The 57671-nt window shown below is 68.1% G+C and carries 41 protein-coding genes (2 of these 41 running past the window's edge); 9 read left to right on the forward strand and 32 right to left on the reverse strand.

Translation table 11 applies throughout. The features are described from left to right. From ASG43_RS14340 to pyc, 3 genes are all read right to left on the reverse strand, one after another. Positions 1 to 731: the 5' portion of an MFS transporter gene (locus ASG43_RS14340; RefSeq protein ID WP_244488101.1), read on the reverse strand. 490 nt of this gene lie to the left of the window's left edge; the window shows 731 of its 1221 coding nt (coding positions 1-731); its start codon is at positions 729 to 731; its stop codon lies beyond the left edge, outside the window. Beyond that, a complete protein-coding gene (locus tag ASG43_RS14345) occupies positions 728 to 1873 on the reverse strand; it encodes a DeoR/GlpR family DNA-binding transcription regulator (RefSeq protein ID WP_244488102.1) in 1146 nt (381 codons plus the stop codon). The genes ASG43_RS14340 and ASG43_RS14345 overlap by 4 nt, the downstream gene beginning before the upstream one ends. Positions 1874 to 2339: 466 nt before the next feature. Next, complete coding sequence (pyc, locus tag ASG43_RS14350; protein WP_056506246.1) at positions 2340 to 5801, reverse strand: pyruvate carboxylase; 3462 nt, start codon at positions 5799 to 5801, stop codon at positions 2340 to 2342. A gap of 165 nt (positions 5802 to 5966) precedes the next feature. On the opposite strand from pyc, the gene ASG43_RS14355 reads away from it, so the two are divergent. Continuing rightward, on the forward strand, positions 5967 to 6233 hold the full coding sequence (locus ASG43_RS14355) for a ribbon-helix-helix domain-containing protein (RefSeq protein WP_244488103.1): 267 nt from the start codon (positions 5967 to 5969) through the stop codon (positions 6231 to 6233). 64 nt (positions 6234 to 6297) lie between these two features. On the opposite strand, the gene ASG43_RS14360 is transcribed toward ASG43_RS14355, so the two are convergent. From ASG43_RS14360 to ASG43_RS14395, 8 genes are all read right to left on the reverse strand, one after another. After that, positions 6298 to 7869, reverse strand: a complete 1572-nt coding sequence (locus ASG43_RS14360; RefSeq protein ID WP_056506253.1) for a GMC family oxidoreductase — start codon at positions 7867 to 7869, stop codon at positions 6298 to 6300. Between the two features lie 102 nt (positions 7870 to 7971). Continuing rightward, positions 7972 to 8517, reverse strand: a complete 546-nt coding sequence (locus tag ASG43_RS14365; protein ID WP_056506255.1) for a gluconate 2-dehydrogenase subunit 3 family protein — start codon at positions 8515 to 8517, stop codon at positions 7972 to 7974. 114 nt (positions 8518 to 8631) lie between these two features. Beyond that, positions 8632 to 9024, reverse strand: coding sequence for a VOC family protein (locus ASG43_RS14370; protein WP_056506258.1), 393 nt, complete (start codon positions 9022 to 9024; stop codon positions 8632 to 8634). A gap of 196 nt (positions 9025 to 9220) precedes the next feature. Beyond that, positions 9221 to 10108 carry a DMT family transporter gene (locus ASG43_RS14375; RefSeq protein WP_056506261.1) on the reverse strand — a complete coding sequence of 296 codons (888 nt, stop codon included), beginning with the start codon at positions 10106 to 10108 and terminating at the stop codon, positions 9221 to 9223. A 181-nt stretch (positions 10109 to 10289) separates the two neighbouring features. Further along, positions 10290 to 12995, reverse strand: coding sequence for a malto-oligosyltrehalose synthase (gene treY, locus ASG43_RS14380; protein ID WP_056506263.1), 2706 nt, complete (start codon positions 12993 to 12995; stop codon positions 10290 to 10292). Further along, positions 12992 to 14866, reverse strand: a complete 1875-nt coding sequence (malQ, locus tag ASG43_RS14385) for a 4-alpha-glucanotransferase (protein ID WP_056506266.1) — start codon at positions 14864 to 14866, stop codon at positions 12992 to 12994. Before malQ ends, treY begins: the two co-directional genes overlap by 4 nt. Then, on the reverse strand, positions 14859 to 16751 hold the full coding sequence (treZ, locus tag ASG43_RS14390) for a malto-oligosyltrehalose trehalohydrolase (RefSeq protein ID WP_156386713.1): 1893 nt from the start codon (positions 16749 to 16751) through the stop codon (positions 14859 to 14861). Before treZ ends, malQ begins: the two co-directional genes overlap by 8 nt. A 243-nt stretch (positions 16752 to 16994) precedes the next feature. Next, positions 16995 to 18170 (reverse strand): putative zinc-binding peptidase, encoded by a 1176-nt coding sequence (locus ASG43_RS14395; RefSeq protein ID WP_056506271.1) that lies wholly within the window; start codon positions 18168 to 18170, stop codon positions 16995 to 16997. 235 nt (positions 18171 to 18405) lie between these two features. Between ASG43_RS14395 and ASG43_RS14400 the strand changes: the two genes are divergently transcribed. The 4 genes from ASG43_RS14400 (at position 18406) to ASG43_RS14415 (ending at position 26319) form a co-directional block, all read left to right on the forward strand. After that, the gene (locus tag ASG43_RS14400; RefSeq protein ID WP_056506276.1) at positions 18406 to 21723 is read left to right on the forward strand and encodes a transglutaminase family protein; all 3318 of its coding nucleotides are present in this window, start codon (positions 18406 to 18408) and stop codon (positions 21721 to 21723) included. Then, positions 21720 to 24158: a circularly permuted type 2 ATP-grasp protein gene (locus ASG43_RS14405; protein WP_244488104.1), complete on the forward strand. Its 2439-nt coding sequence runs from the start codon at positions 21720 to 21722 to the stop codon at positions 24156 to 24158. The genes ASG43_RS14400 and ASG43_RS14405 overlap by 4 nt, the downstream gene beginning before the upstream one ends. Further along, positions 24155 to 25063, forward strand: coding sequence for a transglutaminase family protein (locus ASG43_RS14410; protein WP_056506279.1), 909 nt, complete (start codon positions 24155 to 24157; stop codon positions 25061 to 25063). Before ASG43_RS14405 ends, ASG43_RS14410 begins: the two co-directional genes overlap by 4 nt. Before the next feature lie 86 nt (positions 25064 to 25149). Next, positions 25150 to 26319, forward strand: coding sequence for a GGDEF domain-containing protein (locus tag ASG43_RS14415; protein WP_056506282.1), 1170 nt, complete (start codon positions 25150 to 25152; stop codon positions 26317 to 26319). 19 nt (positions 26320 to 26338) lie between these two features. Here ASG43_RS14415 and glgB read toward each other — a convergent pair whose 3' ends face one another. From glgB to ASG43_RS14435, 4 genes are all read right to left on the reverse strand, one after another. Beyond that, the gene (gene glgB / locus ASG43_RS14420) at positions 26339 to 28585 is read right to left on the reverse strand and encodes a 1,4-alpha-glucan branching protein GlgB (RefSeq protein WP_082490919.1); all 2247 of its coding nucleotides are present in this window, start codon (positions 28583 to 28585) and stop codon (positions 26339 to 26341) included. Continuing rightward, complete coding sequence (gene treS / locus ASG43_RS14425; protein ID WP_244488114.1) at positions 28582 to 31860, reverse strand: maltose alpha-D-glucosyltransferase; 3279 nt, start codon at positions 31858 to 31860, stop codon at positions 28582 to 28584. Before treS ends, glgB begins: the two co-directional genes overlap by 4 nt. Before the next feature lie 123 nt (positions 31861 to 31983). Further along, positions 31984 to 34035 carry an alpha-1,4-glucan--maltose-1-phosphate maltosyltransferase gene (locus tag ASG43_RS14430; RefSeq protein WP_082490920.1) on the reverse strand — a complete coding sequence of 684 codons (2052 nt, stop codon included), beginning with the start codon at positions 34033 to 34035 and terminating at the stop codon, positions 31984 to 31986. A gap of 173 nt (positions 34036 to 34208) precedes the next feature. Further along, complete coding sequence (locus ASG43_RS14435; protein WP_056506288.1) at positions 34209 to 35054, reverse strand: fumarylacetoacetate hydrolase family protein; 846 nt, start codon at positions 35052 to 35054, stop codon at positions 34209 to 34211. Between the two features lie 340 nt (positions 35055 to 35394). Here ASG43_RS14435 and ASG43_RS14440 point away from each other — a divergent pair, with 340 nt between their 5' ends. Both ASG43_RS14440 and ASG43_RS14445 read left to right on the forward strand, forming a co-directional pair. Then, positions 35395 to 36087: a helix-turn-helix transcriptional regulator gene (locus ASG43_RS14440; protein ID WP_056506291.1), complete on the forward strand. Its 693-nt coding sequence runs from the start codon at positions 35395 to 35397 to the stop codon at positions 36085 to 36087. Positions 36088 to 36253: 166 nt separating this feature from the next. Continuing rightward, a complete protein-coding gene (locus tag ASG43_RS14445) occupies positions 36254 to 37987 on the forward strand; it encodes a penicillin-binding protein 2 (RefSeq protein ID WP_082490922.1) in 1734 nt (577 codons plus the stop codon). 78 nt (positions 37988 to 38065) lie between these two features. On the opposite strand, the gene guaD is transcribed toward ASG43_RS14445, so the two are convergent. From guaD to uraH, 10 genes are all read right to left on the reverse strand, one after another. After that, positions 38066 to 39463, reverse strand: coding sequence for a guanine deaminase (gene guaD, locus ASG43_RS14450; RefSeq protein WP_082490950.1), 1398 nt, complete (start codon positions 39461 to 39463; stop codon positions 38066 to 38068). A gap of 143 nt (positions 39464 to 39606) precedes the next feature. After that, positions 39607 to 40833 (reverse strand): urate hydroxylase PuuD, encoded by a 1227-nt coding sequence (locus ASG43_RS14455; RefSeq protein WP_056506294.1) that lies wholly within the window; start codon positions 40831 to 40833, stop codon positions 39607 to 39609. A gap of 257 nt (positions 40834 to 41090) precedes the next feature. Continuing rightward, positions 41091 to 42122: a BMP family ABC transporter substrate-binding protein gene (locus ASG43_RS14460; protein ID WP_244488115.1), complete on the reverse strand. Its 1032-nt coding sequence runs from the start codon at positions 42120 to 42122 to the stop codon at positions 41091 to 41093. Positions 42123 to 42224: 102 nt separating this feature from the next. Then, complete coding sequence (locus ASG43_RS14465; RefSeq protein ID WP_056506299.1) at positions 42225 to 43151, reverse strand: ABC transporter permease; 927 nt, start codon at positions 43149 to 43151, stop codon at positions 42225 to 42227. Next, positions 43148 to 44266 (reverse strand): ABC transporter permease, encoded by a 1119-nt coding sequence (locus ASG43_RS14470; protein WP_056506302.1) that lies wholly within the window; start codon positions 44264 to 44266, stop codon positions 43148 to 43150. The genes ASG43_RS14465 and ASG43_RS14470 overlap by 4 nt, the downstream gene beginning before the upstream one ends. Beyond that, positions 44256 to 45797, reverse strand: coding sequence for an ABC transporter ATP-binding protein (locus tag ASG43_RS14475; RefSeq protein ID WP_056506305.1), 1542 nt, complete (start codon positions 45795 to 45797; stop codon positions 44256 to 44258). Before ASG43_RS14475 ends, ASG43_RS14470 begins: the two co-directional genes overlap by 11 nt. Further along, complete coding sequence (gene xdhC / locus ASG43_RS14480; protein WP_056506308.1) at positions 45787 to 46692, reverse strand: xanthine dehydrogenase accessory protein XdhC; 906 nt, start codon at positions 46690 to 46692, stop codon at positions 45787 to 45789. The genes ASG43_RS14475 and xdhC overlap by 11 nt, the downstream gene beginning before the upstream one ends. A gap of 88 nt (positions 46693 to 46780) precedes the next feature. Then, a complete protein-coding gene (xdhB, locus tag ASG43_RS14485; protein ID WP_082490923.1) occupies positions 46781 to 49183 on the reverse strand; it encodes a xanthine dehydrogenase molybdopterin binding subunit in 2403 nt (800 codons plus the stop codon). Between the two features lie 147 nt (positions 49184 to 49330). Continuing rightward, a complete protein-coding gene (xdhA, locus tag ASG43_RS14490; RefSeq protein WP_056506311.1) occupies positions 49331 to 50803 on the reverse strand; it encodes a xanthine dehydrogenase small subunit in 1473 nt (490 codons plus the stop codon). Further along, positions 50803 to 51171 carry a hydroxyisourate hydrolase gene (gene uraH, locus ASG43_RS14495; RefSeq protein WP_056506315.1) on the reverse strand — a complete coding sequence of 123 codons (369 nt, stop codon included), beginning with the start codon at positions 51169 to 51171 and terminating at the stop codon, positions 50803 to 50805. Before uraH ends, xdhA begins: the two co-directional genes overlap by 1 nt. A 231-nt stretch (positions 51172 to 51402) precedes the next feature. Here uraH and puuE point away from each other — a divergent pair, with 231 nt between their 5' ends. Continuing rightward, positions 51403 to 52872 (forward strand): allantoinase PuuE, encoded by a 1470-nt coding sequence (gene puuE, locus ASG43_RS14500; protein ID WP_056506318.1) that lies wholly within the window; start codon positions 51403 to 51405, stop codon positions 52870 to 52872. Then, positions 52869 to 53363 carry an ureidoglycolate lyase gene (locus ASG43_RS14505; protein ID WP_056506321.1) on the forward strand — a complete coding sequence of 165 codons (495 nt, stop codon included), beginning with the start codon at positions 52869 to 52871 and terminating at the stop codon, positions 53361 to 53363. The genes puuE and ASG43_RS14505 overlap by 4 nt, the downstream gene beginning before the upstream one ends. A gap of 18 nt (positions 53364 to 53381) precedes the next feature. Here the strand turns inward: ASG43_RS14505 and ASG43_RS14510 are convergent, their stop codons facing one another. From ASG43_RS14510 to ASG43_RS14540, 7 genes are all read right to left on the reverse strand, one after another. Then, a complete protein-coding gene (locus ASG43_RS14510) occupies positions 53382 to 53894 on the reverse strand; it encodes a GNAT family N-acetyltransferase (RefSeq protein WP_056506323.1) in 513 nt (170 codons plus the stop codon). Between the two features lie 133 nt (positions 53895 to 54027). After that, positions 54028 to 55365, reverse strand: a complete 1338-nt coding sequence (locus ASG43_RS14515; RefSeq protein WP_056506327.1) for an 8-oxoguanine deaminase — start codon at positions 55363 to 55365, stop codon at positions 54028 to 54030. Between the two features lie 4 nt (positions 55366 to 55369). After that, positions 55370 to 55999 (reverse strand): urease accessory protein UreG, encoded by a 630-nt coding sequence (gene ureG, locus ASG43_RS14520; protein ID WP_056506330.1) that lies wholly within the window; start codon positions 55997 to 55999, stop codon positions 55370 to 55372. After that, a complete protein-coding gene (locus ASG43_RS14525) occupies positions 55996 to 56688 on the reverse strand; it encodes an urease accessory UreF family protein (protein WP_056506332.1) in 693 nt (230 codons plus the stop codon). The genes ureG and ASG43_RS14525 overlap by 4 nt, the downstream gene beginning before the upstream one ends. Beyond that, positions 56678 to 57181 (reverse strand): urease accessory protein UreE, encoded by a 504-nt coding sequence (locus tag ASG43_RS14530; protein WP_056506335.1) that lies wholly within the window; start codon positions 57179 to 57181, stop codon positions 56678 to 56680. Before ASG43_RS14530 ends, ASG43_RS14525 begins: the two co-directional genes overlap by 11 nt. Then, entirely contained in the window at positions 57178 to 57528 is a 351-nt protein-coding gene (locus ASG43_RS14535; RefSeq protein WP_056506338.1) for an MliC family protein, read from the reverse strand. Before ASG43_RS14535 ends, ASG43_RS14530 begins: the two co-directional genes overlap by 4 nt. After that, positions 57525 to 57671: the final stretch of a DUF29 domain-containing protein gene (locus ASG43_RS14540; RefSeq protein ID WP_056506342.1), read on the reverse strand. It continues 321 nt past the right edge of the window; 147 of the gene's 468 nt are visible here — the last part of the coding sequence; the start codon falls outside the window, past its right edge; the stop codon is at positions 57525 to 57527. Before ASG43_RS14540 ends, ASG43_RS14535 begins: the two co-directional genes overlap by 4 nt.

Below are 57671 nucleotides of genomic sequence, written 5' to 3' on the forward strand. Positions count from 1 at the left end.
TCGATCGCGACGCCCTCCGGGATCATGGCGGTGAGCGCGAGGAGACCGACCGCGATGGCGCGCCCATAGGCGGCGAGCCCGCCCGACGCGACGGACGCGTCCGCCGTCCCGTTCGCCGCGGGCTCCGGTTCGTCGGCCAGCGCCGAACGCCAGACCGGCACGACGAGAAGGGCGATGACGGCGCCGACGAGGAGGCCGTGCGACGCGCCGCCGAGTCCGGCTATGGCGAAGCCGCCGACGGTCGCGCCGATGAGCCCGCCGATGCTCCAGAAGCCGTGGCAGGCCGACATGATCGCCCGCCCCATGCGCCGCTCGACGGCCACCGCGTTGACGTTCATCGCGACGTCCATGCCGCCCGTCGCGATGCCCGCGAAGAGGATCGCCAAGGCGCCGAGCGGCACGGTCTCGACCAGCGCCAGCGCCGGCATGGCCGCGATCATCGCGGCATGGAGGAGGAGCATCGGCACGCGCGAGCCGCGCCCGGCGATGAGCCGGCCGACGACCGGCATCGCGGCGATGGCGCCGAGGCCGAAGGCGAGGATCATCAGGCCGAGCTCGGGCTTGGAAAGGCCGATCCGTTCGGCGAAGAGCGGGATCTGCGGCGCCCAGCTGCCGATGAGGAAGCCGTTGGCGAGGAAGGCCGCGGACACGGCGATCCGTTCGGCCGGCCAGGAGCCGGCGGCGATGCCGGGCGCCGGGCTGGTGGTCGCCGGGGACAGGATTTCGGTCAAGACGGGGTCTCCCCAGGGGCTTTGCCCCCTTGCAGATGTTGAGGGGCTTCGCCCCCGTGCAGATGGTCTGGGGCTTCGCCCCCGGGCGGATGGTCTGGGGCTTCGCCCCCTGGCGGATGACGAGGGACAGCATCCCCTCGCGGTTGAAGCGGAATGTCGTCGCTCCCGTCATGACGGGGAACGACGTCCCCCTCCCGGCTCAGGGCGGCGGGACGTCCCTCCCCTCCACCCGAGTCGGTCACCGTCGGCGACGCGCCGGGGAGACCTTTCGCATTCGAAGTGGGAAGCGGGACGACGCTCGCGGACGGCGTCTTGCGGGACCGGCGCAGCCCCGTCGCCTCCGCGGCGAGCGGAGGCGCGGCCCGGATCGCTCGGATCCGCGCGGCCTCGAAGGGCGCCAGCCGCGAAGCCGGGCAATCCGCCTCGACGAAGAGGGTCGAAATTCCGCTCGCCGGCAGGACATGGAAAGCCGCCGCCGTGCCGATCTTGGCATTGATCGCCGCGACGAGGACCGAAGCGCTGCGCGCGGCCGCGGCGGCCTTCAGCTCCGCCTCCTCGAAGACATGCGCCGTCACGCCCGCGACCGCATCGACGCCGCAGGCGCCGAGCACGAGGGCGGAGAACCGGAAGCGTTCGAGATCTCGCAGCGCCTGCGGCCCGAGACAGGCACCGCTCGCCACGTCGAGCCGCCCGCCGATCACGATGATCTCGAACCGGCCGCGGCCCGCCAGGACATGCGCGATGCCGGGCGCGTTCGTCACGACCGTCAGGTTCGCCTCCGCCGGCAGCGCGTTCGCCACCGCGAGATTGGTCGAGCCCGCATCGAGAAACAGGCATGAACCCGGAACGATCGTGCGCGCCAGAGCGGCTGCGAGAGCGGCCTTGCGGGGGGCCGCCTGCCCCGCCCGCTCGGCGAGCGTTCCCTCGTCGGGTGCGGCCGGCAGGGCTCCGCCATAGACCCGGCGACAACGCCCCTCGGCCGCCATTTCGCGCAGATCGCGGCGGATCGTATCCTCGGATACGTCGAAGCGGACCGCCAGGTGTCCGGCCACGACGCGACCGTCCCGCGCCAGGAGCGCAGCGATCTCCGCCTGGCGCTGCGCCGCAAGCGGAAAGGACTCGGATGTCGAAACGTGCATCATCGTGCACGCTTTGACGTGAGGAGACCTCGGAGTCAATCCCGCGACGTCCCGATCTTGGACCGGGCCGCGCGAAACTCTCCCCATGCAAGGAAGCAATGTCGGACAGATCCGCGCGGTCTTCCAACGGATGAAGGGCCGGGACCGGCGCACCGAGCGCCGCTGCAGCATCGTCCCGAAATCGAAAAGGATCGTCGGCAGGACGGATGCGTCGTCGAAGAGAGGGAGAGCGGCCTCTGTCTTCGCTCGCGAGCCATCCCGGAGGGCGGCGCGAGACCCGTCCCCTTCGCCCCGCTGTCTCGCTGAGACGGCCGTTACCCGTTCGAGGTAGGATCCGTCTCTCCGGAACGGATCCTTCAAGCTCCGGAGGGAACCGCTCCCTCGATCCAAGACCGATCGAATCGTCGACCGACGAGATCCTCGGTTCGTCCGCCGAACGACCGCCGGCGGCGATCACTCGGGGAAACCGTCATCCCGCCTTGAAGGAGACGAGGAGGTCCTTGGCGTCGATCTGGTCGCCGACCTTCACGTTGACGGCTTCGATCGTTCCGTCGCGGTCGGCATGAAGCGCCGTTTCCATCTTCATCGCCTCGATCGAGAGGAGAACGTCGCCGGTCTTGACGCTCTGGCCGGCGGCGACCGCGAGCGTCGAGACGACGCCGGGCATCGGCGCGCCCACATGGTTCGGGTTGCCCGGCTCGACCTTCGGCTTGGCCACGGCCGCGCCCGCGCGGTTGCGGTCGGGCACCTTCACGCGGCGGGGCTGGCCGTTCAGCTCGAAGAAGACCGTGCGCATGCCCTTGTCGTCGGTTTCGCCGAAGCCGAGATTGCGCACGACCAGCGTCTTGCCCCGCTCGAGATCGACGAGCACCTCCTCCTCCTGGGCGAGCCCGTAGAAATAGGCCGGCGTCGGCAGCATGGAGACGGGGCCGTAGAGGTCCTGGGCGGCATGGAAGTCGGTGAAGACCTTGGGATACATGAGATAGGCGGCGAAAGCCTGATCGTCGATCTTGCCCCCGAGCTTCTCCTCGATCTTCGCGCGCTCGGCGGCGAGATCGGCATCGGGAATGAGCGAGCCCGGGCGCACCGTGATCGGCGCCTCGCCCTTCAGCACCTTCTTCTGCAGCGCCGCCGGCCAGCCGCCGGCCGGCTGTCCGAGATCCCCGCGCAGCATCGAGACGACGCTGTCGGGGAAGGCGAGATCCTTGGCGGGGTCCTCGACCTCGGCCACCGAGAGATCCTGGCTGACCATCATCAACGCCATGTCGCCGACGACCTTGGAGGACGGCGTGACCTTCACGATGTCGCCGAACATCTGGTTGACGTCCGCATAGGTCTGCGCGACCGCGTGCCACTTGGTGTCGAGGCCGAGCGAGCGGGCCTGCTCCTTGAGGTTGGTGAACTGTCCGCCCGGCATTTCGTGAAGATAGACCTCCGACGCCGGCCCCTTGAGGTCGCTCTCGAAGGCCGAATACTGGTGCCGCACGGCCTCCCAGTAGAACGAGATCCGGCGGATCGCGTCCTGGTCGAGGCCGGGATCGCGCTCCGAGCCCGACAGCGCCTCGTTCAGGGAGCCGAGGCAGGGTTGCGACGTGTTGCCGGAAAAGGCGTCCATCGCCGCGTCGATCGCGTCGACGCCCGCGTCCACCGCCGCCAGGATCGTCGCCGCCGCGATGCCGGACGTGTCGTGCGTGTGGAAGTGGATGGGCAGGCCCACCTCCTCGCGCAGCGCCTTGAAGAGAACGCGCGCGGCGGCCGGCTTCAGGAGGCCCGCCATGTCCTTGACGCCGAGGATGTGCGCGCCGGCCGCTTCCATCTCCCGGGCGAGGCCCACATAATATTTGAGGTCGTATTTCGGGCGGGCCGAGTCGAGGAGATCGGCCGTGTAGCAGATCGCGCCCTCGCAGAGCTTGTCCGCCTCGCGCACCGCGTCGATCGAGACGCGCATGTTCTCGACCCAGTTGAGGCAGTCGAAGACGCGGAAGAGATCGACGCCGCCCTTGGCCGCTTCGGCGACGAAATACTTGACGACGTTGTCGGGATAATTGGTGTAGCCGACGCCGTTCGAGCCGCGCAGCAGCATCTGGAGGAGGATGTTCGGCGCGCGCTCGCGAATGAGCGCGAGCCGCTCCCAGGGATCCTCCGTGAGGAACCGCATGGCGACGTCGAAGGTCGCGCCGCCCCAGCATTCGAGGCTGAGGAGCTGGGGCAGCGCGCGCGCATAGGCGTCCGCGATCGTCACGATATCATGCGTGCGCATGCGCGTGGCCAGCAGCGACTGGTGGCCGTCGCGCATCGTCGTGTCGGTGACGAGCACCTGGGGCTGCGCGCGCATCCAGGCCGCAAACCCCGCGGGCCCGAGCTCGTCGAGCTTCTGTCGGGAGCCTGGCAGGAGCGGCGCCTCGTAGACGGGCGCGACCGGCCTCGCCAGATCCTTGTTCGGCTTCGGCCGGGCGCGCGTCTCGGGATGGCCGTTGACGGAGACGTCGGCGAGATAGGTCAGGAGCTTCGTCGCGCGGTCGCGGCGCTTCACCTGCGCGAAGAGCTCCGGCGTCGTGTCGATGAACTTCGTCGTGTAGGAATTGTCGCGGAAGGACGGATGCGTGATGATCGCTTCGAGGAAGGTCAGGTTCGTCGCGACGCCGCGGATCCGGAACTCGCGGAGCGCCCGATCCATGCGCGCGATCGCCTCCTCGGGGCTGGGCGCCCAGGCCGTCACCTTCTCCAGCAGCGGATCGTAAAAGCGCGTGATCACCGCCCCGGAATAAGCCGTGCCGCCGTCGAGCCGGATGCCGAAGCCCGTCGCGCCGCGATAGGCGGTGATGCGTCCGTAATCGGGAATGAAGTTGTGCTCGGGGTCCTCGGTCGTGATGCGGCACTGCAGCGCATGACCGTTGAGCCGGATGTCGGCCTGAGCCGGCACGCCGCTTTCGGGCGTGCCGATCGCATGCCCGTCGAGAATGTGGATCTGCGCCTTCACGATGTCGATGCCGGTGACGACCTCGGTCACCGTGTGCTCGACCTGGATGCGCGGGTTCACCTCGATGAAGTAGAATTCGCCGCTATCGGCATCCATCAGGAATTCGACCGTGCCGGCGCCGACATAGGCCGTCGCCTCGGCGAGTTTCCGCGCATAGGCCGCCAGTTCGCGCCGCCGCTCGTCGGAAAGATACGGCGCGGGCGCGCGCTCGACCACCTTCTGGTTGCGGCGCTGGATCGAGCAGTCGCGCTCGAAGAGGTCGACGACGTTGCCATGCGTGTCGCCGAGGATCTGCACCTCGACGTGCCGGGCGCGCTCGACGAGCTTCTCGAGATAGACCTCGTCCTTGCCGAAGGCGGCCTTGGCCTCGCGCTTGCCCTCCATGACCTCGCGCTCGAGGTCCTTCTCCTCGCGCACCGCGCGCATGCCGCGCCCGCCGCCGCCCCAGGAGGCCTTCAGCATCACGGGATAGCCGATCGTGGCCGCCATGCGGCGCACCTCGTCCATGTCGTCCGGCAGCGGGTCGGTCGCGGGCACCACGGGCACGCCGACCTCGATGGCGAGGTTGCGCGCCTGCACCTTGTTGCCGAGCCGGCGCATCGTGTCGCCGGTGGGGCCGATGAAGATGAGCCCGGCTTCCTTGCAGGCATCGACGAATTCCGGGCTTTCCGACAAAAGGCCGTATCCCGGATGGATCGCATCGGCGCCGGACAGCTTGGCGACGCGGATGATTTCCTCGATCGAGAGATAGCTCTCGATCGGCCCGAGGTCCCGCTTGAGGTGCGGACCGCGCCCGACCTGGTAGCTTTCGTCCGCCTTGAACCGGTGCAGAGCGAGCTTGTCCTCTTCCGCCCAGATGGCGACGGTCTTCAGCCCGAGCTCGTTCGCGGCGCGGAACACCCGGATCGCGATTTCGGATCGGTTCGCCACGAGGATTTTGCGGATGGTCAAGCGTCTGCCCCCAGAAAGTTCGATACCCCGCCAAGAGCTAACGCCAAGTCAGCTCTCGTTGCAATGCAGCACGGAAAGGAGATTGTGCGAAGCGCCGAATGACGGAATATGGAATCGTTCCAAGGCGGAGGCATCGCTATGTGTCACGTATTTTCGGGTATCCCGATGGCCGAATATGAAAGCGAAACGCGCTCGGTGCGTCTGGCCGGCTATTCCACGTCGATCCGCCTGGAGGTCATGTACTGGCGCGTGCTGGAGGATCTGGCGCAGGCGCAGGGCATGACCCTGCCGCGCTTCCTCACCGCCCTCTACGACGAGGTGCTGGAGCTTCATGGCGAAGCGCGCAATTTCGCCTCGCTACTGCGCTGCGCCTGCCTGCGCTTTGCCGAAACCGGTCGCACGACGACCCTGCCCGTCCGCGTCGCGGCGTAACGACAAAGGCCCCGACGCCGGACGCCGGGGCCTTCGCTTCTCCCGTCCCGACCTCTGCGAGGCCTTACAACTCCCCGCGGCTCATCCGCGTCGCGATGTGGTCGGCCTGCCGCAAGGCCAGCGCCACGATCGTCAGCGTCGGGTTTTCCGCCGCGCCCGTCGTGAACTGCGAGCCGTCCGAGACGAAGAGGTTCGGGATGTCGTGCGTCTGGCCGAAGCGGTTCACGACGCCGTCCGCGGCCGCCTCGCTCATCCGGTTGGTGCCGAGATTGTGGGTGGAGGGATAGGGCGGCGTGTGGATCGTCTTCAGCGCGCCGATCGAGTCGTAGATCGCGGAACCCTGCTTGTAGGCATGCTCGCGCATCGCCTTGTCGTTCTCGTGGTCGTCGAAGTGTACCGAGGCGACCGGCATTCCGAAGGCGTCCTTGTCGTCAGAGGCCAAGGTGATGCGGTTGTCCTCGCTCGGCATGTCTTCGCCGACGATCCAGAGGCCGGCGAGGTTCTTGTAGTTGTCGAGCGCATCCGAGAAGTCGCGGCCCCATTTCTGCGGGTCGAGGAACGCCGCCATGAACGGCAGGCCGAGCGACAGCGTCTCCAGTTCGTAGCCGCCGGCAAAGCCCCGGCTCGTGTCGTGCCGCGCCTCGTCGCGCACGATGCCGGCCATGGTCGTGCCGCGGTACATGTGCACCGGCTTGTCGAAGAGGCCGTAGACCGAGCCGGTCGTATGACGCATGTAGTTCCGTCCGACCTGCCCCGAGGAATTGGCGAGCCCGTCCGGGAATTTCGACGAGTGCGAGTTGAGGAGGAGGCGCGGGCTCTCGATCGAATTGCCCGCGACCGCGATGCCGCGCGCCTTCTGGCGCTGCTCCACGCCGTCCGCATCGGCATAGACGACGCCCGTGACCTTGCCGGCGTCGTCGTGCTCGATGCGCAGGACCTGGCAGGACGGGCGCACTTCGAGCCGGCCGGTCGCCTCGCCCTTCGGAATTTCCGCGACGAGCGTCGACCATTTGGCGCCCGACTTGCAGCCCTGGAAGCAGAAGCCGATCTGCAGGCACGAGGACCGCTCGTCCCGCGGCTCGGAATTGATCGCCATGTTGCCGGTGTGGACCTCCTTGTAGCCGATCTTCTTGGCACCGGCCTCCAGAACCTTGAAATTGTTGTTGCCGGGCAGGCCGGGAATGCCGTTGGTGCGCGTCACGCCCATCCGGTCCTCGGCCATGGCGTACCAGGGTTCCATCTCCTTGAGGTCGATCGGCCAGTCCAGGAGGTTCGCGCCGGCCATCTCGCCGTAATGGGTCTTCGTCTTGAACTCGTGCTCCTGGAAGCGCAGCGAGGCGCCCGCCCAGTGGACCGTGGAGCCGCCGACCGATTTGACGATCCAGGCCGGCAGGTTCGGGAAGGTCTTCGTGATGTCCCAGGATCCCGAGGTCAGGCGCTTGTCGGTCCAGGCGAGCTGGGAGAAGCTGTCCCATTCGTCGTTGATGAAGTCCCAGGTCTCGTGCCGTTTGCCGGCTTCCAGGATCACCGTGTCGATGCCCTTGAGGGCAAGCTGCGTGCCGAGCGTACCGCCGCCGGCGCCGGAGCCGACGATGACGAAGACGCTGGAATCGTTGAGATCATAGGGTGCGGGCATGATTCTGTTCCTCCCTGCCGCGAGTTCCGGGCGTCCGTCTTTGCGGACGGCCCGGACCGGGCTCGAACGTGACGTGGTGGATGGCGGGCGGATGACCGCCGGTCAGGCGAGCCAGCTGATGTCGTCGAAGCCGCGCTCGATGTAGCCGCCCTTGTCGAAGGACGCGCCCTCGTAGCCGAAGATCGGCCAGAGCTCCTTCTGGTTGTAGAACCCGACCACCAGATTGCCGCGGACCTTCTGGAAGAACGGCCCCTCCTCGATCGCCTTCAGGAGAGCGACGCGGTCCTCTTCCCGGGCGAGCTTGGCGTAGGGCGAGCCGTGCGCATCGGCGGCCGCCTTGTCGAGAGCGGCCATGCCGTCTTCGAGAAGCGCGAGCTGCTCGGGCGAGGAGCGCGCGGCCTCGTCGATGATGGTCACCGCGTTGGCGTAGTATGTGTCCTCGATCTTGTCGTGCGGATAGCAGTCGCGCGACATCTGGACGAGCGAGGCGAAGGTCTCGGGCTTCGTCGCCTTGGGCATCTGGGCCCAGGCCTTGCCCGAGACGAGCCCGTCCGGGCCGATCGTCATCGCCAGAAGCGTCGAGCCGGCGACGCCCTGCAGAAAGCGGCGGCGGGACAGGCCTGCGGCCTGGAGGTCCGGTTTGGTCATGTCGTCAGTCTCCTCCCGAGATCGACCGCCGAAAGGCGCCTCCCAGCGCCGGCGGTTCCAGTCTTCGGCCCGCCTCCTTCCCTGCGAAGGACCGCCGGCCGGTCGTTCGTGGGTCTAGAGGTATCGGCCCCCCCGCTGGAGAACCTCGATCTTGTAGCCGTCGGGATCCTCGATGAAGAAGAACCGCGCCTTGAGGCCGCTGGGATGGCCGAGCTCCTTGATGTCCTTCGGAGACAGACCGGCCGCGACGAGGCGCCCGTGCTCCGCCTCGAGGTCGTCGACGGACACGGCGAGATGGCCGTAGCCATCGCCGAGATCGTAGGCGGTGCGGCCCGCGTTGACGGTGAGCTCCAGTTCGAAGCCGGTCTCGGCATTCGAGAGGTAGAGAAGCGTGAACCCGTCGAATTCGAACCGGTCCGCGACGACGAGCCCGAAGGCCGCCTCGTAGAAGGCGACCGACCGCGCCTCGTCGACGACGCGGATCATCGCGTGAATCAGCTTTGCCATGCCCTGCCTGCCCTGCTCTCCGCCGGAAGGCCGACCGGCCGTCCCTCAGCTTCCCTGGCAACGAGACTAGGATCGCTCGCGAGGCGGCGGGTAGTAGCTGGATACGACATGGCTTGGGTCGGTGCGGCGCGAGGACGCGGCAGGACGGCCGGATCCTCGGGCCGGGACCGGAGCGCAATCGCGCGGCGCCGGGTCCTCAGATGCGGTTGCGCACCAGCGGCGTGCGCCAGGACCACTTGAAGCGCTCTTCCTCCCGCAGAAACGTGAAGAGCCCGGCCGTGCCGACGAGCGCCATGCCGAGGATGCCGACGAGATCCGGCACCTCCCCGAAGAAGCTCGCGCCGATCACGGCCGCCCAGATGATCTGGCTGTACTGGGTCGGCGCGACGCGGTTGGCGGGGGCGGCGCGCGTCGCGAAGACCTGGATCAGATGGCCGAGCCCGGCGCAGATGCCGGCGCCCACCATGAGATGGAAGATCTCCGGCGAGGGCATGACGAAGGTCGGGATCATCAGGACGCCGTTGACGGCGATCGAGGCGACGATGACGGAGCCGATCAGCGTGATGCGCCGCTCGGTCGGGCCGAGCTTGCGCAGGACGATCACCGTCACCGCCCCGCACAGCGCGCAGCCGACGGCCGCGAGGTGCCCCGGCAGGATCTCGCGAAAGCCTGGACGCACGACCAGGATGACGCCGAGAAGCCCGACGACGACGGCCACGCGCCGCTTCCATCCGATCGTTTCCCCGAGGAAGATCGCGGACAGGACCGTGACGAAGATCGGGAGGAGGAAGATCAGCGCGTAGGCTTCGGCCAGCGGCAGCGTCGTGAAGGCGACGACCGCGAGAAGGCCGCCGATCGTGCCGCTCGTCATCCGCACGGCGACGAGCGTCTTGTTGCGGGGCACGAAGATCGCGCCCCAGTCGTCCTCGCGCCGCTTGGTGAAGAGCGCCGGGATCAGCGCGAAGAGCGCGGTGAAGAAGGCGATCTCGAAAACCGGAAGCGAGGGTCCGAGCGCTTTGATCAGCGCATCCGAACACGCGTAGATGAAATAGCCGAGAAAGCCGAGAAGGACGCCGGTCTGCATGGGTCTGGCAATCCGATCCGCTGCCTGGAACTTGAGGTTCCACGTAGCCGAGGAAGCTTGCCCGAGCCCGAGCCCGAGTCGGAGCGGCCGTCCCCTCGCCCGGCACGGATCGCCCAAGGATCGACGCCGCCCGCCTTCCCTTCGACGAGGAAGACCGGCGGCGTCGACGAAGTCCCTTGTCTCAGGTCGAGATCAGGAGCGCGAAGGGCAGGTCGTTCGGCAGTCCCGCCATCTCGATGGCGGAGCCGATCTTCACCGTGCCGCCCTCCAGCCCGTCGTCGTAGGTGAGGCCCGACAGCTTGCGCGGCAGAATCACCCGCGTGTCGCCCCAGCCGCCCTCGCTCGGCAGGAAGCCGGCTCCGCTGCCCAGAAGCGACAGGCAGAGGCGCGGCGCGATCGCGATGGCGGCGCGTCCCTCCCCGTCGGTGCGGGCGAAGGCGACGACATGGGCCGCCTTCTCTCCCTCGACCTCCAGCGGCACGTAGGCCCCCTTGGTGAAGAGCTCGGGCGCGCTCGCCCGCACCTTCAGACCCGCGGCCGTCAGCTTGGCCTTCACATGCCCGTTGCGCCAGTGCTCCAGCGCGCCGGTCATGGAATGGCCGTTCGACATGGTTTCCTCGCGCGCGGGAAAGTCGATCGAGCGGCGGTTGTCGGGATCGACGAGGCTGAGGTCGTAGAACTCCGTGCCCTGGTAGATGTCCGGCACGCCCGGAGCCGCCATCTTGATCAGGGTCTGCGACAGCGAGGTCAGTGCGCCCGCCGCGACGAAGGGCTGAGCCTCGGCCCAGAAGTCGGCGAGGAACGAGCCGGTCTTCCCCGCGTCGAGGGCCGCGGCGACGAAATCCTGCAGCGCGGTCTCGTAGGCTTCCGCCGGCGCGGTCCAGCTCGTGTAGCGCTTGGCCTCCCGCACCGCCTTTTCCATGAAGCCCGCGAGCCGCTGGCCGATCGCCTTGCGGGCCTCGGCATCCGACGGATCGAAATCCGCCGGCAGGACGCCGAGAAGCCCCTGGTAGAACATCCACTCGCTTGCAGGATCCGGCGAGACGACGCCCGGCGCGACCTCGATCCGGAAGGGCGCCATGCGCTCGGCAAGGCCCTTCACGATCTCCGCCCAGCGGTCCGGCGCCTCGCTCAAGCTGTAGAGCCGCGCACGGGCGTCCTCGCCGCGCTTGGTGTCGTGGGTGGAGGTGGCGAGCAGGCCCTCCGGCTGGTCCTCCACGCGGATCTCCATCGCCGCGTGGAAGCTGGAGACCGGCGCGCCGTAATGGTCGGGCTCGCCGCCGACCTCGTTCAGCGCGATCAGGCGGTTGTAGCGGTAGAAGACCGTGTCCTCGACGGCCTTGGCCATGACCGCGCCGGTCGTCTGCTGGAAGCGGCGCGTGAAGTTCAGCGCGCCCGCGACGTCGCGCCCGTCCTCGAAGTCGAGCTTGAGGAGCCGGCCGATGAAGTCGATCGGCTCGTCGGCCTCGACCTCCCGCCGCGATTTCGCCAGATCCACGGCGGCGTCGATGATGGCGGCGTCCTTGGCGGGAACGCCCTCGACGCCGACATAGGTGCGGTAGACCGGCAGCGCCGCCGCGACCTCGACGATCGAGCGCGAGATCGTGTCCTGCCCGAGATCGCGCGTGGCCAGACCCCGGCCCGCGACGCCGAGCGCCTCGCCCGTGAGATAGGCGAGTTCGCCCGCCAGATTGCGCGAGAAGATCGAGCGCTTCTGGGACAGGATCATGGCGCGCAGATCCTCCTCCTGTCCGAGGAAGCCGGCATAGGCTGCCGTCATTGCGGCCTCCTGCCCCGCATCGACATAGAGGCCCGCCAACGCGGTGATGAACTCGTAGCCGGTCGTGCCCTCGATCTTCCAGGAGGTGCGAAGGCGCTCCTCGCCGGTCAGGATCTTCTCGACATGGATCATCGGCTCGCGTCGGACCGACTGGAAGGCCTGGCGCAGGTCCTCGAGATAGGCCTTGGGATCGGCGAGGCCGTCGACATGGTCGATGCGGATGCCGTCGAGGCGGCGCTCGCGGGCCAGCCGGATGATCGTGCGGTGGGAATCGCGAAAGACGTGGCGCAGTTCCTGGCGCACGCCGATGAGGTCCGCGATCTCGAAGAAGCGGCGATAGGTCAGCTTCTCGCGCGCCGTGCGCCACCAGGCGAGCCGCCAGACCTGCGCCTCGTGGAGATCGTGGAGGGCCGCCTTGTCGGCGTTCATCGCGGCGATGGCGGCATCCAGCGCGGTGGCGAAGCTCTCCTCGGCCAGATGCTCGCGCAGCCGCTCGGTCAGCTCCTCCGCCTCCACCGGCGTCGCGACCGCGAAGCGGCGGATCAGCCGGTCGCGCTCGGGATGGTCGAGAAAGCCGAAGATCGCGCCGAGCGTGCGCGGATCGAGCGGCAGTTCGTAGCCTGCCGCGTCGAAGCGCAGGCGTGCCCGTTCCCGGTCGAGCACGACCGACAGATCGCCCGATGCCGCGGCCTCGCCATAGGGCTTGCCGAGGACGGGGATCAGCACCTTCTCCGCATCCCAGGCGATGTCGAACGTGTGCGCGTGACGGGAATCGCGGCCCCAGGCGAGAACGTCCTCCCACCACGCGTTTTCAGGGCTGACGCCCATATGGTTCGGAACGAAGTCGAGGAGCAGCCCGATGTCGCGCCCCGACAGCGCGTCGCTCATCCGCAGGAACCCGTCGTCGCCGCCGAGATCGGCCTCGAACCGGTTGTAGTCGACGACATCGTAGCCGTGCGTCGAGCCGGGCGAGGCCGAGAAGATCGGCGATGCGTAGAGATGGCTGACGCCGAGCGTCTGGAGATAGGGCGCCAGCGCCCGCGCCGTCTCGAAATCCGTCCCCTCCCGGAACTGCAGCCGGTAGGTGGCGATCAGGGTGCGGCTCATGCGCTCTCCGGAGTCTCGAAGCCTGGACGCTCCAGGCGAAGGGCCGCGGCAACGCTGCCGAAGCCTTGATGGTCCGCGAGATCCTCCAGGCGCACGGCCTGCCGGATCCGCCAGTTCGGATATTCGTCCATGGTGCCGGGCAGGTTCGGCTGGCGGTCCGAGCCGACCATGTCCTCGATCTGCGCGGCGACGAGAAGGCTCGGCGTGCGTGCCAGGAACCGATGAACGGCGTCGCTGAGATCCTGTTCCAGGCGTTCGGGCAGCGGGTCCTCGCCGGTGGCCACGCGGTCGTAGCGTTCGGGCAGGACGGTCTCCTCCTTCAGCGCGGAAAGGAGGAGGCGCCGGTCGCGCCGGCGCTCCTCGCGCTGCTGCTCCGTGCGCTCGGCGTTCTGCCGTCCGGTCTCGGCGCGAAGGTCGACGTCGATCGCCCGCCACCAGCCGGTCAGCGTCGGCAGGTCGTGCGTGGAGACGCAGGCGAGCGCGAGATCGGGATAGGCGGACGGCGGAAGAAAGGCGATCTCCCCGTGCCGCTCGAAATAGAGGACGCGGTAGGACAGGATCCCCGCTTCGCTCATCACGTGCCGGAAGCCCGGCGGCACCGTGCCGAGATCCTCGCCGATGACGATGCAGCGGTTCGTGGTCGAAGCCTGGGCGACCGTGTCGACCATCCGCCCCAGCGGATAGCGGACATAGCCTCCGCCGGCGGAATCGCGCCCTTCCGGGATGAGCCAGAGGCGGGCGAGACCCATCGCATGGTCGATGCGGATCGCGCCGGCATGGCGCGTCAACGCGTCGAAGGTCGCCGCGAGGGGCTCGTAGTTCCGATCCGACAAGGCCTTGGGCGAATAGGGCGCGATGCCCCAGTCCTGGCCGGACGAGTTGAACATGTCCGGCGGCGAGCCGATGCGCGCCGTCTTCATGGTGAGGTCCGCGTCGAGCCAGGTTTCCGCCCCGTCCGCCGCAACGCCGACGGCGAAGTCGAGATAGAGGCCGATCCGCATGCCGGCGCCCCGCGCGCGCGCCTGCGCCTCGCCGAGCTGGCCGTCGGCGACGAACTGCAGCCAGACGTGGAAGAGCACGTCGTCCTTGTGCGCCTCGGCGAAGTCCGCGACGACGTCGGCGGCATGATCGCGGTAGGCGTCCGGCCAGCTGTGCCAGCCGGCGTGACGGCCCTCCCGCACCATATGGGCCGACAGCGCCTCGAACAGCGCGAAGGCCCGAAGGGACTCGCCGCCGCCGGCGACAAAGCGCTCGAAGCCGTCATCCGCGAGGATCGCCCCGCGCGATGCGTCGAAGATCGCGCGCAGCAGGCGGTTCTTGATCCGGCCGACGGCGGCATAGTCGATGATGTCGCCGCCGAGTGCGGCGAAATCCTCCGCCATGTCGGCCCGCACCGTCTCGATCGCCTCCGGCCCGCCCGGCAGCTTGTCCACGGCGATGAAGATCGGATTGAGGAAGCGCCGGCTCGACGGCGAGTAGGGGCTGCAGCGCGCCGCATCGGCCATGAAGAGCGCATGCAGCGGATTGACGCCGACGAAGGCCGCGCCGACGCCGGCTGCGATCGAGGCGAGACGGGCGAGGTCCTCGAAGTCGCCGATGCCGAGATTGCGGTCCGAGCGCAGGCTGTAGAGCTGGCAGGCGACGCCCCAGACCTTGTGATGCCTCAAGCTGTCCGGCACCTCGCAGCGCGCGGTGACGGGGTCGAGATTCTCGTCGTACGAGCCCGCCTCGCCCCCCTCGGGATCGACGCCAAGGGCGCGCAGAAGCGCGATCTTCGACGCATCGTCGATGACCTTGCGCTCGCCGAGTTCGGAAATGTAGCCGATCTGGATCCCGTGGCTTTCCGCGAGCGTATCGAGACGGTCATGCATCGGCAGTCTTTCCGATCTGGAGGCGGTCGGCGAGACGGACGACCACGGTGTTGCCGGGCAGGCGCCGGTCGCCGAGCATTTCAACCGCTTCCGGCTCCGAGGCATAGAGGACTTCGCCGTCGACGAGCTCGCTTCTCGCGATTTCCTCCGGCAGGCCCCAGGGCTCGTCGTCGAGATTGGCGAACAGGTGCAGCGCCTTGCCGCCGCCGAGCGTCCAGCAGACCTCGAAGGCCCGGCTGTCGGAGACGTGAAAGGAGCCGGAATTGGGCGGAATGTCCCGGAGATGCGGGACGATCTTCTCCTGCCTGATCTTCAGGAGCCGCTTGTTCTCCTCCCAGGCCAGCCGGTAGGTCGGCCGCATCCGGCCGCTCCAGTCGAGCCGCGAGGCCTCGAAGGTGGAGAGCTTGTTCGGATCGGGAATGAGATCGCGGTTGCGCTCCTTCTTGAAGGCCGCGAAGGTCTTGAACTCTTCCTTCCGGCCCTTCGACACGGCCTCCCCGAGCTCGCCGTGGAAATCGGTGAAGAAGCAGAAGGGCTGCGTTTCTCCGTATTCCTCGCCCATGAAGATGAGCGGGATCTGCGGCGACAGGAAGAGGATAGCCTGCAGGCACTGCACGCTGCGCCGCGAGGCGAGGTCGGCGAGTCGGTCGCCGAAGGCGCGGTTGCCGATCTGGTCGTGATTCTGGATGAAGTTGACGAAGGCGGTCGGCGGCAGGTGCACGGAGGAGAAGCCGACGTCTCGGTCGCGGTGCTTGGAATGCTGGCCCTGATAGGTGAAGCCTTCCGCCAGCGTGCGCGCGATCTGCTTGGTCGAGCCGCGCGAATAGTCGGAATAATAGCTTTCCGTCTCGCCCGTCGCCAGCGCGTGGGCGCAGTGGTGGAAGTCGTCGTTCCACTCGCCGCTGACGAGCTTGGGATCGCCGGCCTCGTTGCGCTCGATATGCCAGGTGATGTTGCGCGCGTCCTCGGTCGTCAGGTGCACGTGGCGGTCGGTGATCTCGGCGCGGACGCGGGCGGCGAGTTCGCGCACCAGTTCCACGTCGGTCGTATCCTCGATCGAGTCGATCGCGTCGAGCCGCAGCCCGTCCAGCCGGACCTCGTTCAGCCAGTAGAGCGCGTTGTCGATCATGAAGTCGCGAACGGGCTTCTTGTCGTAGGCGATCGCCGCGCCCCAGGCCGTGTGGATCTCCTGGTGGAAGAACTCCTCGGCATAGACGCCGATGTAGTTTCCGTCCGGCCCGAAATGGTTGTAGACGACGTCCAGAAAGACCATGAGGCCGCGCTCATGCGCGGCGTCCACGAGACGCTTCAGCCCGTCGATGCCGCCATAGACCTCGTGCGGCGCGTAGAGGAGGACGCCGTCGTAGCCCCAGCCGCGCTGCCCGCCGAACTGGGCGACGGGCAGAAGCTCGATGGCGGTGACCCCGGTTTCCTTGAGATAGTCGAGCTTGTCGATGATCGCGTCGAACGTGCCCTCCGGCGTGAACGTGCCGGTGTGCAGTTCGTAGAAGACGGTCTCTTCCCAGGGACGGCCCTTCCAGCCGCTGGTGCGCCAGCGATAGGACTCGGGATCGACGAGCCGCGACAGGCCGTGCACGTCGCCGATCTGGGCGCGGGAGGCCGGATCCGGCACCACGGTCCCGCCATCGATGCGAAACCCGTAGGCCTCGCCGATGGCGATGGCGTCGGTGGAGACGCCCCACCAGCCGTCTTCCCGGCGCTCCAGCGGCGCCACGTCGACCGGCTCGCCGCCGTCGCGCGCGGTGACGAGGTGGATCGAGGAGACGGTCGGCGCCCAGAGGCGGAAGTCGGCGCCCTCCGGTGTGATCTTCGGCCCCCAGGACGTTTCCTGGAAGAAGGTCCGGTCGCTATTGGTGGTCAGCATCGAAGTCCCTTTCATCGCAGGCCGGCCGACGCCCGTGCGGATCGTCGTGCCGCGCTCCGCGCCGTCGTCCCTCGTCCGCCGCGCCGGTCTCCCGCCTCGCGGGAGGCAGGGTCGATGCTGGACGGGGGACCCTTTCGCGAACGATGTCGCCATCGGCCGTTGAACGACTAAGTGGCGCAAGGACCGGCTTTGGCACGCCCGAGCCCGCCGCGATCTTGCGTCACGGGCATCGGATTTGCCGGATCAGGCCGCGACCGTGTCCGGCCGATCGCCGACCTCGACCGAGCCTTCGGGGATCGTCCCGCCCGTGTCCTCGACAGCCTGTTCCAGGCCGGTCCTCGCCTTGCCCGAGCCGACACGGCCGTGCACGAGATCGTGGATGAAACCGATCTTCTGGATCACCTTCGGCGACAGGATGAACGGATAGACGTCCTTCTGGCCCATCGAGCGGTTGAGCGAGTTCAGCGCGGAGGACAGTGCGTACCAGGCCTCCGAGATCTGCTCGATCGTCGTCGTCGTGTCGAAGACCTTGAAGTCGAGCTCCGTCGTCAGGATCCCCTCCCGGTCGAGGCGCGGATGCAGCGTGATGCCCCAGGAGCCGCCTGTCTCCAGCGAGTCGACGATGTGGAGATAATGCGCCCAGGTCTCGGCGAAGTCCTCCCATGCGTGCGAACCGGCATAGGCCGAGACGTAGTCCTCCTGCCAGTCGGGCTTCGGCCCGTTGGCGTAGTGACGCTTCAACGCCTCGCCGTAATCCTCGGTGTCGTCGCCGAACACCGCGCGGCACGCCTCGAGGACGCCGCCGTCGCGCACGAGCCGATCCCAGTACCAGTGGCCGACCTCATGGCGGAAGTGGCCGAGCAGCGTGCGGTAGGGTTCGCCCATGGCCGTGCGCCGGCGCTCGCGCTCGGCATCGTCGGCCTCGGCAAGCGAGATCGTGATCAGACCGTCCTGGTGACCGGTCAGAACCTTTTCGGAACTGGCGGGATCATCGCTGAGAAATTCGAAGGCGAGGCCCTCCGGATGCTCCGCTCGGCCCGGCAGCGGGAGTTCGAGCCGCAGCAGCGTGTAGATCAGCCGCTGCTTGGCGAATTCCATCCGCTGCCAGAGCATCATGTTCTCGGGCTTGGACAGATCGGGAATGACGCGGTTGTAGCGTGAGGCGAGCGACAGGCGCTCCGGACTGTCGGCCGGCAGCAGCCAGTTACAGACGGCGTATTCGTAATTGGCGCAATACTTCCACTTCGACCCGTCCGCCTTTCGGCCGACCGAGACCCAGAAGCCGGTCTCGGGATCGGGATCGAGGGCGATCATCCGGTTCGACAGGGGCTCGTAGCCCAGCGAATGGCCGCAGCGCTCGCACTTCGTGTTGTTGAAAAACACGACGTTGTCACAGGACGGACACGAGAAAAGCTTCATCGAAAAAGGCTCTCAGGGCGGCACGGAGCCGGCGCGTATGTGTTTGCGGCTAATGCAAGGCGGAAATGTCGGTTCCGCCAAAGGCGTGTGCGTTGCAAAAATACTTTGACAGATGGGCTCCGGGGACGGTCTCTATCGGAGGGTCGGGCAAGCCTCTAAGGTCCGGCCCGAGCCGCCGCCCTGCCGCGGGTCCGCTGCGCATCGCAGCAGGCCCGTCGCCGACCGAAGAGTGCCGATGTCGATTCTCGCAGCCGTTCATCACGTCACGCACTACACCTACGATCGTCCGGTGGGCCTCGCGCCCCAGGTCATCCGCCTGCGTCCTGCGCCGCACTCTCGGACGCGCGTGCCTTCCTATTCGCTGAAGGTCACGCCCGAGAACCATTTCGTGAACTGGCAGCAGGACCCCTTCGGCAATTACCTCGCGCGGTTCGTGTTTCCGGAGAAGGCGACGGAGTTCAAGATCGAGGTCGACCTGACGGCCGACATGACGGTCTACAATCCGTTCGACTTCTTCGTGGAGGAATATGCCTCCGCTTGGCCGTTCCAGTACGAGGACGGGCTGAAGACCGATCTTCTCGCCTATCTCGGCGCGGAAGAGGCGGGGCCGCTCCTCGCGACCTTCCTGCGCGATCTCGACCGGTCGGAGACGCACACGGTCGACTTCCTCGTCGGGCTGAACCGCCTCCTGTCGCAGAAGATCAATTATCTCATCCGCATGGAGCCGGGCGTGCAGACGCCGGAAGAGACGCTGGAGCGCAGCTCCGGCTCCTGCCGCGACACGTCCTGGCTGCTCGTCCAGGTGATGCGCCAACTCGGCTTCGCCGCGCGGTTCGTGTCGGGCTACCTGATCCAGCTGAAGCCCGATCTCGTCGCCCTCGACGGCCCCGCCGGCACGACGGTCGACTTCACCGACCTCCATGCCTGGGCCGAGGTCTACCTGCCGGGCGCCGGCTGGATCGGCCTCGATCCGACCTCGGGCCTCATGACCGGCGAGAGCCACGTGCCGCTCGCCGCCACCCCGCACTATCGCTCGGCCGCCCCGATTTCGGGCGCGGTGGATTATGCGGAGGTTGAGTTCGCCTTCGAGATGACGGTCGAGCGCATCGCCGAGCGGCCCCGCGTCTCCGCGCCCTTCGACGACGAGAGCTGGGCGGCGCTCGACGCGCTGGGCGAGGCGGTCGATGGGGAACTGGCCGCCAACGACGTGCGCCTCACCATGGGCGGCGAGCCGACCTTCGTCTCCATCGACGACTTCCAGGCCGAGGAGTGGAACGCCTCCGCGACCGGGCCGGCCAAGCGCGCGCTCGCCGACGACCTGATCCGCCGCCTGCGCGAGCGCTTCGCGCCCGGCGGCTTCCTCCATTACGGCCAGGGCAAGTGGTATCCCGGCGAGACGCTGCCGCGCTGGACCTTCTCACTCTACTGGCGCCGCGACGGCAAGCCGATCTGGCGCGACGTGAACCTCGTCGCCCGCGAGACGGCCGAGACCGGCGTCACCGTCGCGGACGCGGAGATCCTCGTCCGGGACGTCGCCGCCACGCTCGGCGTGCCGGCGGACAATGTCGCGCCCGCCTTCGAAGACCCGTCATACTGGCTGGTGCGCGAGGCGCAGCTGCCCGAGAACGTCGAGCCGACCGATTCCAAGCTGGAGGACCCCGAGGAGCGCCTGCGCCTGTCGCGCGTCTTCGACCGCGGCCTCAACAAGGTCTCCGGCATGGTCTTGCCGATCCAGGCCTGGCAGAGCCAGGCGCACGGCATCCGCTGGATGTCGGAGCGCTGGGGCACGCGGCGCGGCCACATCTTCCTGACGCCCGGCGACAGCCCTGTCGGCTATCGCCTGCCGCTCGGCTCGCTGCCCTATCTCGCCCCGGCGCGCTATCCCTATACGCATCCGGCCGATCCGACCGAGCCGCGCGGTCCCCTGCCCGATCCCGAGGATCTCGGCCGCGACCAGCGGCGCATCGAGGCCCACGACACCCCCACCTGGTCGCCGCCGATGCAGGTGAACCAGGAGATCTTCGGCTCCGTCCGCACCGCGCTGTCGGTCGAGCCGCGGGACGGCCGGCTCTGCGTCTTCATGCCCCCGCTGGAGACGGTGGAAGCCTATCTCGACCTTCTCGCCGCCATCGAGGCCTCGGCCGAAGATCACGGCCTGCCGATCGTCGTCGAAGGCTACCCGCCGCCGCATGATCCGCGCATCAACGTCGTTCGCGTCGCGCCCGATCCCGGCGTCATCGAGGTCAACGTCCACCCCGCCTCGTCCTGGAAGGAGTGCGTCTCGATCACGCGCGCCGTCTACGAGGAGGCGCGGCAGTCGCGGCTCGGCACCGACAAGTTCATGATCGACGGCAAGCATGCCGGAACCGGCGGCGGCAACCATGTCGTCGTCGGCGGGGCGACGCCGAACGATTCGCCCTTCCTGCGCCGGCCCGATCTCCTGAAGTCCTTCGTGCTGCACTGGCAGCGCCATCCCTCGCTGTCCTATCTGTTCTCGGGCCTGTTCGTCGGCCCGACCAGTCAGGCGCCGCGCGTCGACGAGGCACGTCACGACCAGCTTTACGAGTTGGAAATCGCGATGGCGCAGGTGCCCCTGCCGGGCGAGGGCCCGCCGCCCCTGCCCTGGCTGGTCGACCGGCTCTTCCGCAACCTCCTCGTCGACGTCACCGGCAACACGCACCGGTCCGAGATCTGCATCGACAAGCTCTACTCGCCGGACGGCCCGACGGGCCGCCTCGGGCTCGTCGAGTTCCGCGGCTTCGAGATGCCGCCGGACGCGCGCATGTCGCTCGCCCAGCAGCTGCTCATCCGCGCGCTCGTCGCCAAGTTCTGGAAGGAGCCGCAGACCGGCCGCTTCGCGCGCTGGGGCACCACGCTCCACGACCGCTTCATGCTGCCGGCCTTCCTCTGGCAGGATTTCCTGGAGGTGCTCGCCGATCTCGGGCGTTCGGGTTTCCCGATCCGTCCCGAATGGTTCGAGGCGCAGTCCGAGTTCCGCTTTCCCTTCTGCGGGAAGATGGAGCGCGGCGGCGTCGAACTGGAACTCCGCCAGGCGCTGGAGCCCTGGCACGTCATGGGTGAGACCGGCGCCATCGGCGGCACCGTGCGGTTCGTGGACTCTTCGGTCGAGCGGCTTCAGGTGAAGCTCTCGAACTTCGATCCCGGCCGCCACGCGGTCACCTGCAACGGCCGCACCGTGCCGCTGACGCCGGTCGGCAACGGGCGCGACGCGGTGGCGGGCGTGCGCTTCAAGGCGTGGCAGCCGGCATCGGGCCTTCATCCGACGATCCCGGTGCACGCCCCGCTGACCTTCGACATCTACGATCGCTGGTCGAAGCGCTCGCTGGGCGGCTGCGTCTACCATGTCGCCCATCCCGGCGGGCGCAACTACGACACCTTCCCCGTCAATGCCAACGAGGCGGAGGCGCGCCGGCTCGCGCGCTTCGAGGAGCTCGGCCACACGCCGGGCCACTTCGAGCCGCTTCGCGAGGTGCCCGATCCGTCCTTCCCGATGACGCTCGACCTCAGGCGACCGTCCGGCCTGGCGCTTTGAGCGCCAGCCCGGCCAAACCGGCGCGGGCGGCGGCCGGCAAGGAAACGCTCGCCGCGTTCCTGTCGGCCTATCGCCGGCAGCCCGGCGTCTATGACGAGATGCTGGACGAGGCGGGCGCGCTTCGTCCGCACTACCGCCCGCTGATCGAAGCGCTCGCCGCGATGGCTCCGGCCGAGCGTGCGGCGCGCTTTCGCTCGTCTCGACAATATCTGCGCGAGGCCGGCGTCTTCTACCGCGTCTATGGCACGGGCGCGACGGAGGACGACCGCGGCTGGCCGCTCGCCCATCCCGCCCTCGTCATCGATTCCACGGAATGGACCGCGCTCGAAGCCGGCCTCGTCCAGCGCGCGAGCTTCCTCGAAAAGCTCGGGGGCGATCTCTACGGCACGCGCGCCCTCATCGCCAAGGGCCGCCTTCCCGCCGCTCTCGTCGGGCGCAATCCGGAATTCCTGCGCCCGCTCGGCCGCCAGGGCCTGACGGGCAAGCCCCTGATCCGCTTCATCGCGGTCGATCTCGGCCGCGGCCCGGACGGGCGCTGGTGGGTGCTCGGCGACCGGACGCAGGCGCCGTCGGGCGCGGGCTTCGCGCTGGAGAACCGCGTGGCGACCTCCAGGGCCTTTCCCGAGATCGCCGCCAGCCTCAAGGTCCAGCGCCTCGCCGGCTTCTTCGGCAAGTTCCGCGATTCGCTCTTCGCCCTCAACGGCCGGGGCGCCCAGCCGCGCATCGGCCTCCTGACGCCCGGCCCCGCCAACGAGACCTATTTCGAGCACGCCTACCTCGCGCGCTATCTCGGCTTTCTCCTGCTGGAAGGCGGCGATCTCGTCGTCCACGGCAGCTCCATCGAAGTGCGCACCGTCGATGGTTTCAAGCCGCTGCGCGTTCTCTGGCGCCGGCTCGACGCCGATTTCGCCGATCCGCTGGAGCTGTTCCCGAAGAGCTATATCGGCACGCCCGGTCTCGTCCGGGCGGTGCGCTCGGGCGAGGTGGAGATCGTCAACGCGCTCGGGTCCGGCATCCTCGAAACGCGCGCGCTGATGGCCTTCCAGCCGAGTTTGGCCGAGGCGCTGATCGGCGGCGGCCTGACCTTGCCGACCATCGCCACCTGGTGGGGCGGCGACGCGGCGGCGGCGGCGCATCTGAAGGCCGAGGCCGAGCGCCTGTCGCTGGACAGGGCGTTCCCGCAGGGGGCGAGCGCGCGCGGACCGGTCCTGCAAAGCCAGGACGAGCTGCGGCAAAGCCTCGATCTCGACGCGCTGGGCGTCGTCGGCCAGGAGGTCGCGGCGCTTTCCACCGCCCCGGTCTTCGTCGGCGATCGTCTGGAGGCGCGGCCGGTCGCGCTCCGCGTCTTCCTCGCCCGCGACGAGGATGGCTGGCACGTCATGCCGGGGGGCTTCGCCCGCGTGGCGGACGCGACCCGAGCCACCGCCGTCTCGATGCAGGCGGGCGGGCGCTCCATCGACGTCTGGGTCTCCTCCGAGACCGAGGCGAAACCGGTGACCCTCCTCGGGCCGCCGCAGGCCCGCTTCATGCGCCGCGTACCCGGCGCGCTTCCCGCGCGCGCGGCCGACAACCTCTATTGGCTCGGACGCTATGCCGAGCGGGCCGAGGTCGCGACGCGGCTTCTGCGCCTTTACGCGGCCCGCGCCTCGCTCGCCCGCCCGGGCCTTCTCGAAACGGAGGTGAAGACCCTTCTCGCGACCCTGGGCGTCGACGTCGCCGCGCCGAAGCCGGCGGCGGGGCTGCTCACCCTCGTCAAGGGCGCCTTCGACATCGCATCGCGCATCCGCGACCGCTTCTCGCCGGACGGCTGGCGCGTTCTCGGCGAGATCGTGGAGCTCCTGTCCGAAAGCCTGGCGAGCGAGGCGGAGGACGACGCGGACCTCTCCGACGTCACGAGCGCGGTCCTGACGCGCCTTGCCGGCTTTACCGGCCTCGTGCGCGAGAACATGTATCAGTTCGCGGGCTGGCGCTTTCTCGCCTGCGGGCGATCGATCGAGCGCGGACGCGCGACCGCCGGCGTCGCCTCGCGCATCCTGGGGACCGACGCACCGGAGGGTGCGTTGGAAGCGCTGCTCGAATTCGTCGACAGCCGCGTGACCTACCGCCGGCGCTATTCGGTGACGCTCTCGCCCCAGACCGTGCTCGATCTGTCCGTGCTCGATCCTCTGAATCCGCGCTCGGTCGCCTTCCAGGTGAACACGCTGAAAGAGACGATCGGGCAATTGCCGGGCGTCCAGCCCGGCGCTTCGCTCGACCAGCTCTCGCGCCGCGTGGCGCGCCTGCAGGTCCGTCTCGCCACCGCCGGACCGGTGGAGGTCGACCAGGCGTTCCTCGATCGCATCGCGGGCGATCTCGGCGAGATTTCCGATCTCCTGACGCAGCGCTACTTCGCGGCGGGGCCGGACACGGCGGTCTCGGGACTGGACCACGAATGATCTACGACATCACGACGAAGTTCGGCTACCACTACCCTTCGGCCGTCAAGGATGCCCGGCATATCCTTCGCCTTCGACCGCGCGAGACCCGGCGCCAATGCGTCCTCTCGAAGCTCGTCAAGGTCGACCCGGAACCGGACGAGCGCGTGCGCGAGACCGACTTCTTTGGCAACGGGGTCGATCACCTGCGGCTCTACCGGCCGCACGAGACGCTGAAGATCGAGATGCGCGCGCGGGTCGAAACGCGGGCGAACGCGCCGGACCTCGGCGGCACGCCCGACCTTGCGGCCCTCCGCCGGACCGCGCTCCTCTGCCGGGACACCGGGGCGCTCAGCCCGGTGCATTTCCTCGGCGCCAGCCGGATGCTGCCGTGCTCGCCGCTCGCCACCGCCTTCGCGCGCGAGCACCTGCCCGATCCGGACGAGCCCGCCGGCCCCGCCATGCTGCGCCTCACCAAGGCCATGTACGAGGCCTTCACCTACCAGTCGGGATCGACCACGATCGAGACGCCGGTCGAGACCGTGATGGAAACGCGCAAGGGCGTCTGCCAGGATTTCGCCCATGCGATGATCTCCGGCCTTCGCGGGGTCGGCGTTCCCGCGGCCTATGTCTCGGGCTTCCTGCGCACCCTCCCCCCGCCCGGCCGGCCCCGCCTAGAGGGCGCCGACGCCATGCATGCCTGGCTCGCCGTCTGGCTCGGCGACGAGGCCGGCTGGATCGGCTTCGACCCGACCAACGGCGTGGCGGCGGCAGGCGACCATATCGAGGTCGCCATCGGCCGCGACTATGCGGATGTCGCACCGATCGGCGGCGTCATCGTCACGTCGGGTCCGCAACGCTCCACACACTCCGTCGATGTCGCGCCGCTCGAGGATGCGACGCCGGAAGCCGTTGCGATCTCTTAACCATCGAGGACGCTTCGGCCTTCTTGGTAAGGGAACATTGTACTGTCTCCTGCAGGATCGGGCGACCGCAGGAACCGAAGCGCCCGATGCAGATCGACATCCCCACCCTTTATCTCCTCACGGTCGGCACGCTGTGCGTCGGCGCGGCGATGACCGTGTGGGAGCGCTCGGCGCAGGTTCGCCGCTCCCGAGAGCTCGGCATCTGGGCCTGCGGCTACCTCGTCCTCGCCATCGGCTGCGTGATCATGATGCAGCGCGCCCGCTTTCCCGGAATCTGGGGGCCGACGCTGACGAATGTCGTCATGGTCACGGGCTATCTCACGCTGCTGCACGGCATCTGGCGTCTCGACGGCAAGACGGGGCGATGGCTGCCATCGCTTCTGATCGTGGCGGCGGTGGGCTCGGCGTGGTTGCTGCTCGGATCGCGTTTCACGGGACTGCTGTGGAACTACGTGAGTTCCATCCCGGTGGCCCTGGTCTCCGGCGGCATGGCCATCGCGCTGGCCCGGAGCCGGACCGTTCGCGGGCTGCGATCGCGTCCGGTGGCGATCGCAATTTCCGCGATCCACGCGCTCTTCTACATCGGGCGCGCGGTGGCCCTTCCCGTCCTCGTCTCGGTCTATGGACCGGACGTCCTCACGATCGCCGCGCGGATCACGATGATCGAGGCCGTGCTCTATTCCGTGGCGATGCCCATGGCCTTCCTGGCGCTGGTGCGCGAGGAGAGTCAGGGCGACCTCCTCAAGGTGTCGCAGACCGATTATCTCACCGGCCTCGGCAACCGGCACGCCTTCTTTGAGCGCGGAGGCGTCGTTCTCGGGGAGCACCGCGACCGCCGGCCGGTGACGCTGCTCGCCTTCGATCTCGATCACTTCAAGGCGATCAACGATCGTCATGGCCATGCCGTCGGCGACGAGGTCTTGAAGCTGTTCGCACGGATCGCCCGCGACGAGGTCGGCGTCAATGCGGTTCTGGCCCGGCTCGGCGGCGAGGAGTTCGCCGCCCTTCTGCCCGGCATTAGCGCGATCGGCGCGCGTGGTCTGGCCGAACGCCTGTGTCGCCGTTTCGCGGACACGGCGGCCCGTCCCGACGGTCTCGGCCTCTGCGCGACCGTCAGCATCGGTCTCGTCGAGGCGACCGGCGATGGACGCGCGCTGCCGGAGCTTCTCTCCGCCGCCGATCGCGCGCTCTACACGGCCAAGTCGCTCGGCCGCAATCGCGTCGAGTTCGCCCCGCCGGTGGCCGCGGCGGCCTGAGCCGCCGCAGATCCGCCGCTCACCCCGCGACGAGCACGATCGTCGCGAGCGGCGGCAAGGTCAGCGACAGCGAATGGGAGCGCCCGTTCGCGCCGATCTCGTCGGCCGCGCGCGACCCCATATTGCCGGTGTTGGTGCCGCCGTAGATCTCGGCATCGGTGTTGAGACGCTCCGTCCAGTGACCGCCATGCGGCACGCCGACCCGGTACTCGTGGCGCACGATCGGCGTGAAGTTGGAGACGACGAGCACCGATCGCCCCTCGGCATCCTTGCGCAGGAAGGCGATGACGCTCTCGGCCTCGTTCTGCGTGTCCACCCATTCGAAACCCGCGGGATCGCAGTCGAGCTGATGGAGCGCCGGAATCTCCCGGTAGAGCGTGTTGAGATCGCGCACGAGGCGCTGCACGCCCTGATGCTGCGGCTGGTCGAGAAGATGCCAGTCGAGCGAATAATCGTGCGCCCACTCGCCCTCCTGCGCGAACTCGCCGCCCATGAAGATCAGCTTCTTGCCGGGATGCGTCCACATCCAGCCGAAATAGGCGCGAAGATTGGCGAACTTCTGCCAGCGGTCGCCCGGCATCTTGCCGAGCAGCGAGCCCTTTCCGTAGACGACCTCGTCGTGGCTGAGCGGCAGGATGAAGTTCTCGGAATAGGCGTAGACCATCCCGAACGTCATGTGGTGGTGGTGGTAGCGCCGGTTGATCGGGTCTTCCTGCATGTAGTGCAGCGTGTCGTGCATCCAGCCCATGTTCCACTTGAAGTGGAAGCCGAGACCACCGGCATAGGTCGGGCGGGACACGTCGGGAAAGGCAGTGGATTCCTCGGCATGGGTCGAGGCCTTCGGATAAAGCGCGCCGACGCGCTCGTTCGTATCCTTCAGGAAGGCGATGGCTTCCAGATTCTCGCGTCCGCCATGGATGTTCGGCTCCCATTCCCCGTGCTTGCGCGAATAGTCGAGATAGAGCATCGAGGCCACCGCATCGACGCGCAGGCCGTCGATGTGGAACCGGTCGAGCCAGTAGAGCCCGTTCGAGACGAGGAAGTTCTTCACCTCCGTGCGCCCGTAATCGTAGATCAGCGTGTTCCAGTCCTGGTGGAAGCCGCGCCGCGGATCGGGATGCTCGTAGAGAGCCGTGCCGTCGAAGCGCGCGAGCCCGTGAACGTCGGTCGGGAAATGGCCGGGCACCCAGTCGAGGAGCACGCCGATGCCGGCCTGGTGCAGGGCATCGACGAGGCGCGCGAACCCTTCGGGCGAGCCGAAGCGGGAGGTCGTGGCGAAGAGGCCGATCGGCTGATAGCCCCAGGACCCGTAGAACGGATGCTCGGACACCGGCATCAGTTCCACATGGGTGAAGCCCATGTGCTGGACGTAGGGCACCAACTGTCCGGCGATCTGGTCGTAGTCGAGGATGGAATTGCCGTCGCCGCGCCGCCAGGAGCCGAGATGCACCTCGTAGATCGAGATCGGCTTGGAGGCGTCCTGCCAGTCGGCGCCATGCGCCTGGAAGTCCACGTCCTTCCACTCGTGGCGCACGAGCCCCTCCACGATCGACGCCGTCGAAGGGGCCTGCTCGTGGTAGAACCCGACCGGGTCCTGCTTCAGCGGCTGGAGGTCGCCGTGCACGCCCACCACCTCGAACTTGTAGATCTCGCCGCGCCCGATGCCGGGCACGAAGAGCTCCCAGGCGCCGCAATCGTGGCGGAAGCGCATGACGTGGCGCCGTCCGTCCCAACCGTTGAAATGGCCGACGACGGACACGCGCTGCGCATCCGGCGCCCAGACGACGAAGCGCACGCCCGAAACGCCCTCCATCTCGAACGGATGGGCGCCGAAGGCTTCGTAAAGTCGGTTGTGGGTGCCCTGCGCCAGAAAGTAGGCGTCCTGTTCGCCGAGGATGGGTCCGAAGCGATAGGTGTCCTCCTCCTCCCAGGTGATGCCGCCGTGGGAGAAGCGCAGGCGATAGGGGGAGCCGCGGGTCAGAGACGGCACGAGGCCGGCATAGAACCCCTCCTCGACGCGATCGAGATCGGAAAGCACCGCGCCCTTCGCGTCGATCACCTGGGCGGTCTCGGCGCCCGGTCGAAACACGCGAACGAGGAGCCCACCTTCGGCGGCGTGCGGCCCGAGCAGCGAGAAGGGATCGCGATGGCGCCCCTCGATCAAGGCCCGCACGGCGCTTTCGTTCGGCACGTGCGCGTTCGGGACGACGGTGTCGGCCTGCGGCCCCGTGGTCGTGTCGGCAGCGCGGCTGGGTGTCATGCTCATGAGAGGACCTGTCGGTTTTCGAGGAGCGTGGTGATGCCGCGCAGGGGGATGGAGAGCCAGGTCGGACGGTTGGCCGCCTCGTATTTCAGCTCGTAGAACGCTTTCTGAAGGAGGAAGAGGTCGAGCAGGCGGCCCGCCTCGTCCCCCGCGGCATCGATGCCCGAAGCCTCGCTCCAATGGGCGAGGAAGGAGCGCGAGACGTCGGCCTTCCAGGTTTCCGCGATCGTGGACAGTTTTTCCAGTGTCGCATCGGTCGCCGGACCCGCTTTGTCGAGGGCGGCGAAGGCGGCATAGTCGAAGGAGCGCAGCATGCCCGCGACGTCTCGGAGCGGCGAGGACTTGGCGCGGCGCTCCTCCAGCGGCGCACCCGGCTCACCCTCGAAGTCGAGGATGACGACGTCGTTCTTGGAGACCAGCACCTGCCCGAGATGGTAGTCGCCGTGGATGCGCGTGCGCTGTCCCGAAAGGCTCGAAGCCGTGAAGCCGTCGAACCAGTCATGGATCGCGCTGCGCGCCGCGACGAGGCGCGACGCGTCGGCCGCCAACTGCTCCGTCCCGTAGGAGCCGAGCCGGGCAAGGACGTCGAGCGCGCTGTCCGCTTCGGCCCTCGCCCCTTCGACAAATGTCGACAGGGACGCCGCGTCGATCGGCTCGGGATCGAAGTCCGGATCGCCGGTGACCGTCGCCAGCGCCCGATGCATCTCGCCGGTTCGCCGGCCGATGATGTTGCCGGCGTCGATCCGCGTCTGGAGCGGAACGCCGCCTTCCGGTTCGGCCGCATCGCCCATCGTCTCGGCCAGCGGCTCCGTGGCATAGGCGTTGTCGCGAAGGTAGCGGGCGAGCCCCTCCGTAACGACCGTCCAGGCGTCGCCCTGGTTCTCCACCCGCTGGAAGAGCGCGGCGACCGCCGCGCGCGTTCCATCCGCCCGTTCCAGCTCGACCGAGCCGAGAAGCGCGGGCGCGGCGGTGAAATCGGTCTTCTCCGTAAGGAAGCGCGTCACCTCCAGTTCCGGCTGGATGCCGTCGCGCAGACGCCGGTAGAACTTGAGGATGCCCGTCGTGCCGATCGCGACGGAGGTGTTCGACTGCTCGCCGCCGAGCGGAGCGATCGTCTCTGCCGGTTCGGCCGCCGCCGCCGCCAGGGCCTCCGCCGCGCTCGCCGAGGCGTGGACGTGAAGCTTCGACGCGCCGAGGTCGAGATCGTCCCCCTTGGCGATCATGTCGACGAAGATCTTCGAAAGCGAGGCGTCGCGCGTGCCGTCGATGATCACGCCGAGCTTCGGCCCCTGGCGCAGCTTCATCAGCGTATAGGGAAGATTCGGCCGATTGGCGGGCGCCTGCGGCTCGCCCCAGCGCGCCGACAGCGGCAGGAAGTAACGGCGCTCGCCGGCCCGCGTCTTCATCACGGCTTCGGCGAGAAGATGGCGCGGCTCGCCCGGAGCGGGCGCGCCGAGCACCACGAAATCGGCCGTCGCCTTGCCCTCGTCCTTGCCGGAATACCAGCGCTGGCCGCCGACGAACTGCGGCAGGACGGTTTCGATCTCGCGCCTGTTCTGGGCGTTCAGCGTCGTCTTGAGGTCGCCGAGGATGACGACGGTCGAGAATTCCGGCAGCGGCTCGGGAACGGGCCGGATCAGCGGTCCGCCGAGCGAAGCGCCGGAAACGTCGAACCAGAAGAAGCCAAAGGCCGGCAGCGTCAGGACGTAGGGCGCTTCGCCGATCGCCGGGAAGGGCGAGAGGCCGAGCATCTCCACCGGGGCAATCCCCGCGAAGGCCGATAGGTCGAGTTCGACCGCCTGCGCGGTCGAAGACAGGTTCGCGACGCAGAGGATCTTCTCCTCCTTGTGCTCGCGCAGGTAGGCCAGCACCTTCCGGTTGGACGGGTAGAGGAACGAGATCGTGCCACGCCCGAAGGCCTCGCGGGTGCGTCGAACCTGCACGAGCCGGCGGGTCCAGTTGAGCTGGCTCGCGGGATTGTTCGACTGCGCCTCGACGTTCACCGCCTGGAAGCCGTAGATCGGATCCTGGATCGGGGGCAGATAGAGCCGCTGCGGGTCGGCTCTGGAGAAGCCGCCGTTCCGGTCGGCCGACCATTGCATCGGGGTGCGCACGCCGTCGCGGTCGCCGAGATAGATGTTGTCGCCCATGCCGATCTCGTCGCCGTAGTAGAGCGTCGGCGTGCCCGGCATCGACATGAGGAGCGCATTCAGAAGCTCCACCTTGCGCCGGTCGTTGCCCATCAGGGGCGCAAGCCGGCGGCGGATGCCGAGATTGATGCGCGCGCGCGTGTCGGCGGCATAGGTCGACCAGAGATAGTCGCGCTCCTCCTGCGTCACCATTTCGAGCGTCAACTCGTCATGGTTGCGCAGGAAGATCGCCCATTGGCAGTTCTCGGGAATCTCCGGCGTCTGGCGCATGATGTCGGTGATCGGATGCCGGTCCTCCTGCGCCAGCGCCATGTACATGCGCGGCATCAACGGGAAGTGGAACGCCATGTGGCATTCGTCGCCCTCGCCGAAATAGGGACGCGTGTCTTCCGGCCACTGGTTCGCTTCGGCGAGCAGCATGCGGTCGGGATAGTGCTTGTCGAGGTCGGTGCGGATCGCCTTCAGGACGACATGGGTCTCGGGAAGGTTCTCGTTGTTGGTGCCCTCGCGCTCGACGAGATAGGGGATCGCGTCGAGCCGCAGCCCGTCGACGCCCTTGTCGAGCCAGAAGTGCATGACGTCGAGCACCTCCTCCAGAACCTTGGGATTGTCGAAGTTGAGGTCCGGCTGGTGCGAGAAGAAGCGGTGCCAGAAATACTGGCCCGCCACCGGATCATAGGTCCAGTTGGAGGTCTCGGTGTCCGTGAAGATGATGCGGGTGAGGTCGTAGCCCTTGTCGTCGTCGGCCCAGACGTAATAGTCGCGCTCCGGCGAGCCCTTCGGCGCGTTGCGCGCGGCCTGAAACCAGGGATGCTGGTCGGAGGTGTGGTTGATGACGAGTTCGGTGATGACGCGGAGCCCGCGCTTGTGCGCTTCCTCCACGAAGCGCTCGAAATCCTCCATCGAGCCATAGGACGGATTCACCGAGCGGTAGTCGGCGATGTCGTAGCCGTCGTCGCGCAGCGGCGAGGGATAGAAGGGCAGGAGCCAGATCGCGGTGACGCCGAGGCCGCTGATATAGTCGAGCTGCGTCAGCAGCCCCGCGAAATCGCCGATGCCGTCGCCGTTCGAATCCACGAACGTCTTGACGTGAAGTTGGTAGATGATCGCGTCCTTGTACCAATCCATCGCCGCCGGATTGGGGCCGGCGGTCGGATCGGTGGGCGTGAGGGCGACGTGCTCGTTCATGACGACTCGCTTGCTTGATCGAAGGACGATTTCAGGTCTGACGGAGGCAATCGGCGCCGGTCGTCAGGCGGAGAGCCGAAGCACGATGTAGGGCTGCACGGCGGGATCGAGACCCCAATACTGGATCTTTCCGGTCCAGGAGAACGTCTCGCCGCTGACGAGGTTCTCGACCCGCACCGTTCCGTCGTCGGGCAGGCCGAACTCCCAGAGCGGGACTTCCAGATTGCCGCCCTGCGCGTTGTGCGGGTCGAGCGTGACGATGAAGAGAAGCAGCTCGGACCGGTCCGGCGACCACTTTCCGTAATAGAGGACGTTGTCGTTCCAGAAGTTGTAGAAGACGAGGTTCCGGAACGACTTCATTCCCGGTTCGGAGCGCCGCAGCCGGTTGAAGAAGGCGAGATCGTCGCGGATGTTGCCGGGCGCCTTCCAGTCGAAGACGCGGATCTCGTACTTCTCGGAATTGAGGTATTCTTCCTTGCCCTGGACGGGAATGTACTCGCAGAGCTCGAAGCCGGAATAGACGCCGTAATTGCCGGCGAGCGTCGCCGCCAGCGCCGCCCGGATGCGGAACCCGGGACGCCCGCTCGTCTGGAGGTAGCGGGGGTTGATGTCCGGCGTGTTCACGAAGAAGTTCGGCCGCATGTAGTCGGCGCATTCGGTCTGCGTCAACTCGGTCATGTACTCCGTCAGTTCCCGCTTCGTGTTGCGCCACGTGAAGTAGGAATAGGACTGGTTGTAGCCGACCTTGGCCAGACGCTTCATGGGCTTTGGCCGCGTGAAGGCCTCGGCGAGGAACACCGCGCCCGGCTCGACCTGCCGCACCTCGTCGATCAGCCATTCCCAGAAGGGGAACGGCTTGGTGTGCGGGTTGTCGACGCGGAAGATCCGCACGCCCTTCTCCACCCAGAAGAGGACGATGCGCAGCCACTCGAACCACATGGCCGGCAGCGCGTCGCGGTAGAAGTGGACGTTGACGATGTCCTCGTACTTCTTGGGCGGGTTTTCGGCGAACTTGATCGTGCCGTCCGGACGCCAGTCGAACCATTCGGGATGCTGGCGGATCCAGGGATGGTCGGGGGAGCACTGGATCGCGAAATCGATCGCGATCTCGAGACCATGGTCCCGAGCGGCCGAGATCAGCCGGGCGAAATCCTTGAAATCGCCGAGTTCGGGATGCAGCGCGTCGTGACCGCCATCGGACGAGCCGATCGCGTAGGGGCTGCCCGGATCGTCCGGGCCGGGCGTCAGCGTGTTGTTCTTGCCCTTGCGGTTGGTCTTGCCGATGGGATGGATCGGCGGGAAGTAGAGGACGTCGAAGCCCATCTCCTGGATGTCCGGCAGGCGGGCGATGACGTCGTCGAACGTGCCATGCCGCTCGACCGAGCCCGATTGCGAGCGCGGCATCAGCTCGTACCAGGCGGAGAAGCCGGCGGCCTCCCGGTCGACCCAGACGGGGACCTCGACAGAATAGCGCGTCAGATGCGTGCGAACGTCCGTCGCCGCGATGATCGCCTTTGTGTCCTCCGTCTGGAGAAGCTCGTATTGGGCAGTCTTGTCGCCCTTGTCCGCCAGCTTGTCGAGCTTGGCGAGAAGCTGCGCCAGCGCCTTCTGGTCGCTCTTCGAGCCGCGACCGGACTGCGTCGACAGCCGGAGCAGCGAGCGCGCTTCGGACAGTTCGAGCGCGATGTCCTGACCGGCGTCGCGCTTCTTGCGCGACTCGTCCCGCCATGTCGCCATGAGGTCGCGCCAGGCCAGGATGGTGAAGCGGTGATGCCCCGGCTTCTCGAAGGAAAAGCTCGCCCGCCAACGATCGTTGACGACATAGTCCATCAGGATCTCGGTCTCGGACGATCCATCCGCCGGGCCGTAGAGGACGGCGGCCGCGATCACCTCGTGTCCGTCGGTGAAGACGTCGGCCTCCACGGTCAGAGCCTCGCCCTCCATGCGCTTGACCGCGAAGCGCCCCCCGTCGATCTCGGGCGCGACGCCCTCGATGACGAGCCGCGAGGCCGCGAGATGGCGCAGTTTCGCCTCGCTGGCGGCTCGCGCATCGGCGAGACCGCGAGAGGTGTCGGATCGCTTTGCCCTGCGGGGAGCTTCGATGGCGTCGGCCATGAACGGACCTCTTGGGATCGGACTTCAACAAAAACGGAGGCGACCAGAGGGTGCCTCGCGACGATGGGTTGGCCGGACGGCACCCGCTGTCGAAACAGCCGAACCTCCGGCAGGTTGCGCATCGCAGCGCAAAAAGGCGATCGCTTTGGGAGAAAAAACCGGAAGCGCCGGGGTTATGGCGTGGCGCGGACGGTCTGGCGCTGCTCGCCGAGCCCGGCGCCGCCGAGCTGGACGATGTCGCCCTCCTTCAGGAAGCGCGGTGGTTTCATACCCATTCCGACGCCCGGCGGGGTTCCCGTCGTGATGACGTCGCCGGGCATCAGGCGCATGAAGCCGGAAATGTAGGAAACGAGCTTCGTAACCCCGAAGATCATGGTCGCCGTCGAACCCGACTGCATCTCGTCGGAACCGACCTTCAGCCAGAGGTCCACGGCCTGGACGTCGGAAATCTCGTCCGGCGTCACGAGCCACGGGCCGAGCGGACCGAAGGTCGGCGCGCTCTTGCCCTTGACCCACTGCCCCCCGCGCTCGGTCTGCCAAGCCCGTTCGGACACGTCGTTGCAGAGGCAGAAGCCCGCGACATGATCCATCGCCTCGGCCTGCGAAACGTTGAAGGCCGTCTCGCCGATGACGATCGCGAGCTCGACCTCCCAGTCGAGCTTGGTGGAGCCCGGTGGAATGAGAATATCGTCGCGCGGGCCGACGATCGAGGACACCGCCTTCGAGAACAGGATGGGTTCGTCGGGAATCGCCGCACCCGTCTCGGCGGCGTGATCGGCATAGTTCAGACCGACCGCGACGAAGTTTCGCGTTCCGCCGACCGGTGGCCCGAGGCGCGCGCCGGGATCGGCCTTCGGCAGGCTCCGCGGTTCGATCGCCGCGATCCGCGCGAGCCCGGCCCTGGAGAGATGCGCGCCGGCGATGTCGTCGATCTCGCCGGACAGATCCCGCAGCACGTTGTCCGCATCGATCAAGCCGGGCTTTTCCTGACCCGCGACACCGAATCTGACCAGTCGCATGCGTCTCTCCTCACCGATGCCTCATGCATCGGTCGGGGAGATAGCTCGCACCGCCGGTTTGTCGCCCCAGAGGGCGTAAACAAGCGGGATGGCTCTGGTTCGAAAGGAGGAAGGTCAGCCCGCTTTAGAATCGAGACAGCTATGCACAAGCCGTCGTGGCTATTTGTTTTGCGAAGGCCCCTACGGATGTAAACCCTTCATCTCCCGGAGCCGGGTGGGAAGCCGGGTATCGGTGATGACGATGACAATGAGATTTGCCTTGACCCAAGCCGTCGCAGATCAGAGAGCGATCCACAGCGTTCCGGCGCCCTGTGTCGCGACGGCCCCGACGGTGATACCGATGGCTGGCCAGACGACGGACCAGCCGTCGATCCAGCCGTCGATCGATCCCGATGAGTTTCGGCGCCTTCCCGAAGTGCTGACGCTCTATCACGCCAAGCGGGCGCTCCGGCGCATCGCGGAGGCGAACGCCTTTGCAGCCTTCGCCCTCCTTTCGGTCAAGCCGAACGGCGCCGCGCTCGCCTTCGAGATGGTGACGTCGACCTGGCCGAGCGATCCCTGCGAGGCGCTTCGGGAGCCGGCACCGATGCTCTGCGAATTGCGGCATCGCCTGGCCGACGACATCGTGCCCTTCCATCTCACGCCGGCCGAATCCGCCGCGATCGGCACGCCGGGCACGACGGCCCTCTGCCTTCCCGTGTTCAGCGACCGCAGCCGCGGCGCGCTCGTCTTCGCTCTCGACGGAGCGGCGTCGTCGGGCACCTATGCCGATCTTCACCTCTACGCGCTCTACCTCTTCGCGCGCCTGTCACAGCTCGACAAACCCCGCGGGCCCGTCGTGACGCTGGCGCCGCGCGAACTCGATTGCCTGCGCTGGAGCGCGGCCGGGAAGACCTCCGGCGAGATCGCGGCGATCCTCGGCGTGTCGGAGAACACGGTGAACTCCTATCTCGCCGCCGCCGCCCAGAAGATGAACGCGGTCAATCGCGTCCAGACCGTCGCTCAGGCGATCCGGCTCGGCCTCCTCACCTGACCGCGGTGGCGCGAACCGGACAGACCCCTCGGGTGAGCGCAGGATGAAAATCCTTTCGTCATATTTACGAAGCCTTAAGGACGCGGAGCCGAAAACTCATGGGACGGCCTGACGAGACTCCGACGCTTTCGGAGCCTCCGCCGGTCGACATGTTTTCGGAGGCTTCATGCCGCATCTGACGTCGCTCCGCGCTCTCGCCGCCCGGTTTCGCCGAAACGGCGCTGCGTCCAAGTGCGCGCCGCTTCAGGCCGGCGGCTTCGTCCGGCAGCGTCAACGCGGGCAAAGGTCCCGTTTCCTCCTCGCCACCGGCCTGTTCTGCGGGATCTACGCCGTCATCGGCGGACGGCTCATCCTGTTCGGGGCGACGAACACGAGTTCGTCCGACTATATCGCGGCCATGTCGCACCAGCCGGTCACGCGGCCCGACATCGTCGATCGCAACGGCAAGATCCTCGCCATCGACATCAAGACGGCCTCGCTCTTCGCCGAGCCCAAGCGCATCGTCGATGTCGACGAGGCGACGGAGCGGCTTGCGAGCGTGCTGCCGAACCTCGACACCGAGGCGCTCTACCGCAAGCTCTCCTCCAAGTCGGGCTTCGCCTGGCTCGAACGCAAGCTGACCCCGCGCCAGCAGCAGGAGATCTTCGCGCTCGGCATTCCCGGCATCGGCTTCCGCACCGAAAAGCGCCGCTTCTATCCCGGCGGCTCGACCGCGGCCCACATTCTCGGCCTCACCAACATCGACAATGCCGGCATCGCGGGCATGGAGAAGTACATCGACGACAGCGGCTTCTCCGCCCTCCTGGCGAGCGGCCTTGCCGGCGGCGAGCGTCTGGAGCCGGTCAAGCTTTCGATCGATCTCTCCGTCCAGCACATCCTGAACGACGAGATCGTCAACGCGATGAAGAAGTACCGCGCCGTGGCGGCCGGCGCGATCGTGCTCGACGTCGAGACCGGGGAGATCGTCGCCATGGCCTCCGCCCCGACTTTCGATCCGAACGAGCCCGGCGACGCTCTGAAGAAGGAAAATCTGAACCGCATCTCGGCGGGCGTCTTCGAGATGGGCTCGACCTTCAAGATCTTCACCACGGGCATGGCTCTGGATTCGGGGAAGTTCAACTTCAACAGCCGCGTCGACACGACCCCGTTCCGTGTCTCCGGCCATACGATCAAGGAATTCCACAACAAGGGCTCGTCGCTGACGGTCCCCGATATCTTCAAGTATTCCTCCAATGTCGGCTCGGCCCGCGAGGCGGACGCGGTCGGCGTCGAGGGCCACCGGGAGTTCCTGACGCGGCTCGGCCTCCTGTCGCGCGTCAAGACCGAGCTGCCCGAAGTGGCGACGCCGACGCAGCCCAAGGTCTGGAAGAAGATCAACTCGATGACGATCTCCTTCGGCCACGGCGTTTCGACGACGCCGCTGAACACCGCCGTCGCCGCGGCATCCTTGATCAACGGCGGCTGGTACATCCCGCCGACCTTCCTGCCCCGCACGAAGGAAGAGGCGGACGCGGTGAAGACGCGCGTCGTCAGCGAGGCGACGTCGGCCGACATGCGCCAGATCTTCCGCATCAACGGCGAGGAGGGTTCGGGCCGGCAGGCGAACGTTCCCGGCTTCCACGTCGGCGGCAAGACCGGCACGGCCGAGAAGGTCGAGAACGGCCGCTACAATCACAACAAGCGCTTCAACGCCTTCGTCGGCGCCTTCCCGATCGAGAAGCCGCGCTACGTCGTGCTCTCGATCGTCGACGAGCCGCAGGTCGAGCCGGGCAAGCCGAACGCGCAGGCCGGCTGGAACGCGGCCCCGATGGTCGGCAACATCGTGCGCCGCTCGGCCGCCCTGCTCGGCGTGAAGCCCGATTTCGGCCCGATCGGGAAGTCCCTGATGGTCAAGTTCTGACGCCGAGGACGTCGCGGACCGCGCGATCGGGCGCTGGACGGCGCTCCCGTCGCTCGCGGTTCGTCGACATTCCCCCGCCTACTGCGCCGTGTCCTTCAACGGGTCGAAGCCCGGCTGCGCAAGACTGGGCGCGTCCGGCCGTTCAGGAAGCGCCGGGCCGTCGAAGTTCTGCCGATCGTGGCGCTTCACCCCGGCGGCATAGGTGGCGACGACGGAGCGGTCGTCGCCCATCGTCAGAAGCACGAACAGCTCTTCGGCCAGCGTCTCGCACCGCCCCATCCGCCGTCGCATGGCGGGCGTCGCCTGTGCGTCGAGCACGACGACATCCGCCTCGAAGCCCGGCGCCAGCCGGCCGATCCGCTCACCGAGGCCCATCGCCCCGGCATTGCCGGCCGTCATCATGTGGAAGGCGTCGAAGGCGGGCAGCGTCTGCCCCTGCAGGGCGAGCACCTTGTAGGCCTCCGCGCCCGTGCGCAGCATGGAATAGCTGGTGCCGCCCCCGATATCGGTCGCAAGGCCGATCCGCGCGCCCGATGCAGCCACCCCCCGCCGATCGAAGAGGCCGGAGCCGAGGAAGAGGTTCGAGGTCGGGCAGAAGATCGCGGAGGCGCCCCGCTCGCCGAGCACCGCCCGCTCGCGTTCGGTGAGATGGATGCAGTGGCCGAACAGCGCCTTCTCCCGCACGAGGCCGTGGCGCTCGTAGACGTCGAGATAGTCGCGCGACCAGGGAAAGAGCTCCGCCACGAAGGCGATTTCGGCGTGATTCTCCGACAGGTGCGTCTGGATGTGGAGGCTTGGATGCTGCCTGGCCAGGGCCCCGGTCGCCTCCAGCTGCTCCGGCGAGGAGGTCGGGGCGAAGCGCGGCGTGATGGCGTATTCGAGCCGCCCCTGCCCATGCCAGCGTTCGATCAGCGCGATGGACTGGTCGTAGCCCGATTGCGCGGTGTCGAGAAGGGCCGGCGGCGCGTTGCGGTCCATCATCACCTTGCCCGCGACCATGCGCAGATCCCGGCGTGCGGCCTCCGCGAAGAAGGCGTCGACCGAGACGGGATGGCTCGTGCAATAGACGGCGGCCGTCGTCGTACCCGAGCGCAGGAGTTCGTCGACGAGGAAGACCGCGGCCTCCCCGGCGATCTCGGGATCGCCGTAGCGGCTCTCTTCGGGAAACGTATAGCGCGCCAGCCATTCCATCAGCTCCGCGCCGTAGGAGCCGATCACCTGGGTCTGCGGCATGTGGAGATGCGGGTCGACGAAGCCCGGCATGACGAGATGCGGGCGATGATCCACGACGCGCGTGCCGTCGGGAAGGTGGGCGAGCAGATCGAAGGCCTCTCCCATCGCGGTGACGACGCCGCCCGCCATGACGAGAAGCCCGTCCTCGACGAAGCGCGGCTGGTCTCCTTCGGCGACGGGCTCGAAGGAGACCAGCCGCCCGCGGATCGCGGTGACGGCGGCAGGGACGGGCAGCGTGGTCATGGCATCGGCTCCGACGAGATCGGTCTGACGATGGACGGAACTCACCCCATCGCCGACGAGAACCCCCGCAACGAGGCCGGAGGTCGTCCTTCGTCACGGCACGGCGGCAAGGCGCGGCGGATCGAAGAACGGAGGTGTTTCGTCTAGCCGATCCCCAGCCATTGCGCGAGCACCTCGCGCTCCGCCGGCTCGAGCCCGGTCACGTTGCCGGGCGGCATGGCATGGCTGCGCACGGCCTGGGTCGCGATCTGGCTCGCATGGAAGATCATATCGTCGGCGGTCTCCAGATAGACCGCCTTCGGGGCATGGCCGATGCCCGGCCAGAGCGGCTCGCGCCCATGGCACATCGAGCAGCGCGACTGAAGGATGCCCTGCACCTCCTCGAATTGCGGCGAGGCCGCGAGTGCCACCTCCGGGTCCTTGCGCCATTCCCGCGCCGCGCCCTCGACGGGCGCCTCCGCCCGCCAGCCGGGCGAGCCCGAGAGCGTGATGACGGCGGCGAACAGCACGCCCGCCACGACCCAGCACCACCAGAGCTTCCGGTGCGTCTTGTGGAACGTGTTGAAGTAATGCCGGATCACCGCGCCCATCAGGAGCACCAGTCCGGCGATCGCCCAGTTCCACTCCGTGGCGAAGGCGAGCGGATAGTGGTTGGAGAGCATCAGGAAGACGACGGGCAGCGTCAGATAATTGTTGTGAAGCGAGCGCTGCTTGGCCTCCGCGCCGAGCCGCGCCTCGGGCGTGCGCCCGGCTTTCAGGTCGGCGACCACGATCCGCTGGTTCGGCATGATGATCATCAGAACGTTCGCCGTCATGATCGTCGCGATCATCGCGCCGGTGTGGAGCATCGCGCCGCGCCCGGAAAAGAGCTGCGAGAAGATGTAGCTGGCGAGGACGACATAGACGAAGAGCGCGGCGAGGAGCGCCGTATCGTTCGATTTCAGCGGCGACTTGCAGAGGAAATCGTAGACGATCCAGCCGAGGGCGAGCCCGGCGATCCCGATCGCCGTCGCGCTCCAGGGCGCGAGATCCGCGCGTTCGGGATCGATCAGGTAGAGCTCCGCGCCGAGATAATAGACGAGGAACAGGAGCGCGAACCCGGACAGCCAGGTCGCATAGCTCTCCCATTTGAACCAGGTCAGCTCCTCCGGCATGTGCGCCGGCGCGACCATGTACTTCTGCACATGGTAGAAGCCGCCGCCATGCACCTGCCACGCCTCGCCGCCGACGCCCGGCACCGGCTCGCGCTGCTTCCGGAGGCCGAGATCGAGCGCGATGAAGTAGAAGGACGAGCCGATCCAGGCGATGGCGGTCACGACATGCAGCCAGCGCACGGCGAACTGCAGCCATTCGGTGAGATAGGTGCCCATGGCTGGTGCCTTGCCGGTGGAGGCCGCGCGAGAGTGCGGCGGTTGGTTTCGTCTACGCGCCGATCAAGCGCATGCGGCCGGTTCGAAGAGCCGAGGTCTCTCGTCCCCCTGCCCTGCCCGGCATCTCCTCTCAAGGGGGAAGATCGGCAGTTCGACCGGCAGAGATAAGCCTGATCTCCCCCTCGAGGGGGAGATGTCCGGCAGGACAGAGGGGGCGCCTCGCAGCGCCCGCCAAATCTGGTCAGATGGCTGCGCTCTTACGACGCCACGCCCTCCACGTACCAGTCCATCTTCAGGAGGTCCGCGTCCGGCACTTCGGCTCCCGCCGCGATCTTCTCGGCGCCGGACTGATCCTTGATCGGGCCGGTGAAGATCTTGTAGGTGCCGGCCTTCGTCTCGTCGACGATCTTCTGGGCGGCGGCCTTCACGTCCTCGGGCATCTTGGCGTTGAAGGGCGCCATGGCGACCTCGCCTTCCTTCATGCCGGCCCAGACGTCGCCGGCCTTCCAGGTACCGGCGAGGATCTTCTCGATCTGCTCGACATAGTACGGGCCCCAGTTGTCGACGATCGCCGTCATGTGAGCGTTCGGCGCGAAGCTCGTCATGTCCCAGGCCTGGCCGAAGGCAATGACGCCGCGCTTCTCGGCCTCCTGCAGGGGACCCGGCGAATCCGTGTGCTGGGTGATCGCGTCGGCGCCCTGGTCGATGAGGGCGGAGGCGGCCTGCGCCTCCTTGGCCGGGTCGTACCAGGAGTTCACCCAGACGACCTGCGTCGTGAAGGCCGGGTTCACCTTGCGGGCGGCGAGCGTGAAGGCGTTGATGCCCATGACGACTTCGGGGATCGGGAAGGAGGCGACATAGCCGCCCTTGCCGGTCTTCGACATCATGGCCGCGATCGTGCCGAGAACCGCGCGGCCCTCGTAGAAGCGCGAATTGTAGATGCCGAGATTGGGCGCGGTCATGTAGCCGGTCGCGTGCTCGAACTTCACGTCCGGGAACTGCTTGGCGACCTTCACGGTCGGCTGCATGAAACCGAAGGACGTGGTGAAGACGATGTCGTTGCCGGCCTGGGCGAGCTGGCGGATGACGCGCTCGGCGTCCGGGCCTTCCGCGACGTTCTCGACGAAGCTCGTCTCGACCTTGTCGCCGAGCTTCTCGACGAGATACTTTCGCCCCTGATCATGGGCGAAGGTCCAGCCGAAATCGCCGACGGGTCCGACATAGACGAAGGCCGCCTTGACCTTCTCCTTGGGTGCCTGCGCGAAGACGCGCGTGACGACGCCCGGCATGGCCGAGACGGCGGCAAGCGTGGCGCCGGTGGCGAGCAGGCGGCGGCGTGACAGGTCGATCATGGAACTCTCCTCGTGGAACGGTGGAAGCGGATCGGGATCTCAGGTGCTCGCCCGGAATGGCTGACCGAGGCAGGCGGGCGCCGCCGTCGCTCGACCCTTGCGCCCGATCGAGATCAGGGCGAGGACGAGGATGGTGGCGAGATAGGGAAGGCTCGACAGGAATTCGGGCGCCAGCATCGAGAAGCCGGCGGCTTTCGCCTGCAGCTCCAGCGTCAGCACCGCGCCGAAGAGATAAGCGCCGAGCGCGAGGCGCCCCGGCCGCCAGGAGGCGAAGACGACGAGCGCGATGGCGATCCAGCCGCGCCCGGCCGTCAGTCGCTCCGCCCACATCGGCGTCAGCACCAGCGAATAATAGGAACCCGCGAGCCCTGCCATCGCGCCGCCGAACAGGACGGCGAGATAGCGCACCCTCAGCACGGGATAGCCGATCGAATGCGCGGCGGAATCGGACTCCCCGATCGCCCTCAGCACGAGCCCCGCCCGCGTGTGCTTCAGGAACCACCAGACCGCGGCGGTGAGGATGAGCGCCAGATAGACCAGCGGCGAATGGCCGAAGACGAGCCGCAGCATGGGATCTTCCGCGAGCGCGGGCGGAAAGAGAAGCCCGAGCGTGCCCGTCGTGATGCCGACGAAGGGCGCGCCCGCCAGCGCCGAGACGCCGGTGCCGAAGATGGTGAGCGCGAGACCCGTCGCGACCTGGTTCGCCGTCAGGGTCAGCGTCAGATAGGCGAAGATCAGCGAGGCCGCCGCCGCCGTTCCCATGGCCGCGATGGCGCCGAGCGCCGGCACGCCCGTCGTCACCGAGACGGCGAACCCCGTGACGGCGCCGATCAGCATCATGCCCTCGACGCCGAGATTGAGGACGCCGGCCTTCTCGACGACAAGCTCGCCGAGCGCGGCGATGAGGATGGGGGTCGCCGCGGCCGCGACCGTCATCAGGATCGAGACGAGAAGCGCGGTGGTCATGCGGTGGCGCCTTCGCGAACGGGGGCCGGAGCGGGCGCGGGAGCCGCAGCCGCCGGCTCGCGGTCGGAGACGATGCGGTAGCGCACCATGATGTCGGCGGCGAGCAGGAAGAAGAGCATCATCGCCTGGAACACGCCGGCTGCCGCCGCGGGCAGGCCGATCGTCGTCTGCGCGCTTTCGCCGCCCACATAGGTCAGCGCCAGGACCAGCGCCGCCAGAAGGATGCCGACGGGGTGAAGCCGTCCGAGAAAGGCGACGATGATGGCGGTGTAGCCGTAGCCCGTGGGAAAGGCCGGCACCATCTGACCGAAGGGGCCCGCGACCTCCAGAACGCCCGCAAGGCCCGCGCAGGCCCCGCCGAGCGCGAGCGCCAGCCAGACCGTCCGCTTCTCGCGGAAGCCGCCGTAGCGCGCGGCGTCCGGCGCGAGGCCGACGACGCGGAGCTGGAATCCGGTCACCGTGCGCGCGACGAAGAACCAGACGGCGAGCCCGAGCGCGGCGGCGATCGGAACGCCGATGTGGATCAGCGTCCCGGACACGGCGATCGGCAGCGTCTGCCATTCGGAGAAGAGCACGGTCTGCGGGAAGTTGAAGCCCATCGGGTCCTTCCAGGGCCCGCGCATCAGGTAATAGAGAAGCTGGATGGCGACGTAGTTCAGCATGAGGCTGGACAGGATCTCGTTGACGCCGAGCCTCGTCTTCAGGATCGCGGGGATCGCGGACCACGCGATGCCGCCGACGATGCCGCAAAGGATCATCGTCGGCAGGATCCAGGATCCCGTCATGTCGTGCGTGGCGAGCGCAAGTCCCGTGCCGGCGAGCCCGCCGAGCACGTACTGGCCTTCGGCCCCGATGTTCCAGACATTGGCGCGGAAGCCGATGGACAGACCGATCGCGATCGTGGCGAGCGGCGCGGCCTTCACCAGGAGGTCCTGCCAGCGGTAGGCCGAGAGCAGCGGCGCGACGAAGATCTGCCAGATCGCGCCGAGCCCGTCATAGCCGAGGAGCGTGAAGACGATCGCGCCCGCCACCACGGTCGCCAGCACCGCGATCACGGGCGAGGCCAGCATCATCGTGCGGCTCGGTGCGAGACGCTTCTGCAGCTTAAGCCCCATGCGACGCCGCCTCCGGAACGCTGACGGAAGGCGCGGGATCCGCGCCGTGCACGCCGCCCATGAGAAGGCCGATCTCCTCGATCGAGACGCCCTTCACGTCCATGACGCGCGACAGCCGGCCCTCGTTGATGACGGCGATCCGGTCCGAGAGCTCGAGGAGTTCGTCGAGATCCTGGCTGATGACGACGATCGCCGCGCCCTTGGCGACGAGGTCGATCATCGCCTGCCGGATGAAGCCGGCGGCGCCCGCATCGACGCCCCAGGTCGGCTGGGACACGACGAGGACCGTCGGGTCCTGCCCGATTTCGCGGCCCATGATGAACTTCTGGAGATTGCCGCCGGACAGGCTCGAGGCGAGCGCTTTCGGCCCGGTCGTTCTCACGCCGAAGGCGGCGATGACGCCGCTGGCATAGGCCGTCGCCGCGCCGGGCTTCAGGAAGCCGCCGGCGCTGAGGCCGCGCCGCGTTCGCGCGGAAAGGATGGCGTTTTCCATCAGCGACATGCCCGGTACGGCGGCGTGGCCGTTGCGCTCCTCCGGCACGCTGGCGAGCCCGCGCTTTCGGCGCTGCGTGACGCCGAGCGCGCTGATCGAGGCGCCGTCGATGGCGATCCTTCCCGTCGACGGCGTCTCGCCGGCGAGGGCCGCGACGAGCTCGTTCTGACCGTTGCCGGCGACCCCGGCGATGCCGAGGATCTCGCCGCCGCGCACGGTGAACGAAATGTCCTTCAAGGCCGTGCCGAACGGCTCCGCGCCGGGTGCGGACAGGCCGGAAACGCTGAAGCGCTCGCCCCCGTAGACGCAGGCCTCCTTCGAGGACAGGTCCTTCAAGGCGCCGCCGATCATCATCTCGGCCATGGAGCGCGTCGTCTCCGCGCGGGGATCGCAGGTCGCCACGACCTTGCCGAAGCGCAGGATCGTCGCGCTCTCGCAGAGCGCTTTGATCTCGCCGAGCTTGTGCGAGATGTAGAGGATCGAGCAGCCGCCCGCCGCCAGTTTCCGCAACGTTTCGAAAAGCTTCTCGACCTCCTGCGGCGTCAGGACCGAGGTCGGCTCGTCCATGATGAGAAGCTTCGGATGGGTCAGCAGCGCGCGCACGATCTCGATGCGCTGGCGCTCGCCGACCGACAGCGTGTGGACGTCGCGATGGGGATCGAGCGCGAGATCGTATTGGGCGAGCACGGCGCGGATGCGCGCCTCCAGCTCGCGCCGCGGCGGCGGATGATCCATGCCGAGCGCGATGTTCTCCAGCACCGTCATCGCCTCGAACAGCGAGAAGTGCTGGAAGACCATGCCGATGCCGAGCCGGCGCGCCTCGCGCGGGCTGTCGATCACCACCGGCTTTCCGTCCCAGAGAAGGGTGCCTTCGTCGGCGCGCTGCACGCCGTAGATGATTTTCACGAGGGTCGACTTGCCCGCGCCGTTCTCGCCGAGCAGCGCATGGATCTTGCCCGCCCCGACAGCGAAGGAAACGTCGGAATTGGCGACGACGCCCGGAAAGCGCTTCGTGATATGGGCGAGTTCAAGTCGCATGGGGCGTCGCTGATGCTGAAATGGTCGGACCCTCCGTCTGCCCACTATTGCATCGCCGCATTCGCTTCGCCAAGGGCGGCGCGACGTTTTCCTCGCGTTTGGAGAAGAGGATTTCGGCGAGCTCCGCAACGGTCAGGGCGGCGATGATGTCCGGGCGCTTGTCGCGGAGGAACGAGCCGCCGATTGGCAGGATCAACCTGTCGATCAGGCTTTCGCGGCCCCCCTCCCGAAGCCGGTTCCGGAAGGTCGCGCGCTTGGTGGCCGAGCCGATCATGCCGACATAGGCCGCGTCCCCCCTCGCCAGCGCTGCTTCCGCGACGAGGAAGTCCAGCGCGTGGTCATGCGTCACGACGACGAAGGCGCTGCCCGGCCGCGCCGCACGAACCGCGTCCTCGGGTATGGCGAGCGCCTGGGCGAGGACGCCCTCCGGGAGGCCCGCCAGCCGCTCCGGCCGCGTGTCGACGACCGTCGTCTGCAGCGGAAGCAGCGCCAGCGCCTTCGCCAGCGCGTGTCCCGTATGCCCGGCGCCGAAGACGAGGACCGCCGGCAAGGCCTTCAGCCGCTCCGCCTCGCGCGCCTCCTCGTGCGCCAGAAGCGCGGCGTCGACCCGCGCGAGCGCCAGGACGACGCGGCCGCCGCAGCATTGGCCGATCGAAGGCCCGAGCGGCACGTCGAGCCGGGCGCTCTCGCGCCCGTCCCCGATCATCGCCCGCGCCTCGTCCATCGCCATCAGTTCCAGACGCCCGCCGCCGACCGTCCCCACGGCATCCCTGGAGGTCACCAGCATCGCCGCATCGGTCTCGCGCGGCGTCGAGCCCAAGGCTTGCGCGACGCGAACGAGGATGGCGGGCGTGTCGGCGGCGACGGCGGAACGGAGGGCGGGAAGGATGGTCATGGAACCGACCGTGCGAAACGGCGTCCGTGGATGCCCGTCCGCGCATCGCGCAGATTCCGAGGCGAGATCTGGAGGGGCGAGCGTTCCATCACCGTCCCCGCACCGCCTCGACGGCCGCCAGCACCCGCTCCGGCGTCGCCGGGGCGTCGAGATCGGGGAACGCCCGCCCCTCGCCGGCCGCCAGGACCGCGTCGGTCAGCGCGGAGAAGACCGAAATGGCGAGCATGAAGGGCGGCTCGCCCACCGCCTTCGACCGGTAGATCGTCTCGGCCCGGTTGTAGCCCTTCTCCCAAAGCCGAACGCGGAGGTCGTCGGGCCGGTCGTTCGCCGTCGGGATCTTGTAGGTGGAGGGCGCGTGGGTGCGAAGGCGCCCGGCCTTGTCCCACCAGAGCTCCTCCATCGTCAGCCAGCCCATGCCCTGGATGAAGCCGCCCTCGATCTGCCCGAGATCGAGGGCCGGGTTCAGCGAGCGACCGCAATCGTGGAGGATGTCGGCCCGCAGGAGCCGGTTCTCGCCGGTCATCGTGTCGATCACGACCTCCGAGCAGGCCGCGCCATAGGCGAAGTAGTAGAACGGCTTGCCGCTCGCGCTCTCGCGGTCGTAGGAAATGCCGGGCGTCGCGTAGAAGCCCGTCGAGGAAAGGGAAACGCGGGCGAGATAGGCCTCGCCGACGAGATCGTTGAAGCTCTTCTCCTCGTTGCCGATCCGCACCCGGTTCGGAAGGAAGACGACCTGATCGACCGGCACGTGGTAGCGCTCCACGGCATAGGCGATCAGCCGGTCCTTGATGGTTCGCGACGCGGCCTGCGCCGCCATGCCGTTGAGATCGGAGCCCGAGGAGGCCGCCGTCGCGGAGGTGTTCGGCACCTTGGCGGTCGTCGTGCCGGTGATGCGGATGCGCTCGACGTCGATCTGGAACTCTTCCGCCACGACCTGCGCGACCTTGGTGAAGAGCCCCTGCCCCATCTCGGTGCCGCCGTGGTTCAGCGCCACCGAGCCGTCCTTGTAGATATGGACGAGCGCGCCGGCCTGGTTGAGATGGCTCGTCGTGAAGGAGATGCCGAACTTCACCGGGGTCAGCGCCAAACCCTTCTTCAGGATCCGGTTCTGCGCGTTGAACGCGGTCACGGCGGCCCGCCGCGCGCGGTAGTCCGAGGATGTTTCCAGCTCCTCCACCATCTCGGCGATGACGCAGTCCGTCACCTCCATGTGGTAGGGCGTCAGCGCCCCGCCCTCGGCCGGATAGAAGTTGCGCTTGCGCAGGTCGAGGGGATCGAGCCCGAGGGAGAACGCCGCCTTGTCCATGGCGCGCTCGATGCCGACCATGCCCTGCGGCCCGCCGAAACCGCGAAAGGCGGTGTTGGAGACCGTGTGCGTCTTCAGCCGGCGCGAATGGATTCGCGCGGCGGACAGCGCATAGGCGTTGTCGGCATGGAACATCGCGCGGTCGGCGATCGCGCCGGACAGGTCCTTGGAATAGCCGCAGCGGATCAGCTGCTCCATCTCGGCCGCCACGATCCGCCCCTCCGTGTCGAAGCCGAGATCGTAGCGGATGCGCGCCTCGTGGCGCTTGCCCGTCATCTCCATGTCGTCGTCGCGGTCGAGCCGGCATTTCGCCGCCCGCCCGGTCTTGACGGCGGTGAGCGCCGCGACCGCCGCGAACAGCGCCGGCTGGCTTTCCTTGCCGCCGAAGCCGCCGCCCATGCGCCGGATCTCCACCGTCACGACGTGGTCCGGGACGCCCAAGGCCTTGGCCACATTGTGCTGGACCTCGGAGGGATGCTGCGTGGAGGAGCGCACGGTGACGTCGCCGTCCTCGCCGGGAACCGCGACCGCGATCTGTCCTTCGAGGTAGAAATGGTCCTGTCCACCGAGATCGAGCGCGCCGGAGACGCGCGTCGCGGCTCCCGCCAGGGCCGCGCCGGCATCGCCGAGACGCATCTCGTGCGCCGGCAGGAGATCGGCCCCGGCCTCGTCGGCGAAGCGCTCGGCCTCGTCGATCGTGATCGCGGCGGGAAGATCCTCGTAGTGGACCTCGGCGAGCTTCGCCGCGCGGCGCGCCAGATCGAGCGTTTCGGCGGCGACGGCGAAGATCGACTGGCCGACATACTCGACCTCCGTCGTCGCGAAGATCGGGTCGTCGCCGAAGACCGGCGAATAGTCGTTCTTGCCGGGGATGTCGGCGGCCGTCAGCACGAGGGCGACGCCGGGCGCGGCGCGCACGGCGGCAAGATCCATCGAAACGATCCGCGCATGGGCGCGCGTCGACATCGCGATGTAGCAGTGCAGCGTGCCCGGCAGTTCCGGGTCGTCGTCGATGTAGCGGGCCGCGCCCGAGACATGCTTGGCCGCGCTGTCATGGGCGAGCCTTGCCGCGACGCCGCCGGTGATCGATTCCTTGGCGGGAGGAAGGTCGTGGTGGAGATCGGGAACGATCGTCCCGGCCTCGCCGCGGTCCTGAATGCGGGTCTCGCCCAGCTCTTGGCTCATCGCGCCATCCCGATCTTCGTTGCCACGCTCATGCCCGTTCCGCTCCTGCCCCGTCGCTCAGACCCCGGGAGCTCGGGCCCATGGAGTTAGGGCCCCGGCCGCTCGGGCCACGGACACGCAGGCACCGGACATTCAGGCCCATGGCGCTCAGGCGATCTCGAGGACGCGGGCGCGCGGCGCGCCGGACGCCTCGAGACCAAAGCGCAGGAGGAGGTTCCTCGCGACCGTCAGCCGGTAGGCGCTGGACGCGCGCATGTCGTCGAGCGGCGTGAAATCCTCGCCGAGCTTCGAGGCGGCCCGCTCCGCCGCCGCCGCGTCGAACGGCGCCCCGAGCAGGGCGGCCTCCGCCATGGCAGCGCGCTTGGGCGTCGCCGCCATGCCGCCGAAGGCGAGCCGCGCCTCGGCGACGACCCCCTCCTCGATCGTCAGGCGGAAGGCCGCGAGCACGGCCGAGATGTCGGAATCGAAACGCTTGGAGATCTTGTGGCAGGAAAAGAGCTGGTGAGGTCCGAGCACCGGCACTTCGAGCGCCGCGACGAACTCCGACGACGTCCGGTCCTGCTTTCCATAGGAGATGAAGAAATCCTCCAGCGGCAGCGAGCGGCCGACATCGCCCTTGCGCAGGTGGACCCGCGCGCCGAGCGCGATCAGCGCCGGCGCCATGTCGCCGATCGGCGAGCCGTTGGCGATGTTGCCGCCGATCGTTCCGGCATTGCGGATCTGCCGTCCCGCGAAGCGCCGCACGAGTTCGCCGATGTCGGGGTGGATCTCGGCGAGCCGGCCATGCGCCTCGGTGTGCGTGACGCCGGCTCCGATGTAGAGCGCGCCCGGTCCCTCCTCGATCAGGCGGAGATCGGCCGCGCGCGAGACGTCGATGAGAACCGGAAGGTCGCGATGCTGCTTGGTCACCCAGAGCCCGACATCGGTCGCGCCCGCGACCAGCGTCGCATCGGGATGCGCCTCGTAGGCGTCGGCGAGAGCGTCGGCATCCCCCGGCGAAAGCCAGAGCCCGTCCGGCGTCTCGTAGCGAAAGACGCCGGTCCCGCGTAGATCCGCCAGCCGCGCCGCCGTCGCTTCGTCGGCGGCGGCGGCCGTGTCGGGCACGGGATGGCGCGCGAGATCGAGCCCGGCCTCCACGATCGGACCGTAGCCGGTGCAGCGGCAGAGATTGCCGGAGATCGCGTCCTTCACGCCCTGCCGGTCGGCATTTCCATGCCCGTCGATGAGCGCCCCGTTCAGCCAGCCCGCATGCAGCTGCATCACGAAGCCCGGCGTGCAGAAGCCGCACTGGCTGCCATGCCGCTCCACCATCGCGGTCTGCAGGGGGTGGGGTCCGTCCCGCCCGAGATGCTCGATCGTCTCGATCGCGCGGCCGTGCGCCGACGGCAGGAACTGGATGCAGGCATTGACGGCGCGTCTGGCGAGCCCGCCCTTCCCGTCGGGCTCCGAGAGAAGCACGGTGCAGGCCCCGCAATCGCCCTCCGCGCAACCCTCCTTCGTGCCGGTGAGATGCTCGGTCCGACGCAGATGTTCGAGGATCGTCGTCGTCGGCTTCACGCCGGAGACGCTGCGCTCCGCGCCGTTGAGGAGAAACCGGATGGGTCCGCTGGCCTCGCTCATCAACTGCCTCGATAGGTTGAATAGGAGAAGGGCGAGACGAGCAGCGGCACATGGTAATGCGCGGCCTCGGACATGCCGAAGCGGATCGGGATCAGGTCGAGGAACAGCGGCTCGGCGAGCGCGGACCCTTGCGTCGCGCGAAGATAGGCGCCGGCCTCGAAGACGATCTCGTAGATCCCCGTGCGAAAGGCCTCGCCCGAAAGGAGCGGCTGGTCGCAGCGCCCGTCCGCATTGGTCCGGACGGCCAGGATTTCGCGACGGTCGGCCCCTTCGATGGCATAGAGCCGCAAGGCCATCCCCGCCGCGGGCTTGCCGAGGCTGGTGTCGAGCACATGGGTGGTGAGCCGCCCGGCCGTTCCGTCCGCCATGCCTCTCCTTCTCGACATTGGATCCAATGGCTCGATTTTTGACCAAGTGGTCAGGGGAGGATGCACCGCGAAAGAGCCCGCCGTAAAGTGGAAAGGTTCGAAGCTTCGACTTGCCCCCGCCATCCCCCTTGCCTAGCCTTGCCCCGGACCTGTCCCGGCAGGGACCGGCTCCTCTCGCACCCCTGCGCGAGGCGGACCGGGATCGCCGACGAGACTTCGAGGATGCCCCGCATGACCGCCCCCTCCCCGCGCTATCCCCGGAACCTGCGGGGCTACGGACGCCACGCTCCGGACCCGCATTGGCCCAATCCCGGCGGCGAGGGCCCTGCCAGGATCTGCGTGCAGTTCGTGGTGAACTACGAGGAGGGCGGCGAGAATTCCGTGTTGCACGGCGACGCGGCCTCGGAGGCCTTCCTGTCGGAGATCGTCGGCGCCGCGCCTTGGCCGGGCATGCGCCACATGAACATGGAATCCATCTACGAATACGGGGCCCGCGCCGGTTTCTGGCGGCTCTGGCGCCTGTTCACCGAGCGGAACCTGCCGGTGACCGTCTACGGCGTCGCGACCGCGATGGAGCGCGCGCCGGAGATCGTGGAGGCCATGCAGGAGGCGGACTGGGAGATCGCCTCGCACGGGCTGAAATGGATCGAGTACAAGGACGCGAGCGCCGAGCACGAGCGCGCCCACATGGCGGAAGCGATCGCGCTCCACACCGCCGTCACGGGGGAACGCCCGCTCGGCTGGTACACCGGCCGCTCCTCGCAGCACACGCTGGACCTCGTCGCGCAAGAGGGCGGCTTCCTCTACGCTTCCGACGCCTATGCCGACGACCTGCCCTATTGGCAGGATACACCGCACGGCCCGCTCCTGATCCTGCCCTACACGCTGGATTCCAACGACATGCGCTTCGCCACCGCCGGCGGCTTCAATTCCGGCGACCAGTTCTTCGCCTATCTCCGGGACTCCTTCGACGCGCTCTATGCGGAAGGCGAGTCCGGCGCGGCGAAGATGCTGAACATCGGCCTTCATTGCCGCCTCGTCGGCCGTCCCGGCCGGGCCGCCGCGCTCGCCCGCTTCCTCGATTACATCGCGGAGAAGCCCGGCGTCTGGGTCGCCCGGCGCATCGACATCGCGAAGCACTGGCGCGAGCGCTTCCCCTACGCGCCCGGCCTTCGCCCGAGCCGGATGGACCGCGACACGGTCCTCGCAAGCTTCGGCGGCGTCTTCGAACATTCGCCCTTCGTCGCGGAGCGCGCCTTCGACAAGGGCCTCCACGACGCCCATGACAGCCCGGCCGGCCTTTCCGGCGCGTTGAACACGGTCTTCCGGCAGGCAAGCGAGGAGGAGCGTCTCGGCATCCTGAAAGCCCATCCCGATCTCGCCGGACGCCTCGCGCTCGCCGGGGACCTCACGCCGGACTCCTTGTCCGAACAGGCCTCCGCCGGGCTCGACCGCCTGACGCCGGACGAACTTCGGCGCTTCACCGAACTGAACGCGGCCTATGTCCAGCGCTTCGGCTTCCCCTTCATCATCGCGGTCAAGGCGATCCGGCCGGCCGGCGCCGGCAAGACGGAGATCCTGAAGGCGTTCGAGGCCCGGATCGGCAATGAGCGCGCGGCGGAGATCGCGACCGCCTCGCGCGAGGTGGAGAAGATCGCCCGGCTCCGCATCGAGGCGCTCTTTTCGAAGGGTCCGGCATGAGCCGTATCCTTGCCGTCGAGGCCTTGACGATCGAAGCCTTCGAGCCCTTCGGCGACGTGATCGAGCCCGACAATGCCCGCGAGATCCGCCTCATCAACGGCGGCACGACGACGCGCTTCCACGACCTCGCCCCCGTCGAGATCGCGGGAGACGGCGGCCGCCCCCTCATCTCGATCTTCCGCGGCAAGCCCTTCGCCTTTCCCGTGGCGATCGCGATGATGGAGCGCCATCCCCTGGGCAGTCAGGCCTTCATGCCGCTGACGGACCGCCCGTTCCTCGTCGCCGTCGCCCCCGACGAGAACGGCCGCCCCGGCCCGCCGCGCATCTTCCTCGGCCAAGGCCGCGGCGTCTCCTACCGAAAAGGCACGTGGCACCACCCGCTCCTCGCGCTTGAGGATGTTTCGGACTTCCTCGTCGTCGACCGCGGCGGGGACGGAGCCAATCTGGAGGAAGCGGACTATGCGGAGGCGTTCCGGGTGGAGACTCCCTAGCGCGGCGGCACCAAACGATCAGACCGTCGTTCGCTCCAGCATGACGAAGCTCTTGTCGCGGTACACGGTCTCGTCGAACGGTTGATAGCCGAGCTTGTCGGCGACCTTCAGCGAGGAGTCGTTGCCGCGCTCTATGATGCAGACGGTGCGTCCCGCGCCATGGATGCCGGCAAACCAGGCGTGGACGGCTTCGGCCGCTTCCGTCGCGTAGCCTCGGCCATGGCTCGCGCCGCCGAGCAGCCAGGCGGCCTCGGGATAGGGATCGAAGCCGTCACCGAGACCGCGGCCGAAATCGAGAAGCCCGGTTTCCCCGACATGGCGACCGCTCCCGCGCTCGAAGATGGCGAACATCCCGTAGCCGAGAAGCGCCCAATGGCCGGCATAGCGCAGGAGCCGGTTCCAGGCATCCTCGCGCGACATGGGTTGCCCGCCGAAGAGGCGGGTGACCGCGGGATCGACGACGAGCGCGGCATAGGCTTCGAAATCATCGAGCGCGTAGGGACGCAGGAGAAGGCGCGGCGTTTCGATCATGGGGCCGACGGTCCTGGTCTAGCACCCGATCGCGCCGAGATGAGGCACGTCGCGCCCATCGCCGTCACGCCTTCAATCCGGCGAAGCGGCGAACGCCAGGACCCGACGGACAAAGCCATTCGCTCCGACGCGGTCACGCGAACCGCGCCGCCGCCGCCCCGTGCTCGGCGCGCAGCCGCGCCACGTCCATCCCGACCGGCATGGCGTCCACCACGCGCCAGTCGCCCTTCACCATCACACGGTCGGCCCTTGTCGCGCCGCAGAGGACGAGGGCGGCGATCGGATCGTGGGCGCCGGAAAAGCGAAGCTCGTCCAGCGTGAAGAGCGCGAGATCGGCCTGCAGCCCCGGCGCGATGCGGCCGATGTCGCCGCGCCCCAGGCAGGCGGCGGAGCCTTCGGTGGCGAGGCGCAGGACACCGCGTTCGGTGACGGCTGCGGCCGACTTCGTGCGCAGACGGCCGACCATCAGCGCGTGGCGCGCGGCCTCGATCAGGTTGGAGGCGTCGTTCGAGGCGGAACCGTCGACGCCGAGACCGACCGGGCTGCCCGCGGCCTCCAGCGCCTCCACCGGGCAGAAGCCGGAGGCCAGCACCGCATTCGAGGTCGGGCAATGGCAGACGCCGACGCGGTGCCGCCCGAGCCGGGCGCACTCCTCGGTCGTGAAGTGGATGCCGTGCGCGAGCCAGGTCCGGGGGCCGAGCCAGCCGACCTCTTCCAGATAATCCACCGGACGGCAGCCGAAGACCTCCTCGCAGAACCGGTTCTCGTCCTCGGTTTCGCCGAGATGGGTGTGAAGCCGGCAGTCGTGCGTTTCGGCAAGCGCCGCGCTCGCCGTCATGAGGCTCTTCGTCACCGAAAAGGGGGAACAGGGCGCGAGCGCGATCTGCACCATCGCCCCGTCGGAGCGGTCGTGATAGCGCCCGATCAGCCGTTCGGAATCGGCGAGGATCTCGTCCTCGTCCTGCACGACGCTGTCCGGCGGCAGCCCGCCGTCCTTCTGGCTGAGATTCATTGAGCCGCGCGTCAGCGTCACGCGGATGCCGAGCGCTCTCGCCTCCTCCGCCTCGATGTCGATCCCGCTCTCCAGCCCGTCCGGGAAGAGATAATGGTGGTCCGCCGCCGTGGTGCAGCCGGACATCAGAAGCTCCGTCAGCGCCAGCCGCACCGACAGGCGGAAGCTGTCGGGATCGAGCCGCGCCCAGATCGGGTAGAGGCTCTGGAGCCAGGGAAACAACTCCTTGTCGATGGCGGCGGGATGGGCGCGCGTCAGCGTCTGGTAGAAATGGTGATGCGTGTTGACGAGGCCGGGCAGCACGACATGGCGCGAGGCGTCGAACGTCTCATCGACCGGCGCGGACGGGGCGGCCCCGGAGGCGACGAGTTCGGCGATCCGGCCGTTCTCGACGACGATCCCGCCCCCCGCGCCCTCGCAGAGGATCGCGAGCGGGTCCTTGATGAAGAGGCGCGCCATCGGCTCAGGCCGCCGCTGCGATGGCGGGAAGCCCGCCCTGGCGGGCCAGGAAGTCCAGGATCTCGGCGACGCCGACCCGGCGCGAAAGGTCGGTGAAGAGCGTCGCCCGGCCCTGCCGGCCCTTGGCGGCATCTCCCTTCATCCGCTCCAGATCGGCGCCGACGTAGGGGGCGAGGTCGGTCTTGTTGACGACGAGCAGGTCCGAGCGCGTGATCGCCGGCCCGCCCTTGCGCGGAATGTCGTCGCCCTGGCAGACGGAGATGACGTAGATCGAGAGATCCACGAGATCGGGCGAGAAGGTCGCCGCGAGATTGTCGCCGCCCGATTCCACCAGAACGAGATCGAGATCGGCATGGCGCTGCCGGAGCGTGCGAATCGCGGCGAGATTGATCGAGGCGTCCTCGCGGATCGCCGTGTGCGGGCAGCCGCCGGTCTCCACGCCGATGATCCGGTCGGCGGGGAGCGCCTGCCGGCGCACGAGCGCCTCGGCATCCTCCACCGTGTAGATGTCGTTGGTCACGACGCCGATCGACCACTGGTCGCGCGCGGCCTTGCAGAGCATCTCGACCAGCGTCGTCTTGCCGGAACCGACGGGGCCGCCGATGCCGACGCGCAGGGGTCCATGTTCGTTCATGAGCGGAAGAGCCTCGTTCCCAGCGTTTCGTGCCGCATGGCGGCGATGTCGGACAGGATCGCGGCCGAGCCGAGATCGTCGAGCGTCGCGCCGGCCGCGCGCGCGGCGGCGGCGAGCACGAGAGGTTCCAGGTCGTGCAGCGCGCGCATCGCCGCGCTCTGGCCGAGCGGCACGAGCCGGGTCGCCGCGGAAACGAGATTGGCGGAAAATCCGTGGGCGAAGGCTTCGAGCGCGGGGCGCAGCGCGATGCCGGCAAAGGCCGCGACCCGGGCGACCGCGACGGGATAGGGATCGGCCTCGCGGACGTCCTCGCCCCTCTCGCCGTCCTCCGGCGCGCACCAGGGGGCCGCACTGCGCCGAAAGGCGTCGCCGAGGGACAGTGTCTCCTCGCGCCGCTCGGCCGAGCCGGCGAGCGCGCGCGTCAGATCGGCGATCGCCAGAAGTTCCGTCTCGTCGCCGGCCCGCGCCGCCCGGTGCGCCGCGGCGAAGAGAACCAGATCGTTCCAGCCGGACCCCTCCGTCACCAGAAGTCCGATCCAGTCGGCCACCGCCGCGCCGCTGTCGAGCCGCCCCTCGACAATCGCCGTCTCGAGCCCGTGCGAAAAGGCGAAGGCGCCGATGGGAAAGGCCGGCGAAAGCCAGGTCATCAGTCGAACGAGCGCCGCATCGCCCGGGCCGTCAATGGTCATGGCCACCCGAAACGCCGTGGGAATGGCCCCCATGGGAATGGCCCTGCCCATGCACCTGCCCGGCGGGCCCCCCATAAGCACCCCCTTCGGGATCGAAGGCCGCCTCGATCTCCTCGACGAGCGCGCCGAGACCTTCCAGCATGGAGCGCAGGACGGGCTCGCGGCGGATCAGGACATGATCGGAGAAGATCTGCGCGGCCTGATGGCGGTTGCCGAGATGCCAGGCGAGCGTCAGGAGATGGGTCGCGTTCTGCCCGCGCACGACATAGAGCGGTTCGGGCCGCGCCACGACGCGCAGAACCCGCCCGTCGTCGAGCAGCAGGCCGTCGCCCTCGCCGAGCCTGACGGTTTCCGGCAGATCGAGCAGGAAGGCGATCCCGCCGTCGGAGACCATGGCCATGCGCCGGCGATGGCGCTGCGATTCGTCGAGCGTGATCGTGTCGGCGGCCTCGAAACCGGCGGCCTTGGTGCGAACTTCCCGCGCGTGGATCATCTGGCCACCTTGCATGTCACGGCCGTCGCTCCGGCCTTGCGTTCGTCGGAAATGTCGGCCCGGTTGCCCCGCGTCCAGAACAGATAGGGCCCCGACACGTATCTCGCGCCCGATGCCGCCAGCACCGAGACGAACAGCCTCGGCTTCCCCGCCTCGATCTCGATCACCGCCAGCGACTGGTCGGCGAGGTTGTAGTAGGTCACCTTCGGCGCCGATCCGTCGTCGCAGGCATAGGCGACGCTCTGCCGGTCGAGCTTGCCGGGAAGGTCGAGCGTGACCGGATCGGCATGCGCCGACCCAAACGACGCCGCCAGGATCAAGCCAATGGCGAGCAGCGCGCGGATCATGCAGCCTCCGGATAGAAGTTCGGATCGAGGATCTGGTCGATCGTGAAGGGACAGGCGTCAGGGAAGGTCTCTTCCGGCAGGTGGGTCTCGCCTGCCGCCTTGATGCGAGCGGTCTCGTATTCGCGCTGCAAAACGCTTTCGGC

Origin of the sequence: Aureimonas sp. Leaf454 (assembly GCF_001424685.1) — a bacterium.
Taxonomy (GTDB): Bacteria; Pseudomonadota; Alphaproteobacteria; order Rhizobiales; family Rhizobiaceae; genus Plantimonas.

What these genes read in the sequence shown, in the direction of transcription:
- ASG43_RS14360 (WP_056506253.1), bottom strand. Translation starts at nt 7,869, where the DNA reads ATGCCCGCACCCTATGATCTCAACGATTCCAGCGTCTTCGTCATCGTC.
- ASG43_RS14410 (WP_056506279.1), top strand. Translation starts at nt 24,155, where the DNA reads ATGATCTACGACATCACGACGAAGTTCGGCTACCACTACCCTTCGGCC.
- ASG43_RS14475 (WP_056506305.1), bottom strand. Translation starts at nt 45,797, where the DNA reads ATGCGACTTGAACTCGCCCATATCACGAAGCGCTTTCCGGGCGTCGTC.
- ASG43_RS14375 (WP_056506261.1), bottom strand. Translation starts at nt 10,108, where the DNA reads ATGCAGACCGGCGTCCTTCTCGGCTTTCTCGGCTATTTCATCTACGCG.
- ASG43_RS14440 (WP_056506291.1), top strand. Translation starts at nt 35,395, where the DNA reads ATGGCTGGCCAGACGACGGACCAGCCGTCGATCCAGCCGTCGATCGAT.
- ASG43_RS14530 (WP_056506335.1), bottom strand. Translation starts at nt 57,181, where the DNA reads ATGATCCACGCGCGGGAAGTTCGCACCAAGGCCGCCGGTTTCGAGGCC.
- ASG43_RS14430 (WP_082490920.1), bottom strand. Translation starts at nt 34,035, where the DNA reads ATGGCCGACGCCATCGAAGCTCCCCGCAGGGCAAAGCGATCCGACACC.
- ASG43_RS14345 (WP_244488102.1), bottom strand. Translation starts at nt 1,873, where the DNA reads ATGATGCACGTTTCGACATCCGAGTCCTTTCCGCTTGCGGCGCAGCGC.
- ASG43_RS14435 (WP_056506288.1), bottom strand. Translation starts at nt 35,054, where the DNA reads ATGCGACTGGTCAGATTCGGTGTCGCGGGTCAGGAAAAGCCCGGCTTG.
- ASG43_RS14515 (WP_056506327.1), bottom strand. Translation starts at nt 55,365, where the DNA reads ATGGCGCGCCTCTTCATCAAGGACCCGCTCGCGATCCTCTGCGAGGGC.
- ASG43_RS14355 (WP_244488103.1), top strand. Translation starts at nt 5,967, where the DNA reads ATGGCCGAATATGAAAGCGAAACGCGCTCGGTGCGTCTGGCCGGCTAT.
- xdhA (WP_056506311.1), bottom strand. Translation starts at nt 50,803, where the DNA reads ATGAGCGAGGCCAGCGGACCCATCCGGTTTCTCCTCAACGGCGCGGAG.
- ASG43_RS14455 (WP_056506294.1), bottom strand. Translation starts at nt 40,833, where the DNA reads ATGGGCACCTATCTCACCGAATGGCTGCAGTTCGCCGTGCGCTGGCTG.
- xdhB (WP_082490923.1), bottom strand. Translation starts at nt 49,183, where the DNA reads ATGAGCCAAGAGCTGGGCGAGACCCGCATTCAGGACCGCGGCGAGGCC.
- ASG43_RS14445 (WP_082490922.1), top strand. Translation starts at nt 36,254, where the DNA reads ATGCCGCATCTGACGTCGCTCCGCGCTCTCGCCGCCCGGTTTCGCCGA.
- ASG43_RS14535 (WP_056506338.1), bottom strand. Translation starts at nt 57,528, where the DNA reads ATGATCCGCGCGCTGCTCGCCATTGGCTTGATCCTGGCGGCGTCGTTT.
- ASG43_RS14465 (WP_056506299.1), bottom strand. Translation starts at nt 43,151, where the DNA reads ATGACCACCGCGCTTCTCGTCTCGATCCTGATGACGGTCGCGGCCGCG.
- ASG43_RS14415 (WP_056506282.1), top strand. Translation starts at nt 25,150, where the DNA reads ATGCAGATCGACATCCCCACCCTTTATCTCCTCACGGTCGGCACGCTG.
- ASG43_RS14365 (WP_056506255.1), bottom strand. Translation starts at nt 8,517, where the DNA reads ATGACCAAACCGGACCTCCAGGCCGCAGGCCTGTCCCGCCGCCGCTTT.
- ureG (WP_056506330.1), bottom strand. Translation starts at nt 55,999, where the DNA reads ATGAACGAACATGGACCCCTGCGCGTCGGCATCGGCGGCCCCGTCGGT.
- treZ (WP_156386713.1), bottom strand. Translation starts at nt 16,751, where the DNA reads ATGCTGACCACCAATAGCGACCGGACCTTCTTCCAGGAAACGTCCTGG.
- ASG43_RS14400 (WP_056506276.1), top strand. Translation starts at nt 18,406, where the DNA reads ATGTCGATTCTCGCAGCCGTTCATCACGTCACGCACTACACCTACGAT.
- xdhC (WP_056506308.1), bottom strand. Translation starts at nt 46,692, where the DNA reads ATGACCATCCTTCCCGCCCTCCGTTCCGCCGTCGCCGCCGACACGCCC.
- treS (WP_244488114.1), bottom strand. Translation starts at nt 31,860, where the DNA reads ATGGATTGGTACAAGGACGCGATCATCTACCAACTTCACGTCAAGACG.
- ASG43_RS14395 (WP_056506271.1), bottom strand. Translation starts at nt 18,170, where the DNA reads ATGAAGCTTTTCTCGTGTCCGTCCTGTGACAACGTCGTGTTTTTCAAC.
- ASG43_RS14470 (WP_056506302.1), bottom strand. Translation starts at nt 44,266, where the DNA reads ATGGGGCTTAAGCTGCAGAAGCGTCTCGCACCGAGCCGCACGATGATG.
- puuE (WP_056506318.1), top strand. Translation starts at nt 51,403, where the DNA reads ATGACCGCCCCCTCCCCGCGCTATCCCCGGAACCTGCGGGGCTACGGA.
- ASG43_RS14460 (WP_244488115.1), bottom strand. Translation starts at nt 42,122, where the DNA reads ATGCCGGGCGTCGTCACGCGCGTCTTCGCGCAGGCACCCAAGGAGAAG.
- glgB (WP_082490919.1), bottom strand. Translation starts at nt 28,585, where the DNA reads ATGAGCATGACACCCAGCCGCGCTGCCGACACGACCACGGGGCCGCAG.
- ASG43_RS14505 (WP_056506321.1), top strand. Translation starts at nt 52,869, where the DNA reads ATGAGCCGTATCCTTGCCGTCGAGGCCTTGACGATCGAAGCCTTCGAG.
- ASG43_RS14525 (WP_056506332.1), bottom strand. Translation starts at nt 56,688, where the DNA reads ATGACCATTGACGGCCCGGGCGATGCGGCGCTCGTTCGACTGATGACC.
- uraH (WP_056506315.1), bottom strand. Translation starts at nt 51,171, where the DNA reads ATGGCGGACGGAACGGCCGGGCGGCTCACCACCCATGTGCTCGACACC.
- ASG43_RS14370 (WP_056506258.1), bottom strand. Translation starts at nt 9,024, where the DNA reads ATGGCAAAGCTGATTCACGCGATGATCCGCGTCGTCGACGAGGCGCGG.
- ASG43_RS14510 (WP_056506323.1), bottom strand. Translation starts at nt 53,894, where the DNA reads ATGATCGAAACGCCGCGCCTTCTCCTGCGTCCCTACGCGCTCGATGAT.
- guaD (WP_082490950.1), bottom strand. Translation starts at nt 39,463, where the DNA reads ATGACCACGCTGCCCGTCCCTGCCGCCGTCACCGCGATCCGCGGGCGG.
- malQ (WP_056506266.1), bottom strand. Translation starts at nt 14,866, where the DNA reads ATGCATGACCGTCTCGATACGCTCGCGGAAAGCCACGGGATCCAGATC.
- treY (WP_056506263.1), bottom strand. Translation starts at nt 12,995, where the DNA reads ATGAGCCGCACCCTGATCGCCACCTACCGGCTGCAGTTCCGGGAGGGG.